This window comes from Trichocoleus sp. AS-A1 (assembly GCF_039962015.1).
Taxonomy (GTDB): Bacteria; Cyanobacteriota; Cyanobacteriia; order Cyanobacteriales; family FACHB-T130; genus FACHB-T130.
Genome location: NZ_JAMPKG010000034.1, coordinates 1 through 57,671, shown reverse-complemented (window position 1 = coordinate 57,671; position 57,671 = coordinate 1). Strand labels below are relative to the sequence as shown.

Below are 57,671 nucleotides of genomic sequence, written 5' to 3'. Positions count from 1 at the left end.
AAAAGCCAATGAGTTGCTGGGTACTTATCTGCAAACCGTCGGCACCACCTTAGCAAAATATACCGCGGCAAAGTCCTCCGCGCCGTCTGTGGTGGTTTTTTACAACGCCGATAGTCCTTACTCTCAGCAATTGAAGCAGCAGTTCACCACCGCCTTATCTAAAGTGAACGGCAAAGTCGTGAAAGAAGTAGATGTTACGGGTGCCAATTTCAATGCTGCTACTGAAATTCAGAATGCAACTGGGGCGGGGGCGAAAATTGGTTTCTTGGCACTCAGCAAGAATAAAGTCGATCAAGCGATCGCGATTGCCAAAGCCAATCCCACGGGGACGCAAGGGTTACAGTTAATTGGTGGAGATGAACTGTATAACCCAACAATTCTCACCTCTGGCGGCGATGCGATTAAAGGTATTGTGCTGGCAGTTCCCTGGAGTTCTCAACCGAACGATCCTTTCGCCAACCAAGCTGCCACGATTTGGAAAGGACGTGTTAGCTGGCGCACCGCTACCGCTTATGATGCGACGAAAGCCCTAACGTCTGCTTTTAGCCAAAATCCTTCTCGTTCGGGCGTCTCTCAACTGCTGAATCAGGGAGTGCCAATTAGCGGTACTGCTACGGATTTTAATGTTCTCAATGAAGTTCCGCTTGTGCAAGCTGCGCCTGGTTCTAATGGCCCGCCGGGATCTAAGTATGAATTTAACCCGATTTAGAAGAAAGAGAATGAACCGCGTTAGCGAAGCCATGCGCGTAAGCGCTTTAGGCGCGAAGGACACGAAGGAAAGGGAGGAGAGAGAGGGAAGAGAGGGAAGAGAGGGAAGAGAGGGAAGAAGAAGGAGTTTTTAGGTTGATTGCAGTCCGGAGTCGGTAGTTGAAGGACTGTAGTTTATAGTTTGTTTTTGCTTGTCATGAGTCGTTGTTGTTGATGACTCATGAGTCATGATCAATTTACAACAGGGTTTTAAGTGAGTCGTTCTCGTCGCGGTTTGTGGTTGTATCCGTTATTCCAGATTCCGTTGATGTTGCTGGGAGCGTGTATCGTCGTGACGGCACTCATCTGGCTGTTAGGATTAGGGAGACCGCCAGTAGCAGTTGCGATCGCTATCGACCTCAGCAGCAGCACTTACAGTACAGAATTTAACGCCCCAGGTACAGTAATGTACCAAGAAGTCGCAGCGGTGCGGTCGTATTTGCAACAAAACGCCCAGCAGTTGAGAAACAAAAACCAGATACAGGTTTTGGGATTTGGGGGAGTTGTGCGATCGCTTACGGGTGATTTTAAAACAGACAGTCAACAAGTGGACGCCGAATTAACTCAAGCTTTGGCAAATCCCGATCTCCCTCAACTGGTCGCGAACAATACGACAGATATTAACTTAGCAATTCAAAAAGGTACGGAAGCACTCGGCACTATTGGGCAAAAGCGCTGTCGAGAATTACTGTTAGTTACCGATGGCGGTGCTAACGTGTCACCAGCCATCATCACCGATGCCAGGAATCGTAAAGTTAGAATTAATACAGTTGTGATAGGGGAAGGCTCTCCAGAATTGCAAGCCGCAGCTTTAGCTACTGGCGGTATTTATCTGTCTGGCGAACAGAATCATCTAGAAATGCTCTTCACCGACACATTTTTTACCCGTTTCAACAGTAATCTCAAATGGCTTATCCTTGGTTTAGGCGCAACTTGGATTGCCCTGATGTGGACGCTAATTTTACCCCTGGATCGGTGGTTATTTCAAGGTTTAATTGGTCTTAATCGGTCACTTTCTGGTCAAATATCCTTAAGTAATGCTCTATTTTGGAGTGTTTTGACACCTTTAATTGTTTGGCAGCTATTTAATTTATTGGATATCGTTGTTAAATGTTAAGTGAGATTTTTAAAAGCCAGAGGTACGCAAATAAAATCTTCTCTTTGCGTACCTCTGCGCTCCTTTGCGTTAAAAATTCTAAAATATAGCTACTAGGAGAAAATATTATGGCAGTAGAAGAGAAAAGCATGGTTCCCACTGTATTAGTGGGTATCGGCGGCACCGGGCATGAAGTATTGTCACGAGTACGCCGTTTAGTAGAGGAAACTTATGGCAGTCTGCAAAATTTCCCCCTAATCAGCTTTTTAATTATTGATACCGATAGAGAGTACAAAGTCAATAATCCTGCCGCCGCTGGTTCTCCCTTCAAAGACAACGAAAAATATTGGGCAAGTGTTGCTGGTAGTGAAGTCAAAAAAATTATGTCGGATATGGGAAACTATCCCTGGATAGAGAGTTGGTTTCCTACCGAATTAGAGCGGAATATTGGGGCAATTGAAGTTGGTGCTGGACAAATTCGCAGTTATGGGCGATTTGCTTTTTATTGTAATTATCACAAACTTCAAAGACGGTTTAATGAAGCTGCTGATGCCGTCAAAGGACACGAAACCTTTATGCGCGATCGCTATGGCATAAAGGTAGATACGACGAGTTTAAATGTCTTTGTGACAGGTTCTCTATCCGGTGGTACGGGTAGCGGAATGCTGATTGATATCGGCTATTGCGTTCGCCATTGGTTGCGGGGACAAGCGAGTCCAATGATAACGGCAATTGTGCCGATGCCTACAGCTTTCGCCAGTATTAATGTAGGCGATCGCGTTCTCGCTAACGGTTACGCTGCTTTGATGGAATTGAGCTATTTTTCTGATTATAGAACAGAATATATTGCCCAATTTAGCAGTGGTTTAGTGGATGAAATTCGCAGTAAATCTGCGCCTTTTGATTTTACTTATCTGGTTGGAACAAAAAACGGGGAAAGTGAATTTACTCTCGACCAAATTCGAGAGATGATTTGCCAAAATATCTTTCTTGATTTAACCTCTGATTTTGCGCCGTATAAACGTTCGATTCGAGATAATATTAAAGGAGCTTGGGCGCAAGCAGATCCTGGTGGACGCGGATATCCTAAGAATTTTATGAGTTTTGGGTTGTCTACGGTGGAAATTCCGATAGCTCAAATTCGTACTTCTTTATCAGATCGACTTGCTGCTGATTTTATTCGCTGGTGGCTGAATGAATCGGTACAGTTGCCACCGAATGTATTAGAGATGGTGCAAAGTGACCTGAAACGGATGCGCCTTACAGAAGGGGAACTGATTGCAGATTTAGCGGCGGCTGGTGACAGGTCATATATCACCGAAATCTCCGCTTGGGTAAACTCTATCCGCAATGAAATTGCTACGGATAATAAGTTGCAATGTACCCAGCAAGGCGTAAATATTGTTGGTTCAGAAAAGGGTAAAATTCTTCAATTTTTAGATTATCTCCAGCCGAAAGTTGAAGAATATAAAGCTAATCATTTGCGGAAATTAAGCCCGGATGAGCGATTGCACGGTGACTTCTTGCAAAAGATGTACGATAACCGCAACCGCATCGTGCAACAAGGACGAAAAGCCTTAGACGAAGAGTTTTATCGGATTATTGAGGATCGCACGAGAGGGCCAAAATTTGCCGATGCTTTCGTGACGGCGGTGCGTCAAGTTTTTGAAAATGCCGCCGAAAAGTTTCGTCGGGAATCAGAAAAAATTTGGCAACCTAAGGAAACGGAACGACAGAGAGATTACGAAAAGGCGCTGCAAGATATTACTGAGTTTAAGAATAAGTTTGCCCTTACCAAGCACGCAGATATGGAAAAATCCTGCGAGTTAGCGCTAACGGGTTTAGAAGGTAGCTTGGTGGCGACAATTCAAACTCAAGCGAGATATCTAGGTTTAGAAGTCATTACCAGAATGCTAGAACATCTGGATGAATTAAACCGCCGTTTGGTACGATTAAATCAAAAGTTGAAGCAAACTCGCGATAATTTCCAGCAAAAAGCGGATCGACAAGCGGATAGTGCCGACGCTTTGATTGTGAATGGGATTAAGCTTTATAACCGCGAAGAACTCAATGAATTATATCGGGATTTAATTGAGCAACAAGCAGGTGCCAGTGAAGGTTCTAAGAGCCGCTACGAGTTGGGAATTGATGGCATTTGTAGCAATTTGTCAGTTCAGGTTCTCGCAGAAGCAAGTCCGCTGTGGAAGCGTAACCGTGCGGCGGGTGAGTTGATGCGACTATTTGATGTGCCGAATTTAGCGGATGTGCAGGAGAATGACTTTAAAGAAATTATTAGCGATCGCGCTAAATTAGTCGTGATGAATGCGCCGGAAAGTAGCCGCTTGAAGCGGGAATTAGCAGCTTGCGATCGCTTATTCAAAGTCTTCAACAACGACGAAGCCGAAATCCGCAACCGCATCGGCACTGCTTACAGCAAATCGAAGCCGCTGATTTTACTCTCTGACGCCGTTCTCAAACGTCAAGACGCAGGCTTTACCCCCGCCCTCAATGCCAAAGTCGCCCTGGTTGGCGGACGCAACAGCAGCGATCCAGCGGCAATTAAGCTCATCCCGATTCTACGGGAGAGAGTTGGCAGTAATGAAGGGATTACACCCTTGGGAGAAGCTGAACGTCACCGGATTGTCTTTGTACAAGAAATTGGTGGTTTCTCTCTGCGTTGCATTGAGGGAATGCCGGAGTTGCAGCAATCTTATCAAGATTGGAAAGGACAATCGATTCAGGCAAAACGGGCGCAACTTAAAGGTGAAAGCAAAGAACCGCCGATTCCCGTTCACATTCAAAAAGAGCCGCCGTTTTGGGATATCTTTCCAGAAAATCCAGATATTTTCCGCCTCGTTGTACAAGCAAGGGCGTTACAAGTTTTGCGAATAGAAGAAAATCGCTTAACCAAAGAAAAGGTAATTCGTTATACCCGACAAACCGTAATTGGTTTGGAAAACGTTGATATCGCTTCTAGTTGGGAAGAAGCGGTGCAAGTGCTGCAAGTGTTGGCGTGTCGCCCGGATCAAGAAGAAATTCAGCGTCAGGTGACGGCAAAATTAACCCAAGCTGACACGGTGCAGAAAAAACAAGCGCTGTATCACCAACTTAAGACATATCTGGATCGGCGTGCCGTCGAACTAGAAAAAGAAGGCGCAACCGATAGCCTAAATTACAAGCGCGAAGCAAGAGTCATTCAGGAGATGATTGAAGTTTACAAGCTTTATTCACCGGGTACTCAACCTGTTGATTCTCCTGTTGCAACTCAGCCAATTGGAGTCGCGTCAAATCATTCTCCGGCTCTAGAGACTCGTACTCACGTTTTCTGTACTAACTGTGGAAATCAGAACCCAGCGAACTCAAAGTTCTGTTCTAAATGCGGCACTAAATTAGTGCAACTGAGCTAACATCAATTCTTCCGGGAAGGGTCGCTTCAGTAACGGGTGCTGCTCATCAGGCTAGCGATCGCTACCGCTAATTCGTCTGGCTCGATTGGCTTGGTGAGGTGTTTCTGGAAGCCTGCTTTTAGTATTTGCTGATGGTCAGTTTCGCCAGCATAAGCGGTTAGCGCGATCGCTGGAATCTCTCCCCCCTGCTCTGCACTCTTGGCTCTGATTTGACGAATCAGCATATAGCCATCCATTTCAGGCATTCCAATATCGCTCAACAGCAAATCCGGCTTCATCTGAGGCAGCGCCTCCAGCGCCTCAGCCGCCGATGCCACAGCGCGTACCTGTGCGCCACACTCTTCGAGAATGAAGACGATTAACTCCCGCGTATCCACCTCATCATCGACAACCAGTAGCTTTACCCCTTCCAAATTTGGAGAATTATCAAGTAACGGATTGTCCTGACTCGTCTGAGGCGCAGTCGTCATTAGGGGTAGCGTCACACTGAAGGTTGCTCCTTGCCCTTCTCCCGGACTTGCAGCCGTAACAGTACCCCCATGAAGTTCTACGAGGTGGTGGACAATTGCCAGCCCTAACCCTAATCCGCCGGATACTCGTGTTGTTTGGCTATCAGCTTGACGAAAGGAATCAAAGACGAAGGGCAAAAAGTCTGGGTGAATTCCCCTCCCCATGTCTCTTACTTGGATTTGGGCATAGGAATTTTGATTGAATTTTGATTCAATGAATTCAGAATTCTCTGGACTGGGGACTTGTGAAAGTTGAATTTTTACCTGTCCTCCTATCGGTGTAAATTTAACAGCGTTGGAGAGCAGATTCCAGACGACTTGCTGTAAGCGATTGGCATCCCCCAATACCTTACCCAGATTGGGAGCGATCGCTGAGTGAATTTGAATCGACTTCGCTTCAGCTGCTAGACGCACCGTTTCCATCGCCTCCTCAATCGTTGCCACCAAGTTAACCGGGGCAATATTTAAACTCAGTTTGCCTTGCAGAATCCGCGAAATATCTAGCAAATCCTCGATCAGCCGTGACTGTAATTCGGCATTGCGCTCAATCGTTTCTAGGGCGCGGGCGGTGGTTTTTTCATCAAACTTGCGGCTGCGGAGGAGTTTTGCCCAACCCAGGATTGGATTGAGAGGCGTTCTCACCTCATGAGAGAGGACAGCCAGAAATTCATCTTTCATCCGGTTGGCTGACTCCGCTTGAGCGCGTGCTGCCTGTTCCAGCTTGAAGAGGCGATCGCGTTCTTCTTCGGCTCGCTTGCGTTCGCTCAGATCGAGGACGTAGCAGACACCCTGTTCTTGTAGAGATCCCTCAAACAAAGCAGTCCCTACCAGTACAAAGACGCGGCTGCCATCTTTACGGATCAATTCTTTTTCAAAGGGAACGCAAACCCCCTGTTCTCTGAGTTCCTTAACCGCCTGCTGAGTCCGCTCGATGTATTCTGGTGGAGTCATCAGATTCCAAGCAATTTCACCTGCCTGTAAATCCTCCCGCGTATAGCCGACGATTTGCAGGAAGGCATCGTTGGCTTCGGTAATTTTGCCGCTCAGATCGCCGAAAAAGATGCCAATGATATTTGAGTCAACGATGCGCCGCAGTCGCATTTCGCTTTCTTGCAGTGCGATTTCTATTTGTTTGCGATCGCTAATATCGGTGACAGTCCCAACGTAACCGATGGTCTCACCGTTTTCTCCAATTTCAGGAGCCGCTTGACCTAATACCCAAGTCACCGAACCATCAGAATGCTGATATCGATACTCTGATTGGAACAGCCGATTTCCCTGCGCGGCTTGATACCATTCAAAGATGCGTTGGCGATCCTCCGGATGAAGAGCAGTTTCCCAACCTTCTCCCAATGCGGCTTCTGGAGTGATTCCGGTCAGTTCGCACCAGCGTTCGTTGGTATACAAACACTTCCCCCGACTGTCTGTATGAAAGATTCCCACCCGTGAAACTCTCGCTAAGGTAGAATACCGCTCCTGACTCTGGCGCAGAGCTGCTTCTGCTTGCTTGCGTTTGCTAATGTCTTGGAACATCACGACACAGACCGAGGAATGACCGTGCATCGGTGGCAGGGTATCCGCAAAGACAATCAGGGAACGGATTCCTCCTGGCGTGTGCCAGTTCATCTCAAACCCGTTGAGCCGTTCGCCGCGTGCCACTCGTACCCCTGGCATTTGCTCGTTGGGAATCTGCGCTCCCGTCGCATCCGTGCAATAGTAAACGGTGTGGTACTCTTCGGCTGGTTTATCTTTGGGAAATTCGCCTCCTGCCAACTCGTCAGCGGCTCGGTTGGAAAACAGGACTCGACCCGTTCCTGGCTCAACAAACAGCAAAGGAGATGGCATCAGATTCAGCACGTCTTCTAACCATTGCTGCTGATTCTGGAGTGCTTGCGATCGCAGTTGAAGCGCTTCCTCCGCTCGCTTGCGATCGCTTATGTCTATCAAGAAGGCCATCCCTTCTTGTTGCTGGTCGTAAGGTTCCTGTAACAGGGCACCACCAATAAGAATGGGAACCCGGCTCCCGTCTTTACGGATATATTCTTTTTCAAATGGGGTACAGACACCATTTTTCTTGAGTTCTTCGGCTGCCTGTGCATCCAAATGCAGATATTCCGGCGGTGTTATCTGTTCCCAGGAAAGCCGACCCGAAACCAAATCCTCCCGCTCATATCCGACTAATTTCAGGAAAGCGTCGTTGGCGTAGTTGATTTTTCCGGTAAAGTTGGCGAAGGTGACACCAAAAATATTCGCCTCAACCAGTCGTCGGAAGCGCCTCTCGCTCTCTTGGAGTGCCTTCTCGGTTTGTTTGCGCTTGGTGATGTCGGTCAGCATTGTCAGCACCCCGATAAACTCACCTTGCCGATTGAGAATCGGGTTTGTGGAGAGGATTGCCCAAAGGTCTTCGCCATTTTTACGGCGAAGCCGAAAATCAAATTGCTCTCGAATTCCCTGTTTACTTCGCTCAATGTGTTGCTCTGCCTCGATGCGTTCCTCTCGATTGATGAAGTCAAAAACAAAGCGATCGCCCATCTCTTGGACGCTGTAACCCAACATCTCAGCTAACCGCTGATTCGCGTAATCTGTCCGCAAGTTTGGGGTAATCAACCAGATGCCTTCGTGAGCTGTATCAATCAGGCGACGGTAGCTTACTTCTAGTTTTGATAAGCTTGCCTCACTTCGTTGCTTCGCAGCCAGTAATTCTGCATTTAACGAACTAATCAGCAGTGCGACTAAGCTAAATATGACTAGCTGGAGAACGTCCGTCTCACGGCTGATTGCTAGCTGATAGATCGGAGGTACGAAGAAATAGTTGTTAGCTAAAACAGCCACTATCGTAGCCACTATCCCTGGCCCCAGTCCGCCATACCAGGCACTGAACGTCACGGCGGCAAAAAACAGGGGCGAAATGGATGTATTAGTCGGCGGCAATAGCATCAGCAGCAGCAATGTTAAGATAACTGACAAAGCAGCAACACCATAACGTTGCAGTTGAGAGCGCGTGACTTTTAACACTTTTAACATAGGACTGTTAGCTGAGTCCTCAGACTAACTTGATAAAACTGTTTTCACTTTATGACCTTATGATAGATAAATATTTTTGTCTATTTACCTTCTGGATTATTTTTAGCTATTTTAAAAATTCTATTTTTTATTTTTGGAGTCCTTTTAAATAAACGCTGCAAAAGCTTCAAATAATTGCCTTGTAAGATGCTAAAAATTCAGATACCCGACTTCTTCAAGAAGTCGGGTATCTCACTTTGACGACTTATGGAGGAGCGCTCATCGTCAACTTATTAGCCCTGGTAACTGGAAATCGCGGCTAAACAAAATAAGTCCGCTTGGCACGGACTAACGAAAAATCATAAATTTTAAACCAAAGAAGGCAGGTTTTGTGTGTATAGCTGCGGTTTCAACCACCTAGCCTATCTTAATTTAACTGCGCCTTTCTATAAATGGCACAAAGACGAGACGGTTTAAATATTTTTGCTTTGAACATAAAGTTCGGCGGCACGTTGATGATAATATGCTCGGCAGATTCTTTATATTTTTCAAATTCTGCTGGCATTCCTTTGGGAGTTGCAGTGCTGTAAGGAATGGGTTGAAAAAGTAATTCTGTAAACTCAACCCCTTCCCAGTTTGTCTGTTCGGTAATTTGGGTGAGAAAAGCTTCACCTGTTAATAAACTGAACAGAGCTTCCTTCGCTTCTGGCGCAAGCGCAAAACTACTGTCAAAATTCTCGACGATTTTAAGACCCATTTTACAAATACACTCTAATTAATCAACAACGGTCAACGCACAGCTATTGGAAAGCAAAGTAGGTAGACCTAAGATATTTTACATATACATGGAGAGTAGATGGAACGCGATCGCGCGTTGATTCAGCCAAGGGATACCTCTAGACAAACGCCGCGCCCTCTTCGCGTTGGGCGATATTCTGCTTTGGTTCTGGGCATCCCTTAAAATGTTCCCAATCCTTTTCACTCATGGATACTGCCATCGGGCATAATTGCCTGAGTCAGAATGGCTCCGCTCAAGTCAACTTCCAACAAATCGGCTCCTCTGAGATTGGTTCGACTCAAATTAGCTCCATATAGATTCACTCCATTCAAGTTAGCTCCTCCTAAAAAAGCTTCACTTAAATTTGCATAACTAAGGTTCGTCCCACTGAGGTCTGCTTTCCATAAGTTCGCGCCAGTTAAATTGGCTTTACTGAGATCCGAGCGTCTTAAGTCGATTGCAGCCAAATCAGCTTGACTTAGGTTAGCGCCAACTAGGACAATTCTGCTTAGACAAGCAGTTCTTAAATTGGCTCCCATCAAGTTAAATGTAGAAATACATAGCTTGCCTGCCTGCATTGTTACCTTACTAAAGGTTCTTTGTCCGGTTGCGTATCGTTTGAGAAGTTCGTCAGCTTTTTTTTGAACTAACTCTGGCTGTGGATTCGCTGATGAATCAGTTTTCTGAGAGATAACTTCCATGTAATACTCTAGCGATCAAATTGAATATTTTTTATCATCCCCCTTTAGACATAAAAGTAAGCATCGGAAATGATAAAAAATCTATAAAAGTTTAGTGAAGTTTGTCATTTTTTTAGAGGTAAAGAAATAATTAAAAATTTAAAATTGTAGTGCAATTTCTTAATATTTAGTCATACAGATGATTATAAAGAGATGCCTGTAAAATATAGATTAAGTTACGTATTTTTCAGGAGAAATCAACAAAAAAATTTTTCGCACTTAAGTAATACTACGTAATGTGCAATGCTAATACATTTTGTTTTTTGTTTGCAGTATATAGACTTCTTAACTCCCCAATTTATCGGGAAGCTAGAGAAGAACTGACAAAATTTGGGTAATCGTAGGAACGAAAGACCGTAAAATCAAGGCATGATCTATCAACGCCCTCGCCCCGAAATACCCGATTGCACTTGGAGTCGTCCCATTGGTCTCGGCTGGGACAAACCCCACACGGTTCGCTACCCTAGTAATCTCGACGATGGCCCTTGGCACGGGATGCCCTTGGGTGGCTTTGGAGCCGGATGCATCGGTCGTTCTTCGCGTGGCGACTTTAACTTGTGGCATTTGGATGGCGGAGAACACGTCTTCCGGAGTCTGCCTGCTTGTCAGTTCAGCATCTTCGAGCAGCCAGAAGACTCCCCCGCGCAAGCTTATGCGCTTTGTACAGAACCGCCTGAGGATGGGACTTTATCCCGGTGGTTATGGTATCCAAAGGAAGGGAGGAGTCGTGAGTCGGGAGCCGGGAGTCCGGAGTCGGTCGGAAATTCTTCGGGAACCTATCATGCGCTGTATCCCCGCAGCTGGTTTGTCTATGAAGGGGTGTTTCAGTCTCAGTTGACGTGCGAGCAATTCTCCCCCATTTGGGCGGGTAACTATCAAGAAAGCTCTTACCCGACAGGAATCTTTCACTGGACTGCCCACAATCCTACGGATAAGCCGATCACGATTAGCATCATGCTGACGTGGCAGAATGTCGTAGGTTGGTTTACGAATGCAATTCAATCTCCAGAAGTGCGGGTGCGGGATGATGGCAGTCCGGTTTACGAGTACCAGCCGCGCTGGGGGGATAGTACCGGAAATTTAAATCAGTGGATTGTGGACTTCCACCGAGTGGGGTGTCTGCTAGATCGGGTGAGGCTACACGATGAAGTCGGAGAGGGAGAAGGACAGTGGGCGATCGCAACTGTCACGAATCCTAGTTTAGAAGTCTTCTATCACGGTCGTTGGAACCCGATTGGGGATGGCTCAGATATTTGGGATTTATTCGCTTGTAATGGCTCGTTGCCAGATCGAGAAGATGAAACTCCGGCAGCACCGGGAGAACAAATCGGTTGCGCGATCGCTGTCCGGTTTACTCTAAAACCTGGGAGAACTCGCCAAATTCCCTTCATCGTCTGCTGGGATTTTCCAGTAATGGACTTCTCACAGAGCAACCAGCAACCAAATCTGGGCACTCAATACTACCGCCGCTACACCGATTTCTTTGGTCGAAACGGCAAAAATGCCTGGTCGATCGTCCGCACCGCTCTCAAGCAAGATGATATGTGGAAGGATGCGATTCGGGAGTGGCAACAGCCGATTTTGCAGCGTCAAGACTTGCCCAATTGGTTCAAAATGGCGCTGTTTAATGAGCTGTACTTACTTTGCGACGGCGGCACCCTCTGGACTGCGGCTTCGGAAGATGACCCTGTGGGGCAATTTGGCGTCCTAGAGTGCTTGGATTATCGCTGGTACGAAAGCTTAGATGTGCGACTTTACGGCTCATTTGCTTTGATGATGCTCTGGCCTAAACTGGACAAAGCGGTGCTAGAAGCTTATGCACGGGCGATTTCCACCCACGACGAGACGCCCCGAATTATCGGCTATAACCAAGCCTCAGCCATTCGCAAAGCCGCCGATGCGACGCCCCACGATTTGGGTGCCCCCAACGAGCATCCGTGGGAGAAAACGAACTACACCAGCTATCAAGATTGCAACCTGTGGAAAGATTTACCTTGTGACTTTGTGTTGCAGGTTTATCGAGATTTTGTCTTAACGGGTTCCACAGATATCGAATTTTTGCGCGAGTGTTGGGTGCCGATTGTGAAGACGCTTGCTTATGTCAAGCAATTTGATATCGATGGGGATGGGATTCCCGAAAATTCGGGTGCGCCCGATCAAACGTTTGATGATTGGAAGTTGCAGGGGGTTAGCGCCTACTGCGGCGGCTTGTGGATTGCGGCACTAGAGGCAGCGATCGCGATTGGTGAAATATTACACAAGTCTGAGTTCAATTCCGAAGAAAATTCCCCTGATTACCAATTACCGATTACCGAATACCAAACCTGGCTAAAACAATCCCGGCAGGTGTATCAAGAAAAACTCTGGAACGGTCAATACTACCGGCTCGATAGCGAAAGCGGCTCTGATATCGTGATGGCAGATCAGCTATGCGGTCAATTCTACGCTCGTTTATTAAAATTACCCGATCTCGTGCCGCTTGAGCGTGCCGAATCTGCCTTAAAAACTGTCTATAATTCTTGTTTTTTGAATTTCAATCGGCACCTCCCGCCCTCCCAACCTGAAACCTTTATCGGTGCCGTTAATGGCGTCAAACCCGACGGTACACCAGCAAACCCCGACGCGACTCATCCCCTGGAAGTTTGGACTGGTATTAACTTTGGGCTAGCAGCATTCATGATCCAGATGGGAATGAAAGAGGAAGCCTTCCAAATGACGGAAGCTGTGGTGCAGCAAATTTATGAGAATGGGTTGCAATTCCGAACCCCGGAAGCGATTACTGCTGCCGGTACTTTCCGCGCCAGTCATTACCTGCGAGCAATGGCAATTTGGGCAATCTACGGCATGATAACGCACTTTTAACGGCAGTATCCCGATATTTTTTGTTATCCGAATTTCCCTTGGGGATGCTACACATTTAATCCCCCAACTCTCCACTCAATTGGAGAAAAGAGAAGCATTCAGTGTAGCGGTAAAAATGTGAAATGAAATCGTTTTTCCCCGATTAGCCAACAGCATCCTCTAAGGCGAAAGTGAAATTATCCCCCTTCCCTGGTAGGGGGATGGGGGGTTAAGTTTGTCTGATTCAAGAAGGATTGAGCAGCATCCCCGTTTGTGAAATATATCAGATTGATAGAATTTGCTGCTACACTAACGAATTTAAATATCAATTGCGAAAGACAGTGCGGAATTTACGGAGTTAAGAATGTTTATTGTAAAGTTACGATGAACAAATCGAACGATTCCATAAAGCTTCCATCATTTTTTTGTAAAGATTCTGTAAAGTTGTATGGAAGCCATGAGATTCGTTAGCGCCTCGGTTGACAAATCCTCTGTAAATTCACTAAGACATATACATTGTTAACGGTTAAACAGCCTTAACTTCCCTTTAATGCTTTTTTTACAAAAACCTAAAGTTAAAAACTTTAGGCTGTTTATAGTTTTCGGGAAATTTATCGAAAAGATGCTTTCTGGCTAAGGATTCTAGCGGTTACTACTGCGATACCTACCGGAAACGCATATTGAGCCAATCACAAACCTTGAAAGCTAAGAGGCTCACTGATGAATCGGATGCTGGTACAGGGTCATCCTCCGCTTCAGGACATACAAAACGCTTACTCTAGCCTTCCCGATATCCTCAATCTCTTGAGGCTGTCCCAATCAGATACGAGCTTTGCTTCCGACTTGAATCAAGCATTTGAACTTTGCGATTTTCAACTGGGCGATCGCCTTGTTAACTATAGTGCCGCCACTGCCTCAGGAAATTCAGTTCGTGATGAACAAAATCAGGGGGATTTTTACCTAGTTTGTGAAGGTCGGGTGCGGCTACTAGCCTTAGACGCAGCACAGGGTAAGGAAGTTGCCGCTCTGGTGGCGGAATCGGGAGAAAGTTTTGGGGCAGAAAAGGTATTTGGCAATCATTGCGAGCTGACGAGCGCGATCGCTGGCAGTGCCGGAATTGTGGCTCGGATTTCAGTTGCAGACCTTCAGCCTTGGTTAGAGCGGCTCCCGAATCTGCAAGACTACCTGCAACAGCAGGCAATTTGGCGGCAATGTCTGATTTTCTTCAAAACCTCTACAGACTGGCGGCGCTTGAGCAGCCATACGCTACGACAACTGTTGCCCTACCTAGTAGAAACGCGGATCGAAGCGGGAGCATCTTTGATTGAATCCACACCCTCCGAGGCGGGTCGCTTTTGGTTACGCAGCGGTCAAATTGAAAGCCGACAAGACGCAGATTTACCCCCCGCTATCGGACAAAGTTGGGGGTATCCTCATCCCACACCGAGCAGTTGGATTGCCCAGACCGATTTAGTCGTTTATCAGTTGCCTGAGCAACACTTTGAGGCAGCACGAGCAATTGCGCCAATCGCAGCAACTTTCTCAGAGCAGTCAGAAGCAGTTGCCGAGCGATCGCTTGAAAACGGGCACCGTGAATCTACGGAGAAAGAAAAATTGCGGCATCAGCCAAAAAACCTGTCTCCACCAGCTTCTTTGAAGGGCAATCGACCGCCACAAATTCAGTCGCCGCAAATTCACTCAGATGTGCAGGCAAATATCCAGCCCCCTGAATCGCCTCCGATTGCTTTTCCCAAACCCGTCAAGCGTCCGGGTCGATGGTTTTGGCAACGCTATCCCTTAATTGAGCAGCAAAGCTCTTCTGACTGCGGTGCCGCCTGCTTGGCAATGATAGGGCAATATTGGGGGAAACGGTTTAGCATCACTTCCTTACGGAATCTCGCTGGCGTGGGGCGTGCCGGTGCCTCCCTGAAGAACTTAGGCGCAGCGGCAGAAAAGGTCGGATTTCACGCACAACCCGTCAGGGCGAGTTTAAACCGCTTAATCGAGGGGAAAAACCCCTGGATTGCCCACTGGCAGGGCGATCACTATGTGGTGGTTTACCGAGTCAAGGGCGATCGCATCTTGATTGCCGATCCTGCTGTTGGTAGGCGATCGCTTTCTGCGGCGGAATTTCTTGCGAGTTGGACGGGATACGCCCTGCTGCTCGATCCGACGCCATCGCTGCAAGCCGCCGCAACTGAAAAAAACTCTCTCAATCGCTTTTGGGCCTTGCTTTGGCCTTACCGTTCCCTGATCGGACAAATTATCCTGGCGTCTCTGCTGATCCAGATTTTTGGTCTGATTACCCCCCTGTTTACCCAGATCATTCTCGACCGGGTGGTTGTTCACAAAAGCGCGATCGCCCTGCACGTCTTCAGCCTTGGTCTGCTACTATTTGGCGTTTGGCGCGTCTGCGTCACGGGAATTCGACAATACCTGCTGGATTATTTTGGCAACCGATTAGACCTCACCCTGATCGGCGGCTTTATCAGCCACACCTTAACCTTACCCCTCGCCTTTTTTGAATCGCGCCATGTCGGGGACATTATCACGCGCGTTCAGGAAAACCAGAAAATCCAGATGTTTCTAACTCGCCAAGCGGTTACAGCTTGGTTAGACGCCTCAATGGCAATCGTCTATTTGGGGCTAATGGCTTATTACAACTGGCGTCTCACCTTAGTAGTGGTGGCGCTAATTCCCCCGATTGTTATTTTGACCGTCGTGGCGAGTCCATTTCTCAGAGGGGTGTCGCGGAAAATCTTTAACGAGGAAGCGGGACAAAATTCCTCACTCGTGGAAATGATGACCGGCATCGCCACGGTGAAAGCGGCAGCAGCAGAACGACAGTTGCGCTGGCGTTGGGAAGACCGCTTAACCAGCACCCTAAATGCTCAATTTCAGGGTCAAAAACTGGCAAACGGCTTGCAAGTTACCGGCGGCTTAATTAATACCTTGGGTACTACAGCATTGCTTTGGTACGGGGCGACGCTGGTGATTCAGGATCGGCTCACGATCGGTCAGTTTGTGGCGTTCAATATGATGATTGGCAGTGTCATCAACCCCGTGCTGCAACTGGTGAACCTTTGGGATGAACTGCAAGAAGTTTTGGTATCTGTGGAACGGCTGAATGATGTCTTTTCAGCGCAACCTGAAGAAAGTCCTCAAAAACCTTTGCTAGTTCTACCTCGGTTGCGCGGCGAGGTGAAATTGGAGAATGTTACCTTCCGCTACTCTCCAGATCAAGAGCGCAATACGCTTCAGAATCTATCTTTTGAAGTGACATCTGGGCAAACGGTGGCAATTGTAGGGCGCAGCGGTTCTGGAAAGAGTACGTTGGTCAATTTGCTCCAGGGTTTATATCAGCCAACCAGCGGTCGAATTTGTGTCGATGGTCACGATCTTCGCCATGCTTCTCCCTCATCTTTGCGGAGCCAGTTGGGGGTAGTGCCGCAGGAGTGTTTTCTGTTTTCTGGAACCATTTTAGAAAACATTACGCTCTACTCAGATGACTTTACCTTAGAGCAAGTTGTTGAAGTGGCAAAACTTGCAGAAGCTCATGCTTTTATTCAAGATATGCCGTTGGGATATCACACAAAAGTTGGGGAACGGGGGGCAAATCTCTCTGGCGGACAGAGACAACGAATTGCGATCGCTCGTGCGCTTTTGGGAAATCCTCAAATTATGATTTTAGATGAAGCTACCAGCTCTCTAGATACTGACTCCGAGCGGCGATTCCAGCAAAATTTAGCTCGAATTAGCCGAAATCGCACAATTTTTATCATTGCCCACCGACTCTCAACGGTTCGACACGCTGACTGCATCCTGGTCTTAGATCGAGGCATTCTAATTGAGCGCGGTACTCATGATGAACTGATTTCGCTTCAAGGTCTTTATTACCATCTAGCGCAGCAACAACTGGATCTTTAACTCCAAATGTTCTAAACCGAGCCAACTTGTATGAATTATTCAGTTTTACTTGAAATTGGTTTCATCCGTTGGCAGGGATGTGGAGCAAATTACAACCGTTACGATGTTAAAGATTCTTGTTCTGCCAAATTCCTCTTCCACGACCATTTGTTCAGTAGCATTGCAATCATCAATTCCAGTCCTCGGTGAATTGGCAGCTAATTCAGAAAATTTGGCAAAAAATATGCCAATTTGGCAGACTTTCCAAGCAGCAGAAATTAGGATAAAAAGGGAGTTCCTGTGGAAAAATTGGTAACGATGAAAAGCCAAACCAAAATGTTGCTGAAACCGGCTAAAAATGGCACCGCTCGTTAAATCCAAGCAACGAGAGCCATCCTCAATCTCAAACTTTGAACTTGCTCATTCTGGGCCACAGCCATGCAAAAACCAATCAGATCGATTTCTGCATCAACGGCCTCAAACCTACCCTTAACTCCACCCGTTGAGCCTTTTGGCTCAGGCTATACAGGTAGCAACCAGAATTCATTCGATAGCCAGGGGATATTATCCCGTACTCCGACTCAAGGCGAGTCGGTTACTCATCCTGGCAAGATTCAGCGTCAGTGCGATCGCTCTTTTGCTGAGATTTATGGGGGTGCGACTGGCTCTATCGAAATGAGCGTACAGCCCACCTCGACTGAAACAGCTAGCAATTCTCAAGTTCATTTCGCGTCTGCCACTTCTCCAGAGACTCGAACCAACCAATGGTCTACCTCGTTACAGACGGTGCTTGACCAGCCACCTTCCACGCTTCCTCGTCAGCTGATATTGGGCGGAATGGCTTTCTGTCTGGCTTTTGGGGCTTGGGCTACCTTTGGGCAAATTGACGAAGTGGGTCACGCTCAAGGACGGTTAATGCCCAAAGGAGCCGTCTATAAGATTGACCCAGTGGAAATGGGCAAGGTTGCCAATATTGCCGTCAAAGAAGGTCAAGCGGTAAAAGCCGGTCAAGTGTTAGTGGAACTGGATACCCAAATTGCGGCGGGTGAAGTAGAGCGTTTGCAGCAAATGCTGGCAACGAATCAAATGCAACTTATTCAGAAGCAAGCGCTTCTAGAGAAAACGCATCTGGAAGTGAAAACCCAGACAGCGATCGCTTCTTCAGACACTCAAGCTGCTTTTGCTGCGATCTCCGAAGTCAATGCCAAAGGATCTGCTACCCGCGAACAAATCGCTCAACTTCAAACGGCAAAGACGGCGAATCAAGAAAGACTCGAAACACTAAAACCCCTGTCGGCGACGACGGCAGAACTGCACAAGAAACTAAAAGCTGATGTAGCGGCGGCGGTAGAGGAAGTCGAGAGGGTAAAACCGCTGGTCACAGAGGGGGCGATCTCCAAGAAATATTTGCTGGATGCCGAGCAAATGATGCGCGATCGCCAAAGTGCCATCACCAAAACTCAACTAGAAGAGGACACAACTCTTAAAGACCGACTGTTTGAGGCCCAGCAAGCTCTGCGAGATGGCGATCGCGCGATCGCCTCTAGTCTTGGCGATTTAAAGCAGACTCTTGCACAAGCACAGCAACTCCAAGCAGCACTCGCTCAAAAACAAGCTCAAGAGCGCAAAACTCAGATAGAAACACAGCAGCAAATTCAGGAATTAGAAGTTGAAATGACTCAGCTTAAAGCCCAAATTGCTGAAACTCAAAATCTGCTGAACGCCGCTAAAGCAAAGCTCAAACAACGGTTTCTGACTGCTGCCGTTGATGGAGTGGTGTCGTCTCTGAAAGTCCGCAACGTTGGCGAAGTGGTTCAACCCAGCCAAACTGTTGCCGAAATCGCTCCCCACAAAGCACCCATGATTCTCGTAGCCAGTTTACCCAATCAAGAAGCGGGCTTTGTAAAAACGGGAATGCCAGTAAAAATCAAATTCGACGCTTACCCCTATCAAGAGTACGGTATCGTTTCCGGGAAGATACAATCCGTCTCTCCCGATGCGAAACCCGATGAGCGACTGGGAGAAGTCTATCGAATTGAAGTAGCGCTGGATCGTAACTATATCAATGCAGATCGTCAAAACATCAAATTTAAAGCCGGTCAAACTGCCTCTGCGGAGATTATCATCCGCCGACGCCGGATTGCCGACATTCTGTTAGATCCCATCCGCCAGATGCAAAAAGGCGGCATCAATTTGTAAAACCAAATTTATCCAAGGGCAATTGTTATGGCTTATCACATTCCCTGTTCTAATCCTAAACTTGACAAAACCATGAATTCCGAACAGTTTAATCAAGTTGTTGAAGCCATCATGGAAGGAAAGTATTCTTGGGCTTGCGTTTTACTATTGCGGTTTGCTGGTTACAATCCCCTACACTACATCCCCTACCGAACATACAACCGATTGCTCAAAGAAAACTGCCAAGTTGGCAGACACACCAACTGTAAAACAGATACTTTAAATACAGATAATCAAAGGGCTGCAATCGGGTCAGAGAGCCTAGAGTCACACAAGTGCTTAAGCACAATTAAAGACCTTGGTTATCTAGAAGCGATCGCTGAGCCACAAGTACGGGGAAGCAGGGGTCATTTTGACCCCTGGTTAGTCATAAAAACTCAAAAAATAAACTCAATTTTTCGGGAATTAAAATAACAAAAAAATCTGCTCTTCAAGATTGAAGTTGATTTTTTGACCAGTCGTAAAAATCCTGCTGCGTTCATCGTTTACTAAAGAATGGGGCAGGTTTTTCTTTTACAATTGCCAAAAAACTGCTCTCACACTATTTTTTAAATCATCGAGGAAAAATGCCAAAATGGCAACACGACCTTAACCATACTGTTTATATTGTTTATATCAACCAAACAAGGTTGTTTCAGAAAAAAACTGAATTGCAAAGGAAACATTTAATGATTATTTCTGACCTAAGCCATTTGGAAGTTGCCGACCAATCTCCCAGTCTTGTTGGTGCTGGCTATAGCTACTCCAGCTACAGCAAATATAAGAGCAATTCCAGCTATCTCAATCAATACGCTTCTTCCAAAGCAACGGCTAAATCAGTATTTGGTCCAGCAACAGCCGTAGCAATTTCTACAAATGTAGCCACCGTTACCCAACTAAATTTTTAAACGTGGCGGTTGCTGTTAAATAATGCTCTAAATATTGAGCATTTATCAGGGTAAACCTCTCTGGAAGTCTATCGACAATAGGCTTTCTAACTCGGTTACTCAAAAAGTAAACCAAATTCTCAATCTGGAAAGGAGACATCGAATGATTATTTCTGACCTGAGCCATTTGGAAGCTGCGAAGCAATCTCCCAGTGTTGTTGGTGGTTGGTATAGCTATAGCTATAGCAATTATAAGAGCAATTCCAGCTATGTCGATCAATACGCTTCTTCTAAGGCAAGTGCTAAATCATTTTTAAGTTCAGCAACTGCGGTAGCAATCTCTACCAATGACGCCAGCGTTTACCAAATTAATTGATGAAAGGTGACTGCTGCTCTAAACTTTGAGCTTTTTCAGTAGTAAACCTTGGGGAAACTTATCCCCGGAATTGGCTTTTCAACCAGATTTCTGCAAAAACTAAACCCATTTTGAAAAGGAGACATCCCATGATTATTTCTGACCTGAGCCATTTAGAAGTTGCCGAACAATCTCCCAGCGTTGTTGGTGCTGGCTATAGCTACTACAGCACATCTAAGAGCAACTACAGCTATCTCAGTCAATACGCTTCTTCCAAAGCGACGGCTAAATCATTCTTCGGTCCAGCAACTGCCGTAGCAATTTCTTCCAATTCAGCCAACGTTTACCAAAGTAACTAATTAACGATGGCTATTGCTTATAGCCATTGAGCAAATTTAAGTCTGAGAACTGCTGAAAGCCAATTTTAAGTAAATAAAAAGGCTTTCAGCGGCCTTTTTGTTAGCAGGAGGACTCCCATGAGTGGATTAACAATCAATGATTTAAATTTTTTCGATTCGGGAATTTCGGACTCAAGTGGGGTGACAGGTGGCTCAAGCAAGATTACCTTGCACGACTTTTTGAAAGATATCAGCATCCCGATTGATTATATCGATGTCAAAGACACGGACTACTTTAGTTATTCGACTAGCAGTAGCAAGGGAACAAAAAATAGCCTGAAGGCCACAGCTAGTGCTTTTGGTAGCAAGGGTAATATGTCTGTTTCAACATGGACTTCCGGTGGTTATTAATCTAGATTTGGCAGATAACAGTTCAAGATATACCCTACCTTGGACTGTTTATCAATCCTTCTGTGACTGTAAAAACTGAAGATAATTATGCCTTAGTTTGCCCTGCTAACTTTATTTAAGTTGTTGATCTAAGGACATATAAACAATATGATTAAATCATCTCAATGCGTTTTGTATCTTGGTCTAGCTGGAAGCTTGATCGTATCTGTTGCTCTACCTTCCCAAGCTAACCCTCCGGGTGGCAAAGATTTCACCAGCGCTTTAAGCGTCATTAGTTCATTTTCCTCTGGAGGCAGTTCTAGTAGTGTCACCGCTACCAGTAGTGCAACAGCAACCTCGTTTGGTGATAGCGGTTTCAGCAGCAGTCAAAGTACCTCTAGCGCATTCTCATCTTCAGCGGGTTCTGGCAGTAGTAGTGCGACAGCAACATCTCCTACAGGAACTCCCAGTAGCCAAAGTGCGACAGTCTTTACTCCTGGCGCAACATCCAGTAGCGCTAGCGCCACAGCTGCCGCATCTACAACTTCTCCTAATATTACGAGCGTCACTGTTGCCGCACCCGCAACCTCTACCAATCCCACTAGCGTCACCTTTCCTACACCTGCAACCTCTGCCAATCCCAATAGCGCTAATATCACTAGCGCTAATATCACTAGCGCTAAAGTTAATGCGCCAGCAACAATCATCCCTAATGCTGCTGGAATCTCAACCACCTTGCCAGTGGCAACCTTCTCTAACCCTAACGTCCCAGGCACTTCCCGCTCATCAACCGTTGCCGCAACCTACATTAGCAACTTCTCTTTGCTATCATCTCTTCCAGACAAGAGTGAGATTATTGAACAACGTAAAGACCTTTCTGTTGAAAATAATAGTAGCAACAATGAAGGAGCTTCCTATAGCCTTGTAGGGCTAGGTAGCCGAGTTTTTCCAGGCCTTGGTCTGAGGCTAGTTACTGATTAAGTCTAACTGAGTGGAGTCATAACAATGATATGACTGATCTTTCAGGGGCATCTATTCATCCGAATGAAGTGGTTAATTTCCTGAAAAAAAATCTTCAGTTGAAGGATGTCCATCAAAAAATTTTATATCAAAGAATCATCGAAAAAGCGGCTCAGGAAAGAAACCTAACAGTCACCGCAGAAGAAATTCAGGCTGACGCGGATAGGCTGCGTTATGAGAAGCGTTTGGAGAAAGCCTCAGACACGCTAGCATGGCTGGCAGACCAGATGATTACTGTGGATGACTGGGAGGCAGGAATTAGCGATCGCATTCTTGCCCGCAAATTAGCTAATTCTCTATTCTCTAAAGAAGTCGAAAAATTCTTCGCGGAAAATCGGCTTGATTTTGATCAAGTTTTACTCTACCAAATTATTGTTCCTTACGAAAAGGTCGCTCAAGAACTTTTCTATCAAATTGAAGAAGAGGAGATCGATTTTCATCAAGCCGCTCATCTTTACGATTGTGATGAAAGGCGCAGACATCATTGTGGATTGGAAGGCAAGCTTTTCCGCTGGAACTTAAAGCCAGATATTGCCGCCCTTATATTTAGTGCCCAAATCGGAGAAGTAATGGGTCCCATCCAAACCGAGCAAGGTTATCATCTCTTAATGGTTGAAGAGTTCATTCCTGCGGAATTAACCCCTGAAAGGTATCAAGAAATCCTTGATAGACTCTTTGAAGAGTGGTTAACCAGTGAGGTAAATTATATGGTTCACAACCAAATGGTTTAAACAAGCCACCAATTTTGGGTGAATTTAAAATTCAATTTTAACTCTTGCTTTTAATTCAGTATTCAGAAGGGAGGATATCAATCGTGATCCGTTCTAAAGTCTTAATTCAGCGAATCGTCTCATCTGATGGAAAAAGTGTTGCAGAAGCCAAGAGCGTAGTCATTACGTCGGATGATAGTGAGAGTACAATTAGTCAATGCGTCACGGTTGAAGTCTGTTCCGGCAATCGTTGTAGCAGTCGCTCAACATCTAGCGTGACTTCTAAATAGACACCTGCCTGAAAAGTGGGGTGGGATATAATCTTACTGCATCCAAACGAGAATTGTTATATCCCTAGCGATTACAGATCGCCCTTTCTACAAGCATTAGGATGTTCCTATTAGGGACTTTTAGAAAAAGTAATCTCTATGCCATTGTAGGGGCACGGCAATGCCGTGCCCCTACAGCAACTATTCCCTACTAAGAGGCTTAAAAATGAAGGCTACGTAGGCAGGCTTCGTTCGCGTAGCTACGACTTTAGTCACCTGACGTTTTTACTTTGACTTCACTGCAACAGCTTTCTTTCTGGCTTCATATCCAACGCCCATTAAGCAGAATAAGAGTAAAGCTAAGGTACTCGAAAACTCTGGGGTTTCAGCAATTGCCTTACTTGCTTTCACTTTATTTGTCTTAGTTTCTACTAAGGTTAGATAAGTTAAGCTATCGAATTTACGCGAAAAATTACCTTGAATAAAAGCTTCAGCAGTTTCTTCGTTGCCTCCAAAAGAAGTCTCTAAAAAAACTTTATTTGGCTTAACGGTTACGTTGGCGCTCTTCTCATAAGAAAGAAAATCACCAGGTTCTAATGTCTTTATTTTTCCGGCTAAGCTAAAAAAGTCTAAAGGAATCCAAGTCTTCGTATCTTTATTATTTTGGGTGTTATATAACTGAAAATTTACCTCGCTAGACGCACTAGCATATTCAAATTCTGGTTCGTCAATAGAGGTTTTAAGACCTAAAAAAGCTGAAAAATCGAAAGAGAAAGTTTGACCTGCATTTACTAGAAAGTTATAGCCAATCACTCCAGATACGCTTTTCACCTGTCCAAAATAGCTCTTACCTTCGCCCTCAATTTTACTTAAAGAGAAATTGAAAGCGGAGGTTTTTTTAGGGGAGGGATCGGCTGTAAATTCTGCAAAGGCATCAGCATCGGCAGTCACCTCACTACTGCTTGTAAATATCTCAGTAAAAGCCTCAGTAAAAGCCTCTACCTCAATAGGTGAGTGGCTAAATTTATTCAGTTCTACTGTCGCTTCAGATTTGGCTAGAGTTGCAGCCCAACCAGGCGCAGCAACGAACGCAGAGCTAGCCATCAAAGGCGTTGCGAACAGCAAGAAGCGTAAGCTGGGACGTTGTTTGGTTATCATAAAAACCTTATTTTCTTATGTCACTAAAATTTTGGGCATGAGAATTTTGACCTGCTGAAAGTTGCAGATCGAAGCGATGAACTAACAAAGGAACAATTTCACCTAGACTGTTTTCAATAACAATAAACAGTCTGTTTGTTAAATGGATGTCTCCATTTAACAAGCCTTTGGGTTACGCTGAAAAGACTGACGAGAAAAGTTTCTATTGCACTTTAGCAAAGAAATACTTAAGGACTTTCACGTAAGTATCATAATCCCAATTCTCTAAAATTAGAGTAAAGCTCCAGTAAATATACTGAAATACTTTTTAAAGATTTGATGAAGTAGGAATGGTCATTCGGATGCTGAACAAAATGAAAAAATTGCCGTTCTATCTATTGGTTCTACAAGGAGTGTTGTTCGGGATAGAGCTACAAGTAGCAGCGCAGGCGCTGGTGCCTCTAAAAGCGGTGGAAAGGTTGGGCGGTCGCCAACAGATGCGATCGCTTGAGGCTGCTGTTACCAAGAAGCAGCTATCTGGAAGCCAGAAGTCAGACCCTTTTACTAATAAATTGCAACAGATTCCTCTCGATCGGGGAAGCGCAAATAAGTTGCCTCAAAAAAGTGAAGAGGGGTCAGCACTCGAAATTCCTACCTCTGTCACGTCTCCGTATTCTCACGTATGGGTCATCAAAGACAGCCAAAATCAGCCAGAGCAACAGCCTTTTGCGTGGATGGTCAAAGATACTAAAAAACAGTATGAAGATGGCAGTACGGTGCCGCTACAACCGATATTGGGGCTGCTGAAAGATACCAACCAGGCAGCGCTTCAGATGGCAGACGCGGGTGACGCGGGTAAAGCTACTAAAAAGTCTGGCTTTGATGAAATCGTTAAAAATACGGAGAAGGTGGAAGGGTTGTTTACCCTCTACCGCAACAAGAAGACGGGCAAAATTTATTTAGAAATCAAGCCCGAACAGCTCAATAAAAACTTCCTCGGTACCGTGACGATGGAATCGGGGATTGGAGAACGCGGGATTTACAGCGGAGTTCCCCTGAATGATTTCCTGTTTTATTTTCGTCGGGTGAACGACAACTTACACTTTGTGGTTCGCAATGTTAACTTTCGCACGCGCTCTGGGGAGCCGCAAGAGCGATCGCTCAACCGGGCGTTTAGCGACTCTGTCCTCTACTCGCTGGACATCAAAGCGACTCATCCGCAACGCAAAACCCTGCTTATCGATATGGGGGACTTACTCCTCACCGATTTGCCTGGGTTAACCTCAATGTTAAAAACGTTTTTGGATACTTCCTACCGCCTCGACAGTAGCAAGTCGTATTTCGACACCGCCAAAGCCTTTCCCCTCAATATCGAAATTTCCTCGGTTTACGGTTTCTCATCGACGAGTAGCCAGGACGCAAATTTAGCGACTCTGCCTGATAGCAGGGCACTCAGCCTTAAAGTCCATTACAGTTTATCCCAGCTACCGGAAAACAACGGCTATATTCCGCGTCTTGCCGACGACCGGATTGGCTACTTTATTACTGCTTATAAGGACTTCTCCAACGACAACCGCAGAGAACCTTTTGTTCGTTATATTCATCGCTGGCACTTGGAAAAGCAAGATCCGAAAGCATCCCTGTCGCCACCCAAGAAACCAATTGTCTTCTGGATTGAGAATTCTGTCCCGGTTGAGTACCGCGACTCCATCCGCGAAGGCGTTCTGATGTGGAACAAAGCTTTTGAAAAGGCGGGATTTAAGGACGCGATTGAAGTGCGGCAAATGCCGGATAATGCCACTTGGAGTCCCGCTGATGTCCGCTACAACACGATTCGCTGGATCAATTCTTTGGATGGATATTCTGCCAGAGGACCATCGCGTGTCAATCCGCTGACTGGCGAAATCTTAGACGCCGACATCATTGTAGATGCCAACATGGTGCAATCGATTAAGCAGCGATATCGCACCCTTATCGAGTCAAGCCAGCCGTCGGGAACCGGGTTATTTTCCCAAATTGCGGAGAATCCCAATCTCTGCAACGGATTGGAGAGAGGACAAGCGACGGAGAAAGGAAAAGAGGAAAATCCGTCATTATCTACCCCCGATTTTTCGCAACTCCTGCAAGACCACGATCTCTGCTATGGCATGGAAGCGGCTACTCAATCAGCGATGGGCGCGATCGCATTATCGCTGGTTCACAATGTCTTGCCTAGCAGCAGCGAAATGAAAGAATTTGTGCATCAGTATATCCGCCACCTGATTTCCCACGAAATTGGACATACTTTAGGGTTGCGGCACAACTTCCACGGTAGCACTCTGCTAAAGCCGGAAGAATTGAACAACACCGACATCACGCGCATCAAAGGAATGGCGAGTTCGGTGATGGACTACGTTCCTGTCAACTTGGCACCCCAAGGCGTGAAGCAAGGAGACTATTATCCAGCCGTTGTTGGCCCTTACGACAAATGGGCGATTGAGTACGGTTATAAACCGAGTGGGGCAACGAATTTTGTGGCTGAGAAGCGATTTCTAGAGCAAATTGCCTCCAAATCGCCCCAATCGGAATACGCCTATGCAACGGATGAAGACATCTTGGATCTCGATCCGGGTGCCAGTCTTTGGGATTTGAGTGGCGATGTGCTGCGCTACTCACAGTCGCAGATGGACAACGCCCGGATGATGTGGGGGCGTTTGGATAAGCGTTACCCGTTGCAGGGCGATAGCTATGAAGAAATGCGCGTGTTGTTTAACACGATACTAAGTTACTACTTCAGTAACGCTAATTTGATGAGTCAATACATTGGTGGGCAGTCATTTAGCCGCAACCATGCCGGAGATCCCAACGGGCGTTTGCCGTTTGAACCCGTGCCGCTAGAAAAACAGCGCGATGCATTGACAAAAATAGGAAAATATGTATTTGCCGCAGACGCTTTTGATTTTCCGCCGGAATTACTCAATCAGTTAGCACCGTCGCGCTGGAGACACTGGGGAAATCCGATCCCGATTTTCCGACTAGATTATCCCATTCACGAAAACCTACTGTTGCAGCAACGTCGCGTATTGCGATCGCTTCTATCCGAAGATCGCCTAAATCGTCTGCGCGACATTGAACTGAAAACAAAACCAGGAGAAGCGCTGACGCTACCGGAACTCTTCGACACCTTGCAAAATAGCATTTGGACAGAGGTACAGCAATCCGATCGCAAACCCGCGAATATTTCCAGCCTCCGCCGTTCCTTGCAACGCGAACATCTGGAAATCATGCTGGGGATGGTGTTGCGGACTGAATCGGTACCGGAAGATGCCCGAACCCTAGCATGGTACGAACTGCAACAACTGCGGAAATCGCTGGATAGCGCATCGAAGCAGAAGAACCTCGACACCTACACCAAAGCGCACCTTCTGGAAACACGCGATCGCATTAACAAAGCCTTAAACGCCCAGTTGGAATCGAAGTAAATCCACCATCGACGATAAATGGTGCAACTTGAAAGGGTTGGAGGAGAGGTTAAATCCAGGGGAAACAGCCATCTGCGATTAAATATAAACTTTTTTGGTTTTTTGGCTGGCGCATAGTATTTTTAGACTCCAAAGCGGGAATCTTAAACAGGGAGCCGCTGATGCATTCAACGATGGCGTTGCAAACGACGTTCAACTTTAGCGTGCAATATAGCTCTCTAGGTTTTATTGAAGAGGCAAAGGATTTATGTGCTGTCTTCAGTCCCGCTTAGATGGTGTTTATAAAGCACCAACCCCATCATTTTTTTAACTTGAATCAGTAATCGTCAATCAGTTTAAAGACAAAATGAAAAAATCGCCATTCTACGTGTGTTGTATTCTGGGATTATTATTCGTAAATGTTTCTTCAGTTAAAGCAGCCATTACGAACGCCCAAAACCCAGTTGGACATTCTCAGGTTTTAGCTAAAGATACAAATATAGAAAATTCAGATTTTCAATCCTTCGAGGAAACGGTTAAAAATACTCAAAAATTGGATGGATTATTCACTCTCTACCGAAACAAACAAACCGGCACAATATATCTAGAAATCAAACCAGAACAGCTCAATAAAAATTACCTTGCCACCATTACCTTAGAATCGGGGATTGGCGAACGCGGTCTTTATAGCGGAATGCCGCTGCAAGATATGCTTTTCTACTTTCGCCGGGTCAACAACAATTTGCACTTTGCCGTCCGCAACGTGAACTTCCGCACCAGTCCCGGCAATCCAGAAAAGCGATCGCTAGAACGAGGGTTTTCTGACTCCGTTCTCAGTTCCCTGAAGATCATCAGCATTCATCCGCAACGTCAAACCATTCTCGTCGATCTGGGGAACCTGCTACTCAGCGATTTACCTGGATTAAGTTCGTATTTAAAAACTGCTTTGGAGGCTTCATACCAGCTAGAAGAAGACAAAACCTACTTCGGTGCTGCCAAAGCTTTCCCCCTGAACATGGAAATTGAGTCGATTTACGGCTTCTCTAACCCTAGTGGAGATGACGGGGCGTACCTGCCAACACTGCCAGACAGTCGCGCCCTTTCCCTCAAGGTACATTACAGCCTCTCTCAGCTGCCGGAAAACAACGGCTATATTCCGCGTCTTGCCGACGAACGGATTGGATACTTCACCACGGTTTACAAGGATTTTTCTAGTAAGAGTGGTAAAGATCCGTTTGTACGCTACATCCAGCGCTGGAATCTAGAAAAGCAAGATCCCGCAGCTTCCCTATCGCCACCCAAAAAACAAATTGTCTTCTGGATTGAAAATACTGTCCCGGTTGAGTACCGCGACGCCATCCGCGAGGGCGTTTTGATGTGGAACGCCGCGTTTGAGAAGGCGGGATTCAAGGATGCGATCGCAGTGCAGCAGATGCCAGAAAATGCGACTTGGGACCCGGCTGATGTGCGCTACAACACGATTCGCTGGTTCAATTCTTTGGATGCCGCATTTGCATTAGGGCCGTCGCGCGTCAACCCGTTGACTGGGGAAATCTTGGATGCTGACATTATCGTGGACGCTGACTTTGTGAATTCGTTCAAGCAGGAATATCGCCACCTGATCGAACCGAACCAGAAGGGGAACAGCAGTATTTGTCACCGTGGCTTCTTGCCTTCTCACTCGTCTAAACATGGTGGAGAGGCGCATGGTGGAGAGGCGCATGGTGCCAATAGACAGGTAAAACCTTCGTTATTAGAGCATGATGGTCACAACCATCGATGCAAGGGAATGCAATTTGCCAATCAGATGGCAGTTGGGTCGCTGTCGCTGTCACTATTGCAGAATGTCAGTCCCAGAAGCGATCGCATGAAAGAGTACATTCATCAATTTGTGCGATTGCTCATTGCTCACGAAGTCGGACACACTCTAGGCTTAAGACACAACTTCCGTGGCAGTACCCTCCTCACCCCAGAGGAATTAAATAATACCGACATCACCCGCGCCAAGGGAATGGTGAGTTCCGTCATGGACTATCTGCCACCCAACTTGGCACCCCAAGGCGTCAAGCAAGGAGATTACTATACCAGCAAGGTGGGGGCTTATGACGAGTGGGCGATTGAGTATGGTTATAAACCCAGCGGCGGGGTAATTCCCATCGCCGAACAGCGGTTTCTCGATGAGATTGCCAAGAAATCGAGTCAGCCAGAATTAGCTTATGCCTCTGATGAGGACAGTTTTGACCTCGATCCCACCGTGAACCAATATGACCTGAGTGGCGATCCGCTTGGTTACTCGCGATCGCAACTGGATATCGACCGCCAACTATGGGATCGCCTTAACAAAGGGTATCCCGGCACGGGAGAAAGTTACAGCGAAGTCAGCGATCGCTTTAACACCGCGTTTATGCACTATTTGCAAAACGTGTTCTTGATTACTAAATATATTGGTGGACAATCGTTTTACCGGGATCGCCCCGGAAACCGCAACGGACGCTTACCCTTTGAACCTGTGCCAGTCGCCAAGCAGCGCGAAGCCTTGGCAGCATTGCAAAAGTATGTCTTTGCGGAAGACGCTTTTAATTTCCCGCCGGATCTACTTAATAAGTTAGCACCCTCGCGCTGGATGGATTGGAGCAATAATATTGCAATTAATCGCCTTGATTTTCCGGTTCACGATAGCATCTTCTTCCCGCAAAGCATTGTTTTGAGAGAAGTGCTATCGGGCGATCGCCTCAACCGTCTGCGCGACTTGGAACTGAAGAGTCAGCCAAATCAAGCGCTGACGCTACCAGAACTATTTAATACCTTGCACAGTGACCTTTGGAGTGAGTTGCAGCCAGCAGATAGCAAGTCGGTGAAGATATCCAGCTTTCGACGGGCTTTGCAGCGAGAACACTTGCAGATACTAATCGGCATGGTGTTGCGGACTGAGGACGTGCCCGAAGACGCCCGAACGCTTGCCTGGTCAAAATTGCGCCAATTGCGCGAAGACATCAACGGCAGCCTCAGACACCGGAGTGGGAACTTAGACGAATACACCAAAGCACACCTGCAAGAAACACGCGATCGCATCTCTAAAGCCTTAGATGCTCAGATGCAATCAAACTGAAGCAAGCGATCGCCAAAACGAAGGTAGTCTGTCACACCTTGAAACCGTCCAGTTCTTCGACAAAAGTAAAAAAAATTCCTCTTGAGCAACGTTTGGGCGTAAGGCTGAACTGTAAGCCATCGAACAAAACAGGTGTAACAAAGATAACTCCTCCAAAGCTGAACGATGGCTTAATCGATTACATCAGTCGGAGGATCGTCAAGCATCAGTTAAACAGGTGGTACAACCGTTGAGCTTCTAAAACTTGGGATTGCAAGCTTTAATCAAAGGAGTCAGGAGCTGGGAATCAAAGTCCAGACACTTCCTGACTCTTAAATTCTGCTGGAAGATATAGTTAGTTGGTGCATTGCCCTATAGCCATTTTGCAGAAAAGTAGTAATTTTGTACTATATACTTGCATGCTTCGGTTATAATAATACATATTAATTGAAAAATGCTACAATCAAAGATTTACTATTTTTGCGGGTTTGAGCTATGATCGATTGTCTCAATGTGGCTCGCTATTTCATTGTGAGAGCTTACGAGGACGGTATAGAAGCTGAAATGACCAACATGAAGGTTCAAAAGCTTCTGTATTATTCACAAAGCGTACATTTGGCATTGTACGATGAGCAATTGTTTGATGAAGTAATCCAAGCATGGCGATATGGCCCTGTATGCCCTCCTGCTTACAGGTTTTACAGTGAATTTGAAGCTAAGCAATTACCTATCCCGGACAAAGAATTCTTGTTGCAGATTCCTAATGAGAAGAAAAAACTTTTAGAAGAGATGTGGGGATATTTTGGTGGCTACCATGCCTATCGACTTAGTGAGATGACACATTTGGAGTTTCCTTGGAAGAAAGCTCGAAAGGGTTTGCCACCTGAAGCAAGTTCAACTGAGCCGATTCTTCTTGAGGATATGAAAGCGTTAGGTTATAAGAAGCTTGATGTGATAGAGCGTGATAACCCCGCGTATGAATCTGTGATGTCCAAGATATTGGAGGATGCTTTTAACTCGGAATCCTCAACTCGCATTAACAAAGGAGAAGTGCGTGACTGGCTCAACTCCCTTCTCGATTGAAGAATCCGAAAATTTCAAACGTTCTTTCAAAAAGCTTGCAAAAGCTTATGGGGCTGATTTTATTGAGCTTGTCGCAGATACCTTAGAAGATTTAACTGAAGACCAGTGTCCCATAAATTCCCGTAGAGAACCTTTACCGGGAAAAATTCAGTTACCTGAAGGATGGACGTTTCATAAGTTGGAGTTAAGGGTTTCCAAGGGCGCTTCAGGACAAATCAGATTGATGTATTTAGTCAGTACCACTGTATGGGTAGTCAAACCTGTGTGGATTTATAGCCACGAGCAGTTTGAGAAACGCCCTGCTGACAAAGAGCTGAAGAGTGTTATCCAAGAAATTTTAGACTGTTAGCTTTCTCTTTTACCAAACGGAAGCGTGGCGAGAGATATTACGGAAAGAGCGATCGCTCTCTTAAATTACTTGAAGAGAGCGATCGCTCTTTCGTAGCTAACAGAGAGTTAGGGCAATTGTTAAGAGAAAATTCAGTCAGTCTGCATTCGCTTTATTATCTGATTATTGCTTCTGGCTCGGTTTCTCTAAACTCAGCACTAACTATTTTTTGATGCTCCTGGAATCGCAATATCTATCGATGTAACATTGGGCGTGATGCTGGTTAGAGGCGGCTGAATTGCAGCAGCATTTCCAACCACCAGGGTAACAATGTTCTCTGGCTGGAGATATTTTTCAGCAACCCGTTGAATATCCTCAATCGTGGTTGCTTCCACGTCGCGCTGGTAACGAAAGATAAAATCCTTCGGGTAGCCGTAATATTCATATCGCATCAATCGCGACAGAGTTTGGCTGGGATCTTGGAACTTAAAAACAAAAGAATTGAGTTCCGACTCCTTGGCGTAGGAAAGTTCTGCTGGCGTCACTGGATTGGTGCGGATGCGCTGGATTTCCGATAAAACGCCCTTAATGAAGGGTACAGTCGCATCTGAACGAGTTTGTCCCCCAGCAAGGAATACGCCTGGGTAGTCATATTGAGCGCCCCAATAACCGTACACCGTGTAAGCGAGACCTTGGCGCGATCGCACTTCGTTAAACAACCGTCCGCCAAAACCGTTTAACACTCCATTTAATACTGACAGAGCCGCATAGTCAGGACTGTTCAATTGACCGCCCAGATGACCCATGACAATATTACTCTGGGTTAGCTGCGGCTGATTTACCAGATACACTCCTCCCCGCTTTGCCTGTTCCGCCCCTGGTATCGGTGGAGTTTGCGCTGTGCCTTTTGGCTTCCAGTTGCCAAACTTTTCCTGAATCATCTGACGCATCGCCTTACTGTCAAAATCCCCCACGATGCCCAGAATCATATTCTTCGGATGAAAATATTTTTGGTAGAAACCAATTAAGTCATCGCGGGAAATGTTGTCTAAGGTTGCATATTCTACGGTGCGAGCATAGGGGCTATTGTTGCCGTAGACTAATTTCTCAAATTCGCGGGAAGCAATGCCACCTGGATCGTCATTCCGACGCGCAATTTCACCACGCTGTTGCGTCTTGGCTAAATCTAGCTTTTCCTGGGCAAAAATCGGCTCTTGGATTACCTCAGCAAACAAACTAAATACGTCCTTCAAGTCTTCAGAGAGCGTCGTAAAGTCAGCACTACCCGCAGTGCTAACAATACTGCTCTCTACCGAAGCGGCGCGTTGTTCCAACAATTGGTTTAGTTCATCGCTGGAGTGCTTCGCGGTTCCGCCAGTCCGCAGGACTTCCCCAACCAACGTAGCCAAACCTACCTCGTTTTCTGGTTCCAGACGACCGCCGGTGCGAATCATCGCCGTGCCACTCACGAGGGGAAGTTCGCGATCTTCCATCAGATACACAATCATCCCATTGTCCATCTGATAGCGCGTGTACGGAGGTACCTGAATTTCCGGCAACGGCGGAAACTTCAACTCCGTATAATGCCGCGCTGTATCCGCTACCGCTGGCATCAAAAATGTCAAAAGTATCAAGGAGAAAGTCAAAAGAAATAGAAAATAGTTTTTCCTTTGTTTTCCTTTGCCCTTCTTCCGCAAATTCTGCCCAAACCACTGCATACTCATTCCTCTTCCTTCTTCCTCTTCCTCGCAGTCCTCAAACCTCAGTCCTCAGTCCTCAGTCCTCAGCCCTCTTTCGGCAGAATTCGCCCAATTGTCCGGTTTTGTGGCTGGAAAGTTTCTTTCGCCACGCGCTGAATTTCTGCGGGTGTCACGGTAGCGATCGCATCTAGTTGCTTAAACAGGTTCCGCCACGAGCCGGTTTTCACTTCATAGTCCACTAGCGACATCGCCATGCCCATATTGGAATCGAGCGATCGCAATAAATCAGCTCTTGCTTGAGTCTTCACCCGATCCAAATCCATCGCCGCTACGGGTTCCGTCTTCAGCCGCTCAATTTCCTTGCTCAAAGACGCTGCCACTTCATCCACTGTATGACCGGGAGCTGTCAGCGCATAGAACAGCATCAAATTCGGATACTTATCTCCCGGAAAGCCACTAAAACCTTCCGCATTCAGAGCGACTTGCTGCTCTTCTACTAAAGACTTGTAGAGGCGAGAAGTCCGACCATCGCTCAACAATCGACCGATCAGTTCATAAATTGCATGATCCGGATGATTCATCGCTGGGCGGTGATAGCCTTCTAGATACCAAGGTTGGGATTGCAGCCGCAAGGTGACATCCTGCGCTTCCGTTTGCTTGGGTTCCGTCGGTAATTGCTCCTCCGTCGCAGGTCTCGCTTTGTAACGTCCAAAATAAACTTGAGCCAGCCGTTTCACTTCCACTGGGTTAACATCCCCAACGACCGCAATGGTTAACTTGCTGGGGACGTAGTGCGTGTCAAAAAACTCCTGCACATTTTCGCGGGTAAGATTGCGGATGTCCTGGTCGTAGCCAATCACTGGACGCTTATAGGGATGCACTTTGAAAGCCGCATCGAGAAAAGCCTCAATCATTTGACCGATGGGCGAGTTATCAGTTCGCAACCGTCGCTCTTCCAGGATGACTTCTTTCTCTTTATAAAATTCTCGAAACACTGGGTCTAAAAACCGCTCTGACTCCAGCGACATCCACAGCTCTAATTTGTTGGAAGGAAAGCTGTAGAAATAGACCGTGGAATCTGTAGAGGTTGCCGCGTTTAGACCGACGCCTCCCGCTTGTTCGACAATTTGACCCAGTTCATTTTGCTTGACATATTTCGCTGCTTCGGCTTCAACCTTGTTAAATTCTGCCTGCAACTTTGTCACTTCTGCCGGTTTCTTTGCCGCTTTTGCTGCCTCAATTTGTTCGGCTAACTGGTCTAAGCGGTCTAAAAGTGGCTTTTCTGCCTTATAGTCCTGCGTGCCAATGCGGGTGGTTCCCTTAAAAGCTAAATGCTCTAGAAAGTGAGCAACGCCTGTTTGACCATTGGGTTCGTTGGCACCGCCCACATCGGCATAGGTGTAAAACGACACAACTGGCGCTTGGTGCCGTTCCAATACAATAAACTTGAGACCATTCTCTAAGCGAAACTCTGTCACCCGCTGAATCACCCGGTCTAAATAGGGCTGAATCGATTGGGTTGTGGCAGTCCCATCCGCCTTTTCAAGCGTCTGGGTACGAGCTAACGCCACATTTGGCTGCATACCCCACCCCAGCAGCAGCGCGAGCAGAAAAGCCAGAATGCTTTGCCACTGACGCTGTCTTGACGGTTGAGGGCTGGGGTTCAAACTTTCCCGTAACGGTTGTGCTGTCGTTGGGATTGACACACACAGGAATCGACAAAACTGACTCATACAATACTAAAGATTAAGCAGCGCTAATTCCAAGATATTGACTCTAACGTGGATTGTGTGGTGTTAACAATCTGTGAAGGTTTGGGTGATTGATTACTCGCCTATAGCACAATTGCATTAGGGTGTTAGTGGTAATCCATCCATTTATTTCTTAATATGGGAATTTTTAACCGGAAAACAGTAGGGGGAACTAAGCAAGTTGCTCATACTGAAGACGATACCCACACCCGAATTTTACAGGCAGCACAGCGGTTATTTGCCCGCCAGGGATATGAGGGGACAACAACCCGCGATCTTGCCGCAACAGCGGGGGTTGCAGAAGGAACGTTGTTTCGTCATTTTCCGAACAAAAAGGCGATCTTGATTGAGGTGGCGACGCAAGGCTGGGTAGAAATTCTCACAGATTTATTAACGGAATTGAGTGAAATGGGCAGCTATAAAGCTGTGGCTCAGGTGATGCATCGGCGGATGATGAATCTACGTGAAAATGCGGATATGCTGCGGGTTTGTTTTACAGAAGCGCAGTTTCATCCAGAGTTGCGCGATCGCATCCAAGCTGAAGTCATTGTCAAAATGACGGATGTGGCAGAAGCTTTCTTTCAAACTGCAATGGATAGAGGCACCTATCGCCGCATGAATCCAAGAATTGTCGCCCAAGTTTTCTTAGGGATGTTCACAATTGCCGGTTTTAGTCACGACACGCTATTAGGAGAAAATGCTTCCCCGAAAGCAATGCAAGAAATGGCAGAAGGGTTGGCTGATATTTTCCTGAATGGTGTGTTGGCGAAATAAAGAAATTAAGATTTGCTCCGGCGTTTAGAATTTGCATTAATCCGAGCGTTTAGAATTTGCATTAGCTCTGGCGATTAGAAATCGCACCTACATAGACAAAATCCACCTTCGCGGGTTCAAAACAACGCCCCAGTTATTTCCTGTTCGCCCGGTGTCTTAAACTGATGCAAGTGCGCGACAATCGCTAAACCAACAATGAACGCTGAAGAACTTCTAGAAAAATACGCCAACGGCGAACGAAATTTTCGTTCTGCACAACTGAGTGGGGTAAATCTCAAAGAAGCAGACCTGAGTGAGATAGATCTATTTCGAGCGAATTTGACTGGAGCCGACTTAAGTAAGGCAACTCTAACCAAGGCTCATCTGGGGGAAGCAAATCTTAGTAGGGCAGCCTTGACAGGTGCAAAGTTGAATCGGGTGCAGGGTGCTTCACTAAATCTAAGTTGGGCAGACCTCAGCGGTGCTGACTTAAGTAATGCAAACTTGAATAATGCAAATCTGAGTGGGGCAGACTTAACTGGAGCCGACTTAACTCAGGCCGACTTAACGAGCGTGAAAGTTGAAAATACAAATTTCCAAGGAGCTAAACTTAGGGGAATAAATCTTCAGAAAGTTGATCTGTCATACGAGAATTTGGCTAATGCGAATTTGCCTGGAGTATACCTAGGACAGACAAACCTTCTAAGAACTTGTTTGCAAGGAGCAAATTTAGAAAGAGCTAGTCTCGAAGGATCAAATTTAATCAAGGCAAATCTGGATGGGGCAAATCTGAAGAAGGCAAACTTGACAGGTGCAAACATTTATAAAGCAAGCTTCAAGAATGCAGACCTTGATGGTGCGATAATGCCTGATGGAGAACGCTACAAGCCGGAAGCCTCCGATACAATAGCTCCTAAACAAGAAGCATCGTTACCAACACAAATATCAATGACACGCAAAGTAATTCGTACAGAGAACGCACCAGCACCAGTCGGACCGTATAATCAAGCGATCGCTGCCAGTGGTCAGATGATCTTCGTCGCCGGTCAAATTGCTATCGATCCCAGAATCGGCGATATTGTCTACACCGACGATGTAGCCAAGCAAACAGAACAGGTAATGGCTCATCTAGAAGCGATTCTGTCTGCTGCTGGGGCTAAATTTGAAAATGTGGTGAAAACCACCGTTTTTCTCAAAGATATGAATGATTTTGCTGCGGTTAACGCAGTTTATGCTAAATATTTTGACGCAGAGACCGCTCCCGCCCGTGCCTGCGTGGAAGTATCCCGTCTCCCCAAGGATGTACTGGTAGAAATTGACTGTATTGCGGTAATTTAAGACCGACAGCGCCAAGCGCGATCGCATTGTAGGTTAGAACTCGCTACTCTAACCTACGCCTGTATAGCCTGCAAGCGATTGGTAGAAGGGTTTGCCGACAAAGCGCTACCTGCGATCGCTTATGATAATAGTTATCATTATTAAAACTATCCCGGCATTCCGAGAACTACCATTTCATTGGAAATGCTACGCCGCATGGTGCGAATCCATGTCTGCATCGCTCAATTAACACCGACAGAGCAATGAACAATCTTACAGCACCCAAACAAAACCTAATTCCGGATATTCCTAAACGGGGAATGCCAGTCACGATCGTTACAGGCTTTTTAGGCAGTGGTAAAACAACGCTACTCAACCATATTTTGCATAATTGTCAAGACTTAAAGGTAGCAGTTTTAGTTAATGAATTTGGCGATATTAATATCGATAGCCAACTCTTAATATCTGTCGATCAAAATATGATCGAACTCACAAATGGCTGTATTTGTTGCACTATCAATGATGGATTGCTCGATGCAGTTTATCGGGTGCTGGAACGGAGCGATCGCATCGATTATTTAATTGTTGAAACAACCGGAATTGCCGATCCATTGCCCATTGCCTTGACCTTCATTAGTACAGATTTGCGCGATCTAACTCGGCTCGATTCTATCTTGACTTTGGTGGATGTGGAAACGTTTACACCGGAGCATTTTGAAAGTGATGCCGCCCTCAATCAGATTTCCTACGGTGACATCATTCTGCTAAACAAAACCGATTTGGTTCCAGAAGCGCAAGTCAAGGAGTTGGAAGACTACATTCGCGCAATGAAAGTAGGCGCAAGAGTTTTGCGAACCTCCTACGGACAAGTTCCTCTGCCATTAATTTTAGATGTGGGAGTTTCCCAAGCGGAATCTTATCCAGCTAAAGAGGAATCCAGCCATGATCACCATCATCATCACTATCACGATCATCATCACGCTCATTCCCACCACTTAGAAAATGATGGGTTCATGTCATTTTCTTTTGAAAGCGATCGCCCTCTCCTTTTAGAGAAATTTCAAGAATTTTTAACCGAACAACTTCCCGAAGACGTTTTTCGCGCCAAAGGTTTACTCTGGTTTAAGGAAAGTAGTTTACGCCACATCTTTCAACTGTGCGGTAAACGGGTTGAGATGAAAACTGACAAGTGGATTTCTCAAAAGAGCAATCAACTGGTATTTATTGGGCGTAACTTGAATGAAGCCCAAATTCAACAACAGTTAAAAGATTGCCTAGAGTAAATAAAATAGGGATTGTGTCTTATGGCAACCTCAACGATTTCTGCACCTAATACTGTCGGAATTGGCGGAACCGTTCAGGAATATCTCTGGGCTTGGGAAGGGCAAGAATTACCCATAGTTTATGAAACTCTAGGCAAAGGATCTCCCATATTACTTTTGCCAGCTTTCAGCACCGTTTCTACACGCGCGGAAATGCGCGGACTGGCAGAGTTATTATCATCTCAGTTTCAAGTCGTCGCTCTCGATTGGCCTGGATTTGGGCGATCGCCTCGTCTACCCTTGAACTACCAACCCGCCCTATATCACCAATTTCTGGAAGATTTTGTCAAAAATGTTTTTAATACTCCAGTAGCCATCGTAGCCGCTGGACACGCTGCTGGTTACGCGATGCGACTAGCACAACAACAACCGCCCGTTTTGTCGCGGATTGTTTTAGCAGCTCCCACTTGGCGCGGGCCATTTCCGACGATGATGGGTAAACAGCAAGGATGGTTTGGAACGCTGAGAAATGTAGTGCGATCGCCCATTTTAGGACAAGCTCTCTACAAGCTAAACACCACGGAGTCCTTCATTAGCTTGATGTATCGTCGCCATGTCTACGTTGAACCTGACTCGTTGAGTCCCTCCCGGCTTGAACAAAAGTTGCAGACAGCACATCAACCAGGAGCGCGTTTTGCTCCCGCCGCCTTCGTCACCGGAGGTTTAGATCCGGTTAATCATAGAGACGATTTTCTCGCCTGGTTTCAGCCTTTACCGTTACCCGTGATGGTGGTAATTGGCGAACAAGCGCCCCCGAAATCAAAAGCAGAAATGGAAGCCTTAGCGAATGTCCCAGGAGTGCAGATAGTGAGGCTTCCCGGTTCGTTGGGATTACATGAAGAGTACGCAGATGCAGTAGGCGCTGCTATCTTGCCATTTTTGATGGGTGGATGAGCGCGATCGCACTTAGCTTATATTTATGCGCTGATGCGATCGCATTTACTTGTCCTCAAGCCAAGCCAAGCTAACACGGCTAAGGATTTGGTTGCCGTTAAGCAAAACTTAGCGGGCAATTAATTGGCTATAATGCCATCAAAAACTGTAACCTGTTGAATTATGAACAGAATTGCTCTTGCTTTGCTTACTTGTCCGATAATTTTGGCATCAATGCTCCTGCTAGCGAATACAGCACAAGCCGCTGAAGCTTCAAATACGATGCTGTCTGCACCAACTGCACAAGTTATTGTCGTGCAAGATCAACAAGTGCCTGCATCTGTGCAACCGAGTAATCCTATCAAAGACCATCTAGGGTGCAGTTGCGCTGCTTGCACTAAGGCTCTAAGTCAAATGCAAGGTCAGTTTACGCTTTAGCCAAGATGGACGGCGATGCCAAAAAAGCGATCGCGCTTTCTTGAGTTGAAGAATTTCCTTCTCTTTACCCACTATGCCCGTCTTCAGGCGGTAATGGTGGGTTTTTGCTTAATCCACGTAACTTTTAGGCGATCGCTCTTGCCACTCTACTCGCGCTAAAATTACTATCTATTTAGTAATATTCAAAATCTCTATCAACTGTCAGCTTCAAGCTAACAATTCATCTATTGCTACACTAAATCCTCTGAGTACCAATTGCGTACTCACTACATTACCAGTATTAAACCCTAATGTCTGACTTTGAGTAATTAACAATATCCGACGACTCTCAGGAAATACTAGCCAGACTTCCGAACAACCCGATTCTAAATACTCGCTTGCTTTGGCAAATAAATCCTCGGCTGAATCAGTTGGAGAAGCGATTTCAGCAATCAGTGGCGGACTTTGTGGTAACGCTCCTGCCTCACCAAACTGCGCTACCAATTCCGCTGTGAGATAGGATACATCAGGACGACGCCCCTGCTTCAAAGTCCGACAGGGAAGTTCTACAACAACCTCTCCTCCTTGTCCAGATTGGGTAATGAAATTTTTCCAGCCCCAAGCTAACCTAGTCTGAACTATACTATGTTTTACCGTCATTCCCGTTTTCTCCACAAGTTGTCCATCCACCCACTCCATGCGATCGGGGGGATTAGCCATAAAGTCTTCTAGAGAGCAGCTTTCGGTTACAGTAGCGATCGCCATAGTTATCTACTCGCTTTGGTCAGGTACTAATATTATGGCAGGCTGCACATAGACGATACCCCCAACTTCCTGATAAAAAGAAGTTGGGGGTATGTATTATCTATAAATTACGAAAAATTATTAACGAACCCTAGCCGTTTCGCACTCCAAACGAGGTGCAATTAGCTCTTCAGATACCATCTCATCTGGAAAATGTTTATCTATAATTTCAGGGATTTCTGTAGCGTTAATCCGAGTGTAGCGGGTTTTATCCGGCATAACGATATTTGGCCCTGATTTGCAACGCTTCATGCAGCCAGTTCCTTTAATCGTAACCTGGTCGTCCAAGCCGCGATCGCGCAAACCTTCTTCTAAAGCCTGACAAACTTTATTAGCACCCAACTTGCAACAATCGGACTTTTTACACACCAAAATTGTCGCTTTGACGCCGGAAGGTAGAGGCAATTTTTTAGCAGGTCGAGGCAATTCCTGAATTTCCTCAACTTGTGTAACTCCCTGCAATTGGCTGGGAGGAACACCGGGTTTAACCAGATAAGCTTTTTGTTTGACTTCTCCACTTTTTAACTTAAGCTTGGTTTCGCCAAAAACCTCAACCCAAGTACCGGGTGTCACTCCTGAGCGAAATAGGGAAATCCGAGCTTCTTTGGCAAGCTTGATCTGACATTCACCCTCTGAAGTTGCGAGTCTCAAATATTTGATTTTATAGCCATCTTCGATGACAAAACCGAGTAACCATCCCTCAAGGCGGAATTCTGAGTTGTTTTGTTTAAATTTACTCATGCTTTTTTACAACCTCTTTTAACTTTCTTTTGGATCGTTACTCGTCTGCCAGCAGCGTTCCAGATGGCTCACTAACTCGCCGCGCGATGCCGTTAACTGCCTAACAACACTCCACAGCTGAATCGCTGCTGTCGTGTTGTAGACCTCAACCAGCAAGGGCTGGTCAACCGCACACCCACAGGAAATTCCTAACTCTCGCAAGCGGTAATAAACTTGCCACCGATCTGCTCGATTCACCTCAACAACCTTGCCGGTTTCTGGTTGTGGCTCAATTGGCTCTATTGGATTCATTCGTTCCCACAGACGCGAAAAATTAGCATTGTCTATAACTTCCCTGGACTCGCTAGCCTTTCCGAAAATTCCCTGACGTAGGGAATTTTTACAATTTCACCCTAGTTAATACATATAACTCAAACGACAACAATTCTCAACTAGCTTAACTGAAAATTTAATTGCTTGCGAGAAATAGGCAAAGATACAACTGAGGAACTAGCGCTTGCTGCGGATCGGGTCAAACTGGCTCAGACTATAGTGAGACACCAAAATTGGGTTAGCGTGATACACTTACTGCATTAGCAACAACCGTTGCTTATTGAGAGGAGAATACAACGATGTCCGAAACTCAGAGTGTATTGCGCTCCTTCGGTCAGGTTTATGACAATCCGGTGTTGCTGGATCGCAGTATCACCACGCCGGTTTGTGAGGGCTTCAACATTGCTCTAGCGAGTTTTCAGGCGCTGTACTTGCAATATCAAAAGCATCACTTTGTGGTCGAAGGTTCAGAATTTTATATGCTGCACGAGTTCTTCAGCGAAAGCTACGAACAGGTGCAGGGACACGTTCATGATATTGGCGAACGGTTGGATGGACTGGGTGGCGTTCCAGTAGCTGGCTTTGCCAAGCTAGCAGAGCTGTGCTGCTTCACGCCAGAAGATGAAGGGGTATTTTCTTGCCGCCAGATGGTGGAACACGACTTAGCCGCCGAGCAAGCGATGATTCAGCTAATCCGGCGTCAGGCAGGACAAGCAGAAAGTTTGGGCGATCGCGCAACCCGTTATCTGTACGAAACAATCTTGCTGAAAACCGAAGAGCGGGCTTATCATCTGGCTCACTTCCTCGCTAAAGACAGCTTGACCTTGGGTTTTGTCCAGACTACGAATAATTAGTATCTGCCTCTTGAATCCCGTTGAGGTAAGCTAGATGTAGCCTCGATATGCAGGCTGCTAAAATTTTCAGTACCTAACCTGTGGTTCTTTAAGACAGAGAGTAACACTAACTGAGCAGAGGGAAGATATCTTCTCTCTGCTTGTTTATTATGAAGTTGTAAAAGTTCTGATTTAAGTTGTAAAGAAAAACCCAGAAATTGATTTTAAGCTTGTTGAAATTAGTTGTCAACTAACCTAAAAGGCAGATTTCTTGGCTTCCCTACATCATGGGAATGAGAACCGAAGAGTTCAGAATGGAAGGGCGGATTTGACGCGATAGAGACGGAATAACCTGGTCTCTAACATCGATAGCCTCGCTCAAACTGCCCGGTCAAGGGGAGCTGGTTGTACCAAGAAGACACTTGCCAGTTGACAGAAAAGAAGTTGCAAAAACCTTTCCTCCTCAAATCTTGGGCAAATTGGCAAAAACCACTACCAAGCACAGGGAAGAAAGCCTTTAAAATAATCTGGACTTAAAACAGTCACGCTAGGACAAACAACTATGCCCCGCCGCCAGGACATCCACAAAATTCTGTTACTAGGCTCTGGTCCAATTGTGATTGGACAAGCCTGCGAGTTTGACTATTCAGGCACTCAAGCCTGTAAGGCGCTCCGGGAGGAAGGATATGAAGTCGTGCTGGTGAACTCGAATCCAGCCAGCATTATGACCGACCCGGAAACGGCCGATCGCACCTATATTGAACCGTTGACACCAGAAATCGTAGAAAAGGTAATCGCCAAAGAACAACCTGATGCGCTGCTGCCCACAATGGGAGGTCAGACAGCTCTAAATATAGCCGTCACCCTTGCGAAAAATGGAGTATTGGAAAAGTACGGGGTCGAGTTAATTGGAGCCAAGCTACCGGCAATCGAGAAAGCCGAAGACCGGCTGCTGTTTAAGGAAGCGATGGCGAAAATTGGGGTAAGCGTGTGCCCATCGGGGATTGCTAGCACCCTCGACGAAGCGAAGGCGATCGCGTCCCAAATTGGCAGCTATCCCTTGATTATCCGCCCTGCCTATACCCTAGGCGGCACCGGCGGCGGCATTTCCTACAACCAGGAAGAATTTGAAGAAATGGCTCAGGGCGGTTTGGATGCCAGCCCAGTGTCGCAAATTCTCATCGAACAGTCGCTGTTGGGTTGGAAAGAGTACGAACTAGAAGTCATGCGCGATTTGGCAGATAACGTCGTGATTATCTGCTCGATTGAGAACCTTGACCCGATGGGCATCCACACTGGGGACTCGATTACCGTAGCACCCGCGCAAACCCTCACCGATAAGGAATACCAGCGGTTGCGGGATGCGTCAATTAAAATTATCCGCGAGATTGGGGTAGAAACCGGCGGCTCGAATATTCAGTTTGCAGTTAATCCTCTGACTGGCGACCTGATTGTCATTGAGATGAACCCCCGCGTTTCTCGCAGTTCTGCCCTGGCTTCTAAAGCGACCGGGTTCCCAATTGCGAAGATAGCGGCAAAGTTGGCGGTAGGCTATACCCTCGACGAAATTCCCAATGATATCACCAAGAAAACCCCGGCGTCCTTTGAACCGACCATTGACTATGTGGTGACGAAAATACCCCGATTTGCCTTCGAGAAATTTCCGGGTTCTCAGGCAATCCTGACGACGCAGATGAAGTCGGTGGGAGAAGTGATGGCGATGGGGCGGACGTTCTGCGAGTCGTTCCAGAAAGCATTAAGAGGCTTGGAAACGGGTCGCGCGGGTTGGGGATGCGACAAGAACGAGAAATTGCCGAGTTTGGAACAAATTCGTTCGGGACTGCGGACGCCTCATCCAGAGAGAATTTTCACCGTTCGTCATGCCATGTTGATGGGGATGACGGTAGAAGAAGTCTATGAACTGACGGGAATCGATCCGTGGTTTCTAGATAAGATGCAACAACTGTTGGAAACCGAGAAGTTCTTGAAGCGAAGCAAGCTGAAAGACCTGACAAAAGAAAAGTTGTGGGACATCAAGCAGGAAGGTTTTAGCGATCGCCAGATCGCCTACGCTACTAAAACGACCGAAGATGAAGTCCGCGACTACCGCAAGCAGTTGGGCGTCGTCCCCGTCTACAAAACCGTGGATACTTGTGCGGCGGAATTTGAGGCACTGACTCCTTATTACTACTCAACTTACGAGGAAGAATCGGAGGTATTGCCTTCAGATAACCGCAAGGTCATGATTTTAGGGGGTGGCCCGAACCGGATTGGACAGGGGATTGAGTTTGACTACTGTTGCTGTCATGCAGCTTATGCTCTTTCCAAGCAAGGGTTTGAGACGATTATGGTCAATTCAAACCCGGAGACCGTTTCCACCGATTATGATACGAGCGATCGCCTCTACTTTGAGCCGCTGACGAAAGAAGATGTTCTCAACATCATCGAGGCGGAACAGCCAGAGGGAATTATCGTGCAGTTTGGGGGTCAGACGCCGCTAAAATTGGCTTTGCCATTGCAGGAATATCTGCAATCCCACCCCGAAATCACCGCTAAAATTTGGGGAACCTCGCCAGATTCGATTGACACTGCCGAAGACCGAGAGCGATTTGAAAAAATCCTGCGGGAACTCGATATCAAGCAACCAGCGAACGGAATTGCTCGGAGTTTTGAAGACGCCTTAGCGGTCGCGCAGCGCATTGGCTACCCCGTCGTGGTACGTCCTTCTTATGTATTGGGAGGACGGGCGATGGAAATTGTCTACTCCGATGAGGATTTGCAGCGCTACATGATGTATGCGGTGCTGGTGGAACCCGATCATCCAATCTTGATCGACAAGTTTTTGGAAAATGCGATTGAGGTGGATGTGGATGCGATCAGCGATCGCACTGGTAAGGTCGTGATTGGCGGCATCATGGAGCATATCGAACAAGCGGGCATTCACTCTGGGGATTCTGCCTGTTCCTTGCCCTATACTTCCCTATCGGAAGCAGTCTTGGATACCATCCGTACCTGGACTATCGATCTCGCCAAGACCCTCAAGGTGATTGGATTGATGAATATCCAGTTTGCCGTTCAGGGGGAACAAGTTTACATTCTGGAAGCCAACCCCAGAGCCTCGCGCACCATCCCTTATGTCTCCAAAGCGACTGGAGTACCCCTAGCCGCTCTGGCGTCCCGAATTATGGCAGGTGCCACGCTGGAATCCCTCGACTTGACAGAGGAGGTACTGCCGCGTCACGTTGCCGTCAAGGAAGCCGTACTGCCTTTTGAAAAATTCCCCGGTGCTGACACCCTTCTGGGGCCAGAAATGCGCTCGACGGGAGAAGTTATGGGGATTGACGTGGATTTCGGAAGAGCGTTTGCTAAGGCAGCGTTAGCAGCGGGACAACGGTTGCCCTTATCTGGCACAGTGTTTGTCTCAATGAACGACCGGGACAAGGCGGCGGCGGTGCCAGTGGTCAGAGATTTGATTGAGTTGGGCTTTCATATTGTCGCCACCGTTGGCACGCGCAAAGTGCTGCGGGAACATGGGCTAGAGGTGGATGTGGTGCTGAAACTGCATGAGGGGCGTCCTCACGTTCTGGATGCGATCAAAAACAACAAGATTCAGCTGATTATCACCACACCTTCTGGGGAAGAAGCGCAGGCAGATGGACGCTTGATTCGTCGCAGTGCCCTCACTTACAAAATCCCTATGATCACGACGATTGCAGGTGCTAAAGCTACTGCGGCAGCGATTCGTGCCTTGCAGTCAGCTCCTTTGGAGGTGAAAGCGCTGCAAGACTATATTGGCATCCCCAACTATAGTGATGCCAAGTTGAGTCCAATCCAGGTTTAACCCTCCAGTCCCCTTTTCGGAATCGGGAAGGGGAGGGGCGAGGTCAGAGTGTATGGCATAACAATAAGAACCGCTATAGATGCCAAACGCCCTTCCGGGTATCCCCCATGAATCTTAGGGGATTTTACCGAAGCGATCGCAAGGTTGCTTACCCAAACCTGTTTTCTTCGAGAACAGGTTTGGGTTCTTTCAAAACTAAGCCGAAATCTATGTAGTGCGATCGTATCCCTACTTCAGTTAGGACTTCAATCAGGTTTTGCAAGAGATAAGCATCCCCGTTCTTAGACCATTTCCCGTTCAAAATGTCAAGCTTGTCATCCCAGAAACCGACGCTGAGCTTTGACAATTTATTGGCAACCTTTATAAATTATTAGGGATAGGTATAAATTTATTGCCCTTCGTAAAGGCAATAGTTGGCAGCAACTGAGTTGAGATTTTTTGACATTCAGAAGAAATTACTACTTTGTTAAATTGTCAGCAAATCGTCAGATTCGCCTTCTATCGAGAAGCGTGGATTCACAATTATTCTTTTATGCAATTTGATAGAAACTTGACTAAAAAGGCATTTCGAGCAAAGGAAATCTCAGTAGGCGAAAGTATTATAGACTACATAGTAATTTCGCTTGGTGTTCCCCTGATGCAACTGAACCGATGCGATCGCCACATAGCCATTTCAATTGCAGCATATGCTGTCGGCTACGCAACACGATCGCTTATCGAGCGATCGCCCAAAGTCCCTCAAGCAGCTCAAGGTTAAATCTTCTTTTTCTGAGTCTGATAAATGTCTGCCCGTAAAGATCCCAGCTATTTTGTTGGGGAAATGCCAACCAATCGAACTTTAGACAAAAACAACCGTAAAGTTTTTTCGAGCGAGTTCAATCCAGAAATCAAAATTTAAGTAAGCCAAGTATAAAAACATACTAAATATTGCTTTTGTTTTACTGGTTGAAAATCAAAATTTTTTTTAAAACTCATGCAGCTTCAGACATCTAGACGAAAAGGAGTTTGTTACTTTTCCATAACTTGATGAACCCTCAAATTCACGTAAATTTTAGTGGATATTTCCCCGGCGATCGCAGTGCAATGTTATTTTTAGAATGGGTTTACTTAAGCTAAATGATGTTGAGGTAAAAAATGCAATACTCAAATTCTAAAAAATCCCACCTAGAGATGGTTGATGAGGAGTCAACAGACAGTCTCGATAAATCCTTAGAAGCAATTTTGGCTCAACTAGAGCAAAATAACCAATTTGTAAGTGAATATCCGGATGTCGAGGAACTGGGGTTGAAGCATATTAGTCGTAACAAGAGGGCGGTAATAGAGAGAATGATTGCCCTCTGCCTATTCAGGTCCAAACAAAAGCCTAATGAAAGCCGGACAGAGTTTGAATGTGCCTAATGAGAAATCTCTCCAGCGACTGAAAGACTTGATCTTACACGTTGTAGAGGCAGATACAGATAACTTCCTTGAATTAGCAGAAATTGCTGGATTAAATCCCGTTAAAGATTTTGCGGGTGCTAATCTTAGTGGCGTTGACCTACATGGTGCCGACTTAAGCGGTTCGATTTTGCTGGGTACGCTGCTGCTGGGTGCCAATCTGATTGGTGCCGATCTCGCGGGTGCCAAGCTAAATAAAGCCAACTTGAATATGGCTGATTTGAGCGGTGCCAATTTGCTCAGTGCCAATCTCAACAGAGCTGACGCCATTAAAGTCTGTTTGATGGGTGCCAACTTGATTGGTGCTAACCTCAACAGTGCCAACTTACTATGTGCCCAACTGAATGAGGCTCAAATGATTGGAGCCGACCTTTGTCGCGCCAACCTAATTGATGCTTCTTTGTGTAGTGTCAACTTGAGTGAGGCGAACTTGAGTTATGCTATCCTGCGTCGTGCTGACCTGAGTAGTGGCACGTTGATAGGTGCAAACTTGATGGGTGCCGACCTAAGCGGCGCTGACCTGCGTCGTGCCAATTTGAGCGATGCGGATTTAGGCACGGTAAAAGTGGAAAAAGCTCGATTTGGAGAGAATACAGGACTTTCAGAAGCAATGAAGCGTGACTTGAAGCGGCGAGGGGCAATCTGGTAAGAATATTTGTGCTCGTCGTTGCTCCTCAAGAGCCGCTTACCGAATCCGCCACAACTAAGTTTTATAATACTTTTCGGTTAACCTCTCTCCAAAGAGTTTAGATGGGGGAGACACGCAGGGAAGTAGAGAATTCCGTTTGCCGATAAAGAGGGACTCTCCCACTCCAGAAGCCAGATTGGGTAATGCTATAGGTTGAGTCTAGGATCAATGGTTGTTGATTATTGAGGCGAGTGTAGTGAATGCGATCGCTTCCGCATCCCAAACGCCAAAACGCTCAAAAACACCAACCCGATTACCCCCGCCAAGGGATTTTTGTCCACACCAGTAATCCAGTCGGAAACTTGACCAGAAAATTGCACCAGATTCCCCACATTAATGATGTAGTATCCCCAAACCAAGCCAGCGTGCAGACCGATCGAAAGTCCCAGACGCCCCTTGCTTCCGCGCTTTACCCAAACCAGGGTTAATCCCAGCAGCAACAACCCTGGAAATCCCGGCAAAGTCCGAAAAATCTCCCTCAGCGGCTTCAGAAAATGTAGCAGCGCAAAGATAAAAGCATCTGCCAAAAGAGATACGCGGGGACGATAATCCCGTTCCAACTCATCTAACAGCCAACCTCGGAATACCAATTCCTCTGCAAAACCGATACCCAGAGCGCTCGCTAACCCTTCTAAAATCAGCTTGGCTAATGGAATTGTCGGAGGCTGCCACACCAGCCAACCCAATAGCCCCTCCAGCCCAAACAGACTGAAAGTAATCAAGACGCCAACACCCAGTCCAGAGAAAAGCTCTTTGGCATTTTGCCGCGTTCCTTGTAAACCATAGCGTCTCAGTAGCTGGGGTTGCTGATAGACTTTCTGACCCCACCACCGAACAAGCAGGAGAAACGCTGCAAACAACAGCCCCATCGTCAGGATGGTAACTAAGTTGGGATCTTTACTCAAGAGTAAGTAAATGGGTGCAGCCACCGGCAACCAGAGCAAGAGTAAACTCAGCACAAAACAGCCCAGCCGCGCCGGTGCCGGGTACTGGGCTAAACGGACAAAGTTTATTTTTAACAACCTCTTGCCTCTTATCTTGCCTCTTATCTTGCCTCTTACTTGTTGCCTGGGCGTATCCTATTCGTCTGGTTCTATGGTGCTGGTCAATCCGTGGTTGTTCAATGTTTCGCTATAGAACTCCGCATGCTCCAAGGCGCAAGTAATCACGAGAGCAAGCCCATTGGTATGAGCTTCCATCATGATACTGACAGCCTGAGGTTGCGTGATACCAGGCACCGTCGTTATCAAAACCTGCACCACGTACTCCATTGGGTTGAAGTCATCATTATGGAGCAACACACGATAACGAGGTGCGAGTTTACGGACTGTTGAAGGCTTTTGTACGGTTTCGACAGACACTGCTCTTCCCTCTTCGTTACTGATCTACGATTGATAAACGCTACTTGAACTCTCCCCTTCTCTACTCCAGATGCGATGCGAACACAGCTTGCGTACTACCATACGGAAAGCCGCTACGCGCCTACGTTACCCCATCTGAAGTTGGGTCGCTCAAGGCAAATGTTAAGATTCTAGCTGCTTTTTTTATATTACTCAATACTTATGCGTTCTGAGGAGGCGATCGCTCCAGCATTTCCCCTACGCCTGAGCAAAACCTTTCCTCAACATAACTAACGTGGATGCAGCAACCAAGCCCTTAGACAGAACTACTGAATGTCTAAGGGCATCCAGCCTTCCTGAGAAGCTAAAATAAAGAAGTTAACATTACTTAACATTTTTGTGACATGCAGGCAACCCCAGCAGCCTCTACCGTCCCCATTCCCGGCACTTATTGGCAATGGCGGGGGCAATCCATCTATTATGTACGGGCAGGACAACCGCAACCCGAACGCCCGCCCCTATTATTGATTCATGGCTTTGGTGCCTCTACAGACCACTGGCGCAAGAATATTACTGAACTGAGTCAGGATTTTGAAGTTTGGGCGATCGATCTGCTGGGCTTTGGTCGTTCAGCCAAGCCGGAGTGGGAGTATGGTGGCGACTTGTGGCGAGACCAACTGTATGATTTCATCACTAACGTGATTCGTCAGCCAGTTGTGTTAGCAGGAAACTCTCTAGGCGGCTATTGCGGGCTTTGCGTGGCAGCCCAACGTCCATCAGCCGCTGTTGGATTAGTATTGCTCAATAGTGCTGGCCCGTTCACCAATCTTAAGGTGCCGACTCAACCGAACCCCATCCAAAAAGTGATGGGTGAAGTCGTTCAGTCACTTTTTCGCCAACCCTGGGCTAGTTTTCTGTTGTTCCAGTATGCGCGACAACGTTCAGTCATTCGGAATACACTCCAGAAAGTTTATCTCGACCAGAGTGCGATCACCGATCGGTTGGTGGAAGAAATCTATCGCCCCTCTTGCGATCCCGGTGCTGCTCAAGTATTTGCTTCTGTCTTCAGAACGCCTCAAGGCGAAAAAGTTGACCTTTTATTAAAGCAGATGCGCTGCCCGCTGTTGCTGTTGTGGGGAGAAGCAGATCCCTGGATGAATACAAGAGATAGAGCGGAGCAATTTCGCCAATACTATCCTCAACTGACAGAGCATTTTTTACAAGCAGGTCACTGTCCCCATGATGAGGTACCAGAACAAGTAAATGCTCTGATGCGCTCGTGGGTATTAAGCAATTAAAAATTCAAAAAAACGCCAAATTAAAAATCAGAGAATGTTTAATTTGGCGTTTTTAATTGTTTACCAAGGATTGCCGATCATCGTAAACGCTGCCCAATAATAGGGATGAGAGAGTTTCTTCTCTCCTAACCCTGCCAACTCCGGAGGTAGCGAGATATCCTCTCTGGAAGTATGCATTTTGTTTCCCTCAATGCTTACTTCTCCATTAATCATCGATATCTGTGCCTGCCGTAGTGCCTCCGCTTTGATGGGGGCTTTTTTCAATTGTGAATAGAAGCTGGTCATCAGTCCCAGCGTCCCTTCATCACTGACGTACCACAGGCTTCCCATTGCCGATTTCACTCCTGCTTGCACAGCCAATCCAGCAAAGCCCATCTCTGCCTGTTCATTGCCTAACGCTGTGCGACAGGCACTCAGCACTAATAGCTCTACAGGTGGATCGTTCCAGCCCATTTGCTTTAGCTGATTCAATCGCAGTTTCGTGTCCCATAGCTGAATGTAGGATTGGCTAGGAGGGCCTAATTCAAATTCGGCATGAGTTGCTAGATGGACAATCCCAAAAGGCTGCGAGTAGCGCTGGGACTTCAGATTCTTGAGGGTGAAGGCGTCGTTAAGGAAGGCTTTGCCTTTCCACAGCTGGGGCGTAATCATTGACAACTCCAGCGGTACTGATGGTAACGCGCTTTGTTCGGGAAACTTCTCCGCTCCCATTGCCAGAACTTGGGAATTTTTAATGTCTTTGAAGAGAGTATCCGTCAAACTAAGACTGGGCATCAGCCCCGTACTGTATTTCTCCACGAGAAACTTTTGACCATCGTGGAGAGCGGCAATTGGGATGGAGCGTAACCCACTGTCTGCGAGGAAGACCATATTCTGGATGCCCCGCGCTTGTAAATCGGCTTCAATGGGTGCAATCATCCACTTATAAAGTTTTTGGGCTGGAGCCAGGTAAGCCTTCTGTCTTCGGGGGTTAATCACTTCGGCGCGGAATTGATCGGCAACCTTGATTACTTGCGATCGCGTTGTCCCCGGAACCCGCTTGCGAATGGGGACACCATCAGAAGTCACCACCAATATTTCCAACTGGTCGCTATTGTTACGCCCTGCCCGATTGACCTTACCTAGGAAACTAGATTGCTGCACATTTTCTGGTTGATTTAACGGCTGTAGTGACTTAGTTCCATTGAAAGCCGTTGTATCCAGTAGGCTCGGATCGAGTGCAATCGTCTGAGGCACAAAAGTTACATAGATGAGTGCTGGTTTCACCCCAGTCGCTTTCTCAATTTTTTGCAGAATATTCCGAGCCTCTACCAGTGTGGTTGTCTGAGAATCAACGGGTTGGCCCAAATACTCTTCAAATTCACGGGTGAAGGATTCTTCTAGAACTGCAACAGATTCACCTGCATCGGTCTGGGAAGATGATTCCGCATCCACCTTTCGTGATGATGAATTTTCCTTGCCGGAAGAAGTGGAAACCGGATCGTTTCCTGAGCCGGATAAGTTATCTCCCTGACTTGTTCCGTCATCTCCCTTGCTTGCTTGATCGTTGCTAGGGCTGCCGGAGCCTGTGTTTTTGCCCGTGCCACCAGTGCCGGTAGTACCGCCCCCCGTGCCACCGGAGGAGCCTGTGTTTTTGCCTGTGCTTCCACCCGTACCCCCAGAGGAACTTGTGTTTTTGCCCGTGCCACCAGTGTCGGTGCTACCACCCCCCGTGCTACCGGAGGAGCCTGTGTTTTTGCCTGTGCCACCGCCCGTACCTCCAGAGGAGCCTGTGTTTCCACCCGTACCCCCGGATGAGCCGGTGCCGCTGCCACCTGTATTACCGGCCGTATCTATGCCACCCGTACCACTACCACCTGTATCTATGCCGCCCGTGCCACTGCCACCTGTATCTATGCCGCCCGTACCACTACCACCTGTATCTATGCCGCCCGTACCACTACCACCTGTATCTATGCCGCCCGTGCCACTGCCACCTGTATCTATGCCACCCGTGCCACTACCACCTGTATCTATGCCACCCGTGCCACTACCACCTGTATCTATGCCACCCGTGCCACTGCCACCTGTATCTATGCCACCCGTGCCACTGCCACCTGTATCTATGCCACCCGTGCCACTGCCGCCTGTATCTATGCCGCCCGTGCCACTGCCACCTGTATCTATGCCACCCGTGCCACTGCCACCTGTATCTATGCCACCCGTGCCACTGCCACCTGTATTACCGCCCGGATTTGGGGCAATATCTGTACCTACCTTGGTAGGTTGGGCAGATCCCGTAGATCCCGTATATTTTATGGGGGCTGCTGTACCTGTTGTTAAAGTAATCGTGCCATCAGTGCCTTGACCGAACTTTCCATTACCAGAAGCGCCCGCCGTTATCTTGTTATAAGTAATGCTACCCTTCGCAGTTAACGTTACATTCCCACCATCGTTGGGGCCGCCTGTAGCTTTCGTTATGATGTTGCCAGTTTTAATGTTTCCGTCTTGTGCGGTCAGCGTTACACTACCAGCACCGCCCATGTTGCCCTTAACAGAAGTGTTAATCTCTCCAACAGTTACATTTGCACCTGTAATGGTTAACGCTCCCCCGGAAGTTGTGATGGATTGCGATTGATCCATTGAAAAAGACCCGGCACCATTTTTATCCGCGTCGGCAGTAAAGGTAATCGAGCCACCAGAAGAAAAGTCCAGCGACACACCGTTGTCGATGGTAATATCATTCGTTGCTTGTAGTAAGACATTACCAGTCTGATTTTCGAGTAAGCTCTTGGAGATAGTGAAGTCTACCTCATCCCCTCCATCAGCCGATAAAATTTGCCCCGCTAAGTCTCCTGTAGGAGTATCGGCATTGAGTTGATCGTCGTTCGTACCACCTGTATTGACTATCTTGATATTCTTTGGATCGAGCAGAATGGTGCCGTCTACCCCGTTAGGGGCACCTACATTCACCTCTCCTTTAAATGCCAAGTTTTCCTTGCCGGATACTTCGACAAAGCCACCATTACCTTGATTAGTGCCGCCACTAGCACCGATTTTGCCATAGAAGCCGGTTACTTTGTCTGCCCAGACGATGACATGACCGCCATCGCCGTTGAGCAAACTGTCAGCATTGATCGTAGAGTCGCTGCTGATGTAAGTATGAGAGGCAGTGGGAATGGTGCCTTTCCCCTGAAAATCCCCTCCAATCAGGACGGTGCCGCCACCATTGGTGCCTGAAGCGTTAACATTGCCACTAACCAGCCCGACTTTGTCGCCCAAGACCTGCGCCGTGCCGCCAGTCTGACCTGAAACGTTGAGACTGCCAGAGGCGATCGCAGTGCCTGGATCTGTGGGAATGCTAACCCCAGATCCCGTTAACACTACCTGACCATTGCTGTTGACTGTTAGCCCAGTGGCACTCCCGGCACCGCCTCCCGTTAACAGTTCTGGGATGGAAGCAACTGGCAATGTCCAATTTTCCGGCTGGCTACCGGCTGCTGCTATGGGTTGAATTTCTAAGCTTAGTAGATTCCCTGGTTGACTCAGGCGTACTATGTTCTCACCAGGTACGGCTGTTAAGGTGATATTACCCCCAGGAGCTGTCAGGGTTCCGGTATTTACTACGGTACCACCCAGTAAAGCAATATCCTTTGCCGCGCCTACACTCAGTTGCCCTGCGTTGATAATTGCACCGGGTTGAGCGTTGGTGAAGGCAAAGGCGTTGGGTTCTCCCCCCAGGGCAGCATAATTATTGTTACCAGATGCATTGAACCAGTTGTTGCCAAAACCAATTCCTGTAGCAGTGGTGGCGGTGAAGCTTCCGTTTACATTTAAGCTGGCGTTGGCACCCAATACAATGCCAGATGGATTAATTAGAAATAGATTGGAATTGCCATTCGTAACTTGGAGCAGACCGTTAATAATAGAGGGGTTTCCGCCAGTGACGCGACCCAATATATTTTTAATATTTTGGTTCGACAGAAAATTCGCAACTTGGTTGGCGTTTAGCCCAAACTCGGAGAAACTGTGAAAAAGGTTTGCCCCATTACTGGAGGTTTTTCCCCCAGTAATGTCGAAACTGTTGCCATTGGTATTGACAATGGTGTTCGTGCTGTTGGTGGGGTCTTGATCTGGCACAATTTGTGCCTGCGCGATCGCCCAATCGACGCCTCCTGGAGCGATCGCAGGCAACATCCAAAAGGCCAAGGGTAAAACTAAATATTTTATCCTTTTTCCTTTTTCTTTTTTCACTTTAATATAGCTTGCCTTCAGCAATAGACTGATTTCACATACAGCGACTTTCATTTGCCTAATTCCTGGGAAGAAACACGTCGCTCGTTGCCACTTCTGGAACTGTCACCCCAGCTTGTGTTGCAGGTAGCAGGTAGCCAGATACTTGGTAAGAATGCACCGATTTTTTTTCTACTCTCAATTAGAAAAGTGGCGAGGCGGCAAAAAAACCAAATTTAGATTGCCCTGCCTAGCCTTATCTCCAAGCTATCCTCAAAAAGCAGATTTTAGGCATTTTTAATGCATTTATTTTAACAAGATGTGTTAATGCACTTTTCTCTCTACAGCTATATAAAATCCATAGGCGAACGCATTCCTTTTAGGGGATGGTAAAATTATTTTTTCTATAAAACTAATTGGCTGGAACACTGTTTGAGTCTATGCCAATCGTGAAGTGCCAATCATCGCCAAAACGGATGAGTAGGCGAATTTCGATTCTCCATTTCGGGCAGTTCAGTCGGCAAGATATACCCTTCCGGAGTATACCCCTTTCTGCCTTTAAACGTACCCCTTTCCTTTAAACGTTACCGCATGGGTCGATGATAGCCCAGGGCTTTGCTGTACCGATCCGAAAAGTCTGTCATTCATTTGGGAATTTTCTGAGATGAATGACAAAGAGTCACTACCGCTTTTGCTAGCCCCTACATACTGAGTTCGAGGATTTCCGCAAGAATATGACCTTATCTAAATAAAAACGCGATCGCGCTCTTCAGATGCACTTTGTGCAATACTCGCCCCAATTCTTCTAGAATTCACAATCCGATGCACGAGCTTCTAGGTCGAGGATTGCTGGGAGTTAAGTCGGAGAAATGAATGAAACCCTGTCATTCGTAGGCTGGTAAGCCACTCCGTGTAGATGAGTTCTCCGCGTTGGGGGCGTGGCCTTTGAGGAACGCAACCCACAACATTGAGAAGGCTTCGATAGCTAACACTTAGCCGCTCTACCCTTCACACAGATAATTATGGGTTGGGGAGAGATTAACCGAAAAGTATTGACTTCAATCTTACTCAAATATTTCCCTTCACTGCGCTTCGCCGATCAGGGTAAATACCGCCCAGTCTAATGGGTTCAGGTATGTTTTCAGAGTTTTTCACATGGCACTTCGCAGTGCAGCGGCTCTGTCTGGATTTCCCTGGAGATTATGATAAAACTCCGTCATTAGGAAAGAAGTGGGGGCATCAGGGATCGCCCATAATGACACTAAGTGCGATTCGTTTTCAGCTAAATACATAAGCTCAAAGGAGGATAACAAACCTCATAACTCCTTCCTCGATGCAGGTTAGAGTCCTGCCCATCAGGGGTGATGTGACTCCCTATCTGCCCACACCGAACCGACCTGGAGTACCTACGGGGAAATCGGCAGAGTGAAGCTGGAAGGCGCAACCAGAGCTGAAGCAGATTAGGCACACTGGCGCTAACGGGGAGACGCAACGGGTAAACAGGTTCTAAAAAAGTGTTTTACATGAAAGCTACAGTCTGAACAACAATGTGGACTTCACTCTCGATATTCTCGCTCTATTGTTTTGTGGATAAGAGCAACCCTGAGAAGAGAGTAGGCAAATTGAACCGCCCTAAGAGCTAATTTATAAAGGAAATCTTAAGCAGCTAGTCGTCTGACCATGAGACGAATCAAAGAACCATAAATCATTGCTTCGCTGATCTCTGAATACAGCTCATAATCC

At 46.8% G+C, this 57,671-nt stretch carries 43 protein-coding genes (1 of these 43 running past the window's edge); 29 read left to right on the top strand and 14 right to left on the bottom strand.

What is annotated here, in order from left to right; translation table 11 throughout:
* The 3 genes from NC994_RS21840 to NC994_RS21830 form a co-directional block, all read left to right on the top strand.
* Nucleotides 1-709 carry the end of an ABC transporter substrate-binding protein gene (locus tag NC994_RS21840; protein ID WP_190433796.1) on the top strand. Its footprint begins 944 nt before the window's first position, so the window shows 709 of its 1,653 coding nt (coding positions 945-1,653); its start codon lies off the left edge, out of view; its stop codon occupies nucleotides 707-709.
* Between the two features lie 252 nt (nucleotides 710-961).
* Nucleotides 962-1,864, top strand: coding sequence for a VWA domain-containing protein (locus NC994_RS21835; RefSeq protein ID WP_190433794.1), 903 nt, complete (start codon nucleotides 962-964; stop codon nucleotides 1,862-1,864).
* A 107-nt stretch (nucleotides 1,865-1,971) separates the two neighbouring features.
* On the top strand, nucleotides 1,972-5,250 hold the full coding sequence (locus tag NC994_RS21830) for a tubulin-like doman-containing protein (protein ID WP_190433793.1): 3,279 nt from the start codon (nucleotides 1,972-1,974) through the stop codon (nucleotides 5,248-5,250).
* 26 nt (nucleotides 5,251-5,276) lie between these two features.
* Here NC994_RS21830 and NC994_RS21825 read toward each other — a convergent pair whose 3' ends face one another.
* The 3 genes from NC994_RS21825 to NC994_RS21815 form a co-directional block, all read right to left on the bottom strand.
* Nucleotides 5,277-8,783, bottom strand: a complete 3,507-nt coding sequence (locus NC994_RS21825) for a PAS domain S-box protein (RefSeq protein WP_190433791.1) — start codon at nucleotides 8,781-8,783, stop codon at nucleotides 5,277-5,279.
* Between the two features lie 406 nt (nucleotides 8,784-9,189).
* Nucleotides 9,190-9,519, bottom strand: a complete 330-nt coding sequence (locus NC994_RS21820; RefSeq protein ID WP_190433789.1) for a hypothetical protein — start codon at nucleotides 9,517-9,519, stop codon at nucleotides 9,190-9,192.
* Nucleotides 9,520-9,740: 221 nt separating this feature from the next.
* Nucleotides 9,741-10,241, bottom strand: a complete 501-nt coding sequence (locus tag NC994_RS21815) for a pentapeptide repeat-containing protein (protein WP_190433787.1) — start codon at nucleotides 10,239-10,241, stop codon at nucleotides 9,741-9,743.
* A gap of 408 nt (nucleotides 10,242-10,649) precedes the next feature.
* On the opposite strand from NC994_RS21815, the gene NC994_RS21810 reads away from it, so the two are divergent.
* The 9 genes from NC994_RS21810 to NC994_RS21770 all read left to right on the top strand — a co-directional run bounded on the left by NC994_RS21810 (nucleotide 10,650) and on the right by NC994_RS21770 (nucleotide 21,235).
* The gene (locus tag NC994_RS21810; RefSeq protein ID WP_190433766.1) at nucleotides 10,650-13,142 is read left to right on the top strand and encodes a GH116 family glycosyl hydrolase; all 2,493 of its coding nucleotides are present in this window, start codon (nucleotides 10,650-10,652) and stop codon (nucleotides 13,140-13,142) included.
* Nucleotides 13,143-13,841: 699 nt separating this feature from the next.
* On the top strand, nucleotides 13,842-17,048 hold the full coding sequence (locus tag NC994_RS21805; protein WP_242032515.1) for an ABC transporter transmembrane domain-containing protein: 3,207 nt from the start codon (nucleotides 13,842-13,844) through the stop codon (nucleotides 17,046-17,048).
* Nucleotides 17,049-17,078: 30 nt separating this feature from the next.
* Nucleotides 17,079-17,237 (top strand): hypothetical protein, encoded by a 159-nt coding sequence (locus tag NC994_RS21800; RefSeq protein ID WP_348225611.1) that lies wholly within the window; start codon nucleotides 17,079-17,081, stop codon nucleotides 17,235-17,237.
* 228 nt (nucleotides 17,238-17,465) lie between these two features.
* On the top strand, nucleotides 17,466-19,226 hold the full coding sequence (locus NC994_RS21795; protein ID WP_242030345.1) for an HlyD family efflux transporter periplasmic adaptor subunit: 1,761 nt from the start codon (nucleotides 17,466-17,468) through the stop codon (nucleotides 19,224-19,226).
* 27 nt (nucleotides 19,227-19,253) lie between these two features.
* The gene (locus NC994_RS21790) at nucleotides 19,254-19,679 is read left to right on the top strand and encodes a HetP family heterocyst commitment protein (protein ID WP_190433762.1); all 426 of its coding nucleotides are present in this window, start codon (nucleotides 19,254-19,256) and stop codon (nucleotides 19,677-19,679) included.
* A gap of 254 nt (nucleotides 19,680-19,933) precedes the next feature.
* Nucleotides 19,934-20,152 carry a hypothetical protein gene (locus tag NC994_RS21785; RefSeq protein ID WP_190429765.1) on the top strand — a complete coding sequence of 73 codons (219 nt, stop codon included), beginning with the start codon at nucleotides 19,934-19,936 and terminating at the stop codon, nucleotides 20,150-20,152.
* 142 nt (nucleotides 20,153-20,294) lie between these two features.
* Nucleotides 20,295-20,507, top strand: coding sequence for a hypothetical protein (locus NC994_RS21780; RefSeq protein ID WP_190415177.1), 213 nt, complete (start codon nucleotides 20,295-20,297; stop codon nucleotides 20,505-20,507).
* A 128-nt stretch (nucleotides 20,508-20,635) separates the two neighbouring features.
* Entirely contained in the window at nucleotides 20,636-20,845 is a 210-nt protein-coding gene (locus NC994_RS21775) for a hypothetical protein (protein ID WP_190415176.1), read from the top strand.
* A gap of 117 nt (nucleotides 20,846-20,962) precedes the next feature.
* Nucleotides 20,963-21,235: a hypothetical protein gene (locus NC994_RS21770; RefSeq protein WP_190415175.1), complete on the top strand. Its 273-nt coding sequence runs from the start codon at nucleotides 20,963-20,965 to the stop codon at nucleotides 21,233-21,235.
* Nucleotides 21,236-21,600: 365 nt separating this feature from the next.
* Here NC994_RS21770 and NC994_RS21765 read toward each other — a convergent pair whose 3' ends face one another.
* Nucleotides 21,601-21,990, bottom strand: a complete 390-nt coding sequence (locus tag NC994_RS21765; protein WP_190433760.1) for a hypothetical protein — start codon at nucleotides 21,988-21,990, stop codon at nucleotides 21,601-21,603.
* Between the two features lie 234 nt (nucleotides 21,991-22,224).
* On the opposite strand from NC994_RS21765, the gene NC994_RS21760 reads away from it, so the two are divergent.
* On the top strand, nucleotides 22,225-22,965 hold the full coding sequence (locus NC994_RS21760) for a peptidylprolyl isomerase (RefSeq protein WP_190433758.1): 741 nt from the start codon (nucleotides 22,225-22,227) through the stop codon (nucleotides 22,963-22,965).
* A gap of 83 nt (nucleotides 22,966-23,048) precedes the next feature.
* Nucleotides 23,049-23,234, top strand: a complete 186-nt coding sequence (locus NC994_RS21755) for a hypothetical protein (protein ID WP_190433756.1) — start codon at nucleotides 23,049-23,051, stop codon at nucleotides 23,232-23,234.
* Between the two features lie 264 nt (nucleotides 23,235-23,498).
* Here the strand turns inward: NC994_RS21755 and NC994_RS21750 are convergent, their stop codons facing one another.
* Entirely contained in the window at nucleotides 23,499-24,371 is an 873-nt protein-coding gene (locus tag NC994_RS21750; protein WP_190433754.1) for a hypothetical protein, read from the bottom strand.
* Between the two features lie 341 nt (nucleotides 24,372-24,712).
* Here NC994_RS21750 and NC994_RS21745 point away from each other — a divergent pair, with 341 nt between their 5' ends.
* The 4 genes from NC994_RS21745 (at nucleotide 24,713) to NC994_RS21730 (ending at nucleotide 32,310) form a co-directional block, all read left to right on the top strand.
* A complete protein-coding gene (locus tag NC994_RS21745; RefSeq protein WP_242032514.1) occupies nucleotides 24,713-27,811 on the top strand; it encodes a zinc-dependent metalloprotease in 3,099 nt (1,032 codons plus the stop codon).
* Between the two features lie 346 nt (nucleotides 27,812-28,157).
* Nucleotides 28,158-30,899, top strand: a complete 2,742-nt coding sequence (locus NC994_RS21740) for a zinc-dependent metalloprotease (protein ID WP_190433752.1) — start codon at nucleotides 28,158-28,160, stop codon at nucleotides 30,897-30,899.
* A gap of 474 nt (nucleotides 30,900-31,373) precedes the next feature.
* Complete coding sequence (locus NC994_RS21735) at nucleotides 31,374-31,961, top strand: type II toxin-antitoxin system antitoxin SocA domain-containing protein (protein WP_190433750.1); 588 nt, start codon at nucleotides 31,374-31,376, stop codon at nucleotides 31,959-31,961.
* Entirely contained in the window at nucleotides 31,933-32,310 is a 378-nt protein-coding gene (locus NC994_RS21730; RefSeq protein ID WP_190433748.1) for a hypothetical protein, read from the top strand. Before NC994_RS21735 ends, NC994_RS21730 begins: the two co-directional genes overlap by 29 nt.
* Nucleotides 32,311-32,507: 197 nt before the next feature.
* On the opposite strand, the gene NC994_RS21725 is transcribed toward NC994_RS21730, so the two are convergent.
* Both NC994_RS21725 and NC994_RS21720 read right to left on the bottom strand, forming a co-directional pair.
* Complete coding sequence (locus NC994_RS21725; protein WP_190433746.1) at nucleotides 32,508-34,013, bottom strand: pitrilysin family protein; 1,506 nt, start codon at nucleotides 34,011-34,013, stop codon at nucleotides 32,508-32,510.
* Nucleotides 34,014-34,072: 59 nt separating this feature from the next.
* A complete protein-coding gene (locus tag NC994_RS21720) occupies nucleotides 34,073-35,656 on the bottom strand; it encodes a pitrilysin family protein (protein WP_347276934.1) in 1,584 nt (527 codons plus the stop codon).
* Nucleotides 35,657-35,878: 222 nt separating this feature from the next.
* Here NC994_RS21720 and NC994_RS21715 point away from each other — a divergent pair, with 222 nt between their 5' ends.
* From NC994_RS21715 to NC994_RS21695, 5 genes are all read left to right on the top strand, one after another.
* Nucleotides 35,879-36,514 carry a TetR/AcrR family transcriptional regulator gene (locus tag NC994_RS21715; RefSeq protein ID WP_190433741.1) on the top strand — a complete coding sequence of 212 codons (636 nt, stop codon included), beginning with the start codon at nucleotides 35,879-35,881 and terminating at the stop codon, nucleotides 36,512-36,514.
* Nucleotides 36,515-36,709: 195 nt separating this feature from the next.
* The gene (locus NC994_RS21710) at nucleotides 36,710-37,831 is read left to right on the top strand and encodes a Rid family detoxifying hydrolase (protein ID WP_190433739.1); all 1,122 of its coding nucleotides are present in this window, start codon (nucleotides 36,710-36,712) and stop codon (nucleotides 37,829-37,831) included.
* A gap of 242 nt (nucleotides 37,832-38,073) precedes the next feature.
* Nucleotides 38,074-39,093: a GTP-binding protein gene (locus tag NC994_RS21705; RefSeq protein ID WP_190433737.1), complete on the top strand. Its 1,020-nt coding sequence runs from the start codon at nucleotides 38,074-38,076 to the stop codon at nucleotides 39,091-39,093.
* A gap of 21 nt (nucleotides 39,094-39,114) precedes the next feature.
* Nucleotides 39,115-40,026: an alpha/beta hydrolase gene (locus NC994_RS21700; RefSeq protein ID WP_190433735.1), complete on the top strand. Its 912-nt coding sequence runs from the start codon at nucleotides 39,115-39,117 to the stop codon at nucleotides 40,024-40,026.
* Nucleotides 40,027-40,188: 162 nt separating this feature from the next.
* The gene (locus tag NC994_RS21695) at nucleotides 40,189-40,443 is read left to right on the top strand and encodes a hypothetical protein (protein WP_190429614.1); all 255 of its coding nucleotides are present in this window, start codon (nucleotides 40,189-40,191) and stop codon (nucleotides 40,441-40,443) included.
* A gap of 207 nt (nucleotides 40,444-40,650) precedes the next feature.
* Here the strand turns inward: NC994_RS21695 and NC994_RS21690 are convergent, their stop codons facing one another.
* The 3 genes from NC994_RS21690 to NC994_RS21680 form a co-directional block, all read right to left on the bottom strand.
* Entirely contained in the window at nucleotides 40,651-41,187 is a 537-nt protein-coding gene (locus NC994_RS21690) for a Uma2 family endonuclease (RefSeq protein WP_190415160.1), read from the bottom strand.
* 120 nt (nucleotides 41,188-41,307) lie between these two features.
* Complete coding sequence (locus NC994_RS21685; protein ID WP_190415159.1) at nucleotides 41,308-41,967, bottom strand: (2Fe-2S) ferredoxin domain-containing protein; 660 nt, start codon at nucleotides 41,965-41,967, stop codon at nucleotides 41,308-41,310.
* A gap of 18 nt (nucleotides 41,968-41,985) precedes the next feature.
* Nucleotides 41,986-42,258: an Asr1405/Asl0597 family protein gene (locus NC994_RS21680; protein ID WP_190415158.1), complete on the bottom strand. Its 273-nt coding sequence runs from the start codon at nucleotides 42,256-42,258 to the stop codon at nucleotides 41,986-41,988.
* Nucleotides 42,259-42,578: 320 nt separating this feature from the next.
* On the opposite strand from NC994_RS21680, the gene NC994_RS21675 reads away from it, so the two are divergent.
* The 5 genes from NC994_RS21675 to NC994_RS21655 all read left to right on the top strand — a co-directional run bounded on the left by NC994_RS21675 (nucleotide 42,579) and on the right by NC994_RS21655 (nucleotide 49,039).
* Complete coding sequence (locus tag NC994_RS21675) at nucleotides 42,579-43,133, top strand: Dps family protein (RefSeq protein ID WP_190415157.1); 555 nt, start codon at nucleotides 42,579-42,581, stop codon at nucleotides 43,131-43,133.
* 541 nt (nucleotides 43,134-43,674) lie between these two features.
* A complete protein-coding gene (gene carB, locus NC994_RS21670; protein WP_190433731.1) occupies nucleotides 43,675-46,953 on the top strand; it encodes a carbamoyl-phosphate synthase large subunit in 3,279 nt (1,092 codons plus the stop codon).
* A gap of 532 nt (nucleotides 46,954-47,485) precedes the next feature.
* On the top strand, nucleotides 47,486-47,710 hold the full coding sequence (locus tag NC994_RS21665; RefSeq protein WP_190433722.1) for a hypothetical protein: 225 nt from the start codon (nucleotides 47,486-47,488) through the stop codon (nucleotides 47,708-47,710).
* 377 nt (nucleotides 47,711-48,087) lie between these two features.
* Nucleotides 48,088-48,351: a hypothetical protein gene (locus tag NC994_RS21660; protein WP_190415153.1), complete on the top strand. Its 264-nt coding sequence runs from the start codon at nucleotides 48,088-48,090 to the stop codon at nucleotides 48,349-48,351.
* Entirely contained in the window at nucleotides 48,320-49,039 is a 720-nt protein-coding gene (locus NC994_RS21655; RefSeq protein WP_190429621.1) for a pentapeptide repeat-containing protein, read from the top strand. Before NC994_RS21660 ends, NC994_RS21655 begins: the two co-directional genes overlap by 32 nt.
* Before the next feature lie 218 nt (nucleotides 49,040-49,257).
* On the opposite strand, the gene NC994_RS21650 is transcribed toward NC994_RS21655, so the two are convergent.
* Nucleotides 49,258-50,091 carry a CPBP family intramembrane glutamic endopeptidase gene (locus NC994_RS21650; RefSeq protein ID WP_347276538.1) on the bottom strand — a complete coding sequence of 278 codons (834 nt, stop codon included), beginning with the start codon at nucleotides 50,089-50,091 and terminating at the stop codon, nucleotides 49,258-49,260.
* A 66-nt stretch (nucleotides 50,092-50,157) separates the two neighbouring features.
* Nucleotides 50,158-50,439, bottom strand: coding sequence for an ATP-dependent Clp protease adapter ClpS (gene clpS, locus NC994_RS21645; protein ID WP_190415151.1), 282 nt, complete (start codon nucleotides 50,437-50,439; stop codon nucleotides 50,158-50,160).
* Nucleotides 50,440-50,822: 383 nt separating this feature from the next.
* On the opposite strand from clpS, the gene NC994_RS21640 reads away from it, so the two are divergent.
* Nucleotides 50,823-51,716, top strand: a complete 894-nt coding sequence (locus NC994_RS21640; protein ID WP_190433720.1) for an alpha/beta fold hydrolase — start codon at nucleotides 50,823-50,825, stop codon at nucleotides 51,714-51,716.
* Nucleotides 51,717-51,776: 60 nt separating this feature from the next.
* On the opposite strand, the gene NC994_RS21635 is transcribed toward NC994_RS21640, so the two are convergent.
* Complete coding sequence (locus tag NC994_RS21635; protein WP_190433718.1) at nucleotides 51,777-56,003, bottom strand: CHAT domain-containing protein; 4,227 nt, start codon at nucleotides 56,001-56,003, stop codon at nucleotides 51,777-51,779.
* A gap of 1,076 nt (nucleotides 56,004-57,079) precedes the next feature.
* Nucleotides 57,080-57,220 carry a CHAT domain-containing protein gene (locus tag NC994_RS21630; protein WP_339380192.1) on the bottom strand — a complete coding sequence of 47 codons (141 nt, stop codon included), beginning with the start codon at nucleotides 57,218-57,220 and terminating at the stop codon, nucleotides 57,080-57,082.
* Between the last annotated feature and the right edge of the window lie 451 nt (nucleotides 57,221-57,671).

Excerpts from the sequence above, each read along its gene's own strand:
- NC994_RS21810 (WP_190433766.1), top strand. The coding sequence starts at position 10,650 with ATGATCTATCAACGCCCTCGCCCCGAAATACCCGATTGCACTTGGAGT.
- NC994_RS21680 (WP_190415158.1), bottom strand. The coding sequence starts at position 42,258 with ATGAATCCAATAGAGCCAATTGAGCCACAACCAGAAACCGGCAAGGTT.
- NC994_RS21695 (WP_190429614.1), top strand. The coding sequence starts at position 40,189 with ATGAACAGAATTGCTCTTGCTTTGCTTACTTGTCCGATAATTTTGGCA.
- NC994_RS21715 (WP_190433741.1), top strand. The coding sequence starts at position 35,879 with ATGGGAATTTTTAACCGGAAAACAGTAGGGGGAACTAAGCAAGTTGCT.
- NC994_RS21630 (WP_339380192.1), bottom strand. The coding sequence starts at position 57,220 with ATGTATTTAGCTGAAAACGAATCGCACTTAGTGTCATTATGGGCGATC.
- NC994_RS21750 (WP_190433754.1), bottom strand. The coding sequence starts at position 24,371 with ATGATAACCAAACAACGTCCCAGCTTACGCTTCTTGCTGTTCGCAACG.
- NC994_RS21665 (WP_190433722.1), top strand. The coding sequence starts at position 47,486 with ATGCAATTTGATAGAAACTTGACTAAAAAGGCATTTCGAGCAAAGGAA.
- carB (WP_190433731.1), top strand. The coding sequence starts at position 43,675 with ATGCCCCGCCGCCAGGACATCCACAAAATTCTGTTACTAGGCTCTGGT.
- NC994_RS21740 (WP_190433752.1), top strand. The coding sequence starts at position 28,158 with ATGAAAAAATCGCCATTCTACGTGTGTTGTATTCTGGGATTATTATTC.
- NC994_RS21795 (WP_242030345.1), top strand. The coding sequence starts at position 17,466 with ATGCAAAAACCAATCAGATCGATTTCTGCATCAACGGCCTCAAACCTA.
- NC994_RS21820 (WP_190433789.1), bottom strand. The coding sequence starts at position 9,519 with ATGGGTCTTAAAATCGTCGAGAATTTTGACAGTAGTTTTGCGCTTGCG.
- NC994_RS21710 (WP_190433739.1), top strand. The coding sequence starts at position 36,710 with ATGAACGCTGAAGAACTTCTAGAAAAATACGCCAACGGCGAACGAAAT.
- NC994_RS21635 (WP_190433718.1), bottom strand. The coding sequence starts at position 56,003 with ATGAAAGTCGCTGTATGTGAAATCAGTCTATTGCTGAAGGCAAGCTAT.
- NC994_RS21770 (WP_190415175.1), top strand. The coding sequence starts at position 20,963 with ATGAGTGGATTAACAATCAATGATTTAAATTTTTTCGATTCGGGAATT.
- NC994_RS21745 (WP_242032514.1), top strand. The coding sequence starts at position 24,713 with ATGCTGAACAAAATGAAAAAATTGCCGTTCTATCTATTGGTTCTACAA.
- NC994_RS21775 (WP_190415176.1), top strand. The coding sequence starts at position 20,636 with ATGATTATTTCTGACCTGAGCCATTTAGAAGTTGCCGAACAATCTCCC.
- NC994_RS21800 (WP_348225611.1), top strand. The coding sequence starts at position 17,079 with ATGAATTATTCAGTTTTACTTGAAATTGGTTTCATCCGTTGGCAGGGA.
- NC994_RS21815 (WP_190433787.1), bottom strand. The coding sequence starts at position 10,241 with ATGGAAGTTATCTCTCAGAAAACTGATTCATCAGCGAATCCACAGCCA.
- NC994_RS21785 (WP_190429765.1), top strand. The coding sequence starts at position 19,934 with ATGATTATTTCTGACCTAAGCCATTTGGAAGTTGCCGACCAATCTCCC.
- NC994_RS21805 (WP_242032515.1), top strand. The coding sequence starts at position 13,842 with ATGAATCGGATGCTGGTACAGGGTCATCCTCCGCTTCAGGACATACAA.
- NC994_RS21705 (WP_190433737.1), top strand. The coding sequence starts at position 38,074 with ATGAACAATCTTACAGCACCCAAACAAAACCTAATTCCGGATATTCCT.
- NC994_RS21735 (WP_190433750.1), top strand. The coding sequence starts at position 31,374 with ATGATCGATTGTCTCAATGTGGCTCGCTATTTCATTGTGAGAGCTTAC.
- NC994_RS21780 (WP_190415177.1), top strand. The coding sequence starts at position 20,295 with ATGATTATTTCTGACCTGAGCCATTTGGAAGCTGCGAAGCAATCTCCC.
- NC994_RS21655 (WP_190429621.1), top strand. The coding sequence starts at position 48,320 with ATGAAAGCCGGACAGAGTTTGAATGTGCCTAATGAGAAATCTCTCCAG.
- NC994_RS21725 (WP_190433746.1), bottom strand. The coding sequence starts at position 34,013 with ATGAGTATGCAGTGGTTTGGGCAGAATTTGCGGAAGAAGGGCAAAGGA.
- NC994_RS21660 (WP_190415153.1), top strand. The coding sequence starts at position 48,088 with ATGCAATACTCAAATTCTAAAAAATCCCACCTAGAGATGGTTGATGAG.
- NC994_RS21690 (WP_190415160.1), bottom strand. The coding sequence starts at position 41,187 with ATGGCGATCGCTACTGTAACCGAAAGCTGCTCTCTAGAAGACTTTATG.
- NC994_RS21825 (WP_190433791.1), bottom strand. The coding sequence starts at position 8,783 with ATGTTAAAAGTGTTAAAAGTCACGCGCTCTCAACTGCAACGTTATGGT.
- NC994_RS21675 (WP_190415157.1), top strand. The coding sequence starts at position 42,579 with ATGTCCGAAACTCAGAGTGTATTGCGCTCCTTCGGTCAGGTTTATGAC.
- NC994_RS21640 (WP_190433720.1), top strand. The coding sequence starts at position 50,823 with ATGCAGGCAACCCCAGCAGCCTCTACCGTCCCCATTCCCGGCACTTAT.
- NC994_RS21830 (WP_190433793.1), top strand. The coding sequence starts at position 1,972 with ATGGCAGTAGAAGAGAAAAGCATGGTTCCCACTGTATTAGTGGGTATC.
- NC994_RS21790 (WP_190433762.1), top strand. The coding sequence starts at position 19,254 with ATGGCTTATCACATTCCCTGTTCTAATCCTAAACTTGACAAAACCATG.
- NC994_RS21760 (WP_190433758.1), top strand. The coding sequence starts at position 22,225 with ATGACTGATCTTTCAGGGGCATCTATTCATCCGAATGAAGTGGTTAAT.
- NC994_RS21685 (WP_190415159.1), bottom strand. The coding sequence starts at position 41,967 with ATGAGTAAATTTAAACAAAACAACTCAGAATTCCGCCTTGAGGGATGG.
- NC994_RS21700 (WP_190433735.1), top strand. The coding sequence starts at position 39,115 with ATGGCAACCTCAACGATTTCTGCACCTAATACTGTCGGAATTGGCGGA.